The sequence below is a fragment of the Streptomyces violens genome (assembly GCF_000717745.1).
Taxonomy (GTDB): domain Bacteria; phylum Actinomycetota; class Actinomycetes; order Streptomycetales; family Streptomycetaceae; genus Streptomyces; species Streptomyces violens.
The window spans coordinates 570,118-627,788 of sequence record NZ_JOBH01000002.1 but is presented as its reverse complement, the minus strand read 5'-3'; the positions used below and the strand labels follow the sequence as shown (position 1 = coordinate 627,788).

The 57,671-nt window shown below is 71.4% G+C and carries 50 protein-coding genes and 1 pseudogene (1 of these 51 running past the window's edge); 40 read left to right on the top strand and 11 right to left on the bottom strand.

The window, feature by feature from the left end; genetic code table 11:
* The first annotated feature begins 128 nt into the window (after positions 1-128).
* The 5 genes from arc to prcA all read left to right on the top strand — a co-directional run bounded on the left by arc (position 129) and on the right by prcA (position 6,097).
* Entirely contained in the window at positions 129-1,895 is a 1,767-nt protein-coding gene (arc, locus tag IF04_RS0106100; protein WP_030252043.1) for a proteasome ATPase, read from the top strand.
* Between the two features lie 273 nt (positions 1,896-2,168).
* On the top strand, positions 2,169-3,680 hold the full coding sequence (gene dop / locus IF04_RS0106095; RefSeq protein WP_342668116.1) for a depupylase/deamidase Dop: 1,512 nt from the start codon (positions 2,169-2,171) through the stop codon (positions 3,678-3,680).
* Between the two features lie 216 nt (positions 3,681-3,896).
* Positions 3,897-4,115, top strand: coding sequence for a ubiquitin-like protein Pup (locus tag IF04_RS0106090; RefSeq protein ID WP_030252037.1), 219 nt, complete (start codon positions 3,897-3,899; stop codon positions 4,113-4,115).
* Positions 4,116-4,359: 244 nt separating this feature from the next.
* Complete coding sequence (prcB, locus tag IF04_RS0106085) at positions 4,360-5,205, top strand: proteasome subunit beta (RefSeq protein ID WP_030252034.1); 846 nt, start codon at positions 4,360-4,362, stop codon at positions 5,203-5,205.
* An 88-nt stretch (positions 5,206-5,293) separates the two neighbouring features.
* Positions 5,294-6,097: a proteasome subunit alpha gene (gene prcA, locus IF04_RS0106080; RefSeq protein ID WP_030252032.1), complete on the top strand. Its 804-nt coding sequence runs from the start codon at positions 5,294-5,296 to the stop codon at positions 6,095-6,097.
* 65 nt (positions 6,098-6,162) lie between these two features.
* Here prcA and IF04_RS0106075 read toward each other — a convergent pair whose 3' ends face one another.
* On the bottom strand, positions 6,163-7,194 hold the full coding sequence (locus IF04_RS0106075; RefSeq protein WP_030252030.1) for a LacI family DNA-binding transcriptional regulator: 1,032 nt from the start codon (positions 7,192-7,194) through the stop codon (positions 6,163-6,165).
* Positions 7,195-7,378: 184 nt separating this feature from the next.
* On the opposite strand from IF04_RS0106075, the gene IF04_RS0106070 reads away from it, so the two are divergent.
* The 11 genes from IF04_RS0106070 to IF04_RS0106020 all read left to right on the top strand — a co-directional run bounded on the left by IF04_RS0106070 (position 7,379) and on the right by IF04_RS0106020 (position 18,952).
* Positions 7,379-8,638: an MFS transporter gene (locus IF04_RS0106070; RefSeq protein WP_030252027.1), complete on the top strand. Its 1,260-nt coding sequence runs from the start codon at positions 7,379-7,381 to the stop codon at positions 8,636-8,638.
* Positions 8,639-8,647: 9 nt separating this feature from the next.
* Positions 8,648-10,009, top strand: a complete 1,362-nt coding sequence (gene pafA, locus IF04_RS0106065) for a Pup--protein ligase (protein ID WP_030252024.1) — start codon at positions 8,648-8,650, stop codon at positions 10,007-10,009.
* Positions 10,010-10,161: 152 nt separating this feature from the next.
* Positions 10,162-11,142, top strand: coding sequence for an FKBP-type peptidyl-prolyl cis-trans isomerase (locus tag IF04_RS0106060; protein ID WP_030252020.1), 981 nt, complete (start codon positions 10,162-10,164; stop codon positions 11,140-11,142).
* A 99-nt stretch (positions 11,143-11,241) separates the two neighbouring features.
* Positions 11,242-11,616, top strand: a complete 375-nt coding sequence (locus tag IF04_RS0106055; RefSeq protein ID WP_030252017.1) for an FKBP-type peptidyl-prolyl cis-trans isomerase — start codon at positions 11,242-11,244, stop codon at positions 11,614-11,616.
* A gap of 228 nt (positions 11,617-11,844) precedes the next feature.
* Positions 11,845-12,843: a helix-turn-helix transcriptional regulator gene (locus IF04_RS0106050; RefSeq protein WP_030252015.1), complete on the top strand. Its 999-nt coding sequence runs from the start codon at positions 11,845-11,847 to the stop codon at positions 12,841-12,843.
* 17 nt (positions 12,844-12,860) lie between these two features.
* Complete coding sequence (locus IF04_RS0106045) at positions 12,861-13,811, top strand: helix-turn-helix transcriptional regulator (RefSeq protein ID WP_030252012.1); 951 nt, start codon at positions 12,861-12,863, stop codon at positions 13,809-13,811.
* A gap of 54 nt (positions 13,812-13,865) precedes the next feature.
* A complete protein-coding gene (locus tag IF04_RS0106040; RefSeq protein WP_030252008.1) occupies positions 13,866-14,108 on the top strand; it encodes a hypothetical protein in 243 nt (80 codons plus the stop codon).
* 182 nt (positions 14,109-14,290) lie between these two features.
* Positions 14,291-14,509, top strand: a complete 219-nt coding sequence (locus IF04_RS0106035; RefSeq protein WP_030252005.1) for a hypothetical protein — start codon at positions 14,291-14,293, stop codon at positions 14,507-14,509.
* Positions 14,510-14,705: 196 nt separating this feature from the next.
* Entirely contained in the window at positions 14,706-14,999 is a 294-nt protein-coding gene (tatA, locus tag IF04_RS0106030) for a Sec-independent protein translocase subunit TatA (RefSeq protein WP_030252003.1), read from the top strand.
* Positions 15,000-15,061: 62 nt separating this feature from the next.
* Positions 15,062-16,033, top strand: coding sequence for a twin-arginine translocase subunit TatC (gene tatC / locus IF04_RS0106025; protein ID WP_030252001.1), 972 nt, complete (start codon positions 15,062-15,064; stop codon positions 16,031-16,033).
* Between the two features lie 93 nt (positions 16,034-16,126).
* Positions 16,127-18,952 (top strand): DEAD/DEAH box helicase, encoded by a 2,826-nt coding sequence (locus IF04_RS0106020; RefSeq protein WP_030251997.1) that lies wholly within the window; start codon positions 16,127-16,129, stop codon positions 18,950-18,952.
* Between the two features lie 63 nt (positions 18,953-19,015).
* Here IF04_RS0106020 and IF04_RS0106015 read toward each other — a convergent pair whose 3' ends face one another.
* Positions 19,016-19,891: a siderophore-interacting protein gene (locus IF04_RS0106015; protein ID WP_030251994.1), complete on the bottom strand. Its 876-nt coding sequence runs from the start codon at positions 19,889-19,891 to the stop codon at positions 19,016-19,018.
* A gap of 56 nt (positions 19,892-19,947) precedes the next feature.
* On the bottom strand, positions 19,948-20,859 hold the full coding sequence (locus tag IF04_RS0106010) for a 5'-3' exonuclease (RefSeq protein WP_030251991.1): 912 nt from the start codon (positions 20,857-20,859) through the stop codon (positions 19,948-19,950).
* A gap of 345 nt (positions 20,860-21,204) precedes the next feature.
* On the opposite strand from IF04_RS0106010, the gene IF04_RS0106005 reads away from it, so the two are divergent.
* The 3 genes from IF04_RS0106005 to IF04_RS0105995 all read left to right on the top strand — a co-directional run bounded on the left by IF04_RS0106005 (position 21,205) and on the right by IF04_RS0105995 (position 25,942).
* Positions 21,205-22,467, top strand: coding sequence for a quaternary amine ABC transporter ATP-binding protein (locus IF04_RS0106005; protein ID WP_078599883.1), 1,263 nt, complete (start codon positions 21,205-21,207; stop codon positions 22,465-22,467).
* Positions 22,460-25,063 carry an ABC transporter permease/substrate binding protein gene (locus tag IF04_RS0106000; RefSeq protein ID WP_030251984.1) on the top strand — a complete coding sequence of 868 codons (2,604 nt, stop codon included), beginning with the start codon at positions 22,460-22,462 and terminating at the stop codon, positions 25,061-25,063. Before IF04_RS0106005 ends, IF04_RS0106000 begins: the two co-directional genes overlap by 8 nt.
* A gap of 141 nt (positions 25,064-25,204) precedes the next feature.
* Positions 25,205-25,942, top strand: a complete 738-nt coding sequence (locus IF04_RS0105995; RefSeq protein WP_030251981.1) for a helical backbone metal receptor — start codon at positions 25,205-25,207, stop codon at positions 25,940-25,942.
* 74 nt (positions 25,943-26,016) lie between these two features.
* Here the strand turns inward: IF04_RS0105995 and IF04_RS0105990 are convergent, their stop codons facing one another.
* Positions 26,017-27,159, bottom strand: a complete 1,143-nt coding sequence (locus IF04_RS0105990; RefSeq protein WP_030251979.1) for a TDT family transporter — start codon at positions 27,157-27,159, stop codon at positions 26,017-26,019.
* A 70-nt stretch (positions 27,160-27,229) separates the two neighbouring features.
* On the opposite strand from IF04_RS0105990, the gene IF04_RS0105985 reads away from it, so the two are divergent.
* The gene (locus IF04_RS0105985) at positions 27,230-28,204 is read left to right on the top strand and encodes a LysR family transcriptional regulator (RefSeq protein ID WP_078599881.1); all 975 of its coding nucleotides are present in this window, start codon (positions 27,230-27,232) and stop codon (positions 28,202-28,204) included.
* On the opposite strand, the gene IF04_RS0105980 is transcribed toward IF04_RS0105985, so the two are convergent.
* Both IF04_RS0105980 and IF04_RS0105975 read right to left on the bottom strand, forming a co-directional pair.
* Positions 28,185-29,534: a uracil-xanthine permease family protein gene (locus IF04_RS0105980; RefSeq protein WP_245654287.1), complete on the bottom strand. Its 1,350-nt coding sequence runs from the start codon at positions 29,532-29,534 to the stop codon at positions 28,185-28,187. The genes IF04_RS0105985 and IF04_RS0105980 overlap by 20 nt on opposite strands.
* A 3-nt stretch (positions 29,535-29,537) precedes the next feature.
* Positions 29,538-30,671, bottom strand: coding sequence for an arylsulfotransferase family protein (locus IF04_RS0105975; RefSeq protein ID WP_030251970.1), 1,134 nt, complete (start codon positions 30,669-30,671; stop codon positions 29,538-29,540).
* 139 nt (positions 30,672-30,810) lie between these two features.
* Between IF04_RS0105975 and IF04_RS0105970 the strand changes: the two genes are divergently transcribed.
* Entirely contained in the window at positions 30,811-31,377 is a 567-nt protein-coding gene (locus tag IF04_RS0105970; RefSeq protein WP_030251969.1) for a helix-turn-helix domain-containing protein, read from the top strand.
* 6 nt (positions 31,378-31,383) lie between these two features.
* Here IF04_RS0105970 and IF04_RS0105965 read toward each other — a convergent pair whose 3' ends face one another.
* The 3 genes from IF04_RS0105965 to IF04_RS0105955 all read right to left on the bottom strand — a co-directional run bounded on the left by IF04_RS0105965 (position 31,384) and on the right by IF04_RS0105955 (position 34,547).
* On the bottom strand, positions 31,384-32,094 hold the full coding sequence (locus tag IF04_RS0105965; RefSeq protein ID WP_030251968.1) for a gamma-glutamyl-gamma-aminobutyrate hydrolase family protein: 711 nt from the start codon (positions 32,092-32,094) through the stop codon (positions 31,384-31,386).
* A gap of 99 nt (positions 32,095-32,193) precedes the next feature.
* A complete protein-coding gene (gene eat, locus IF04_RS0105960) occupies positions 32,194-33,660 on the bottom strand; it encodes an ethanolamine permease (protein ID WP_030251967.1) in 1,467 nt (488 codons plus the stop codon).
* Between the two features lie 149 nt (positions 33,661-33,809).
* Positions 33,810-34,547 (bottom strand): FadR/GntR family transcriptional regulator, encoded by a 738-nt coding sequence (locus tag IF04_RS0105955; RefSeq protein WP_030251965.1) that lies wholly within the window; start codon positions 34,545-34,547, stop codon positions 33,810-33,812.
* Positions 34,548-34,620: 73 nt separating this feature from the next.
* On the opposite strand from IF04_RS0105955, the gene IF04_RS0105950 reads away from it, so the two are divergent.
* The 5 genes from IF04_RS0105950 to IF04_RS0105930 all read left to right on the top strand — a co-directional run bounded on the left by IF04_RS0105950 (position 34,621) and on the right by IF04_RS0105930 (position 40,532).
* Positions 34,621-35,988, top strand: coding sequence for a glutamine synthetase family protein (locus IF04_RS0105950; RefSeq protein WP_030251963.1), 1,368 nt, complete (start codon positions 34,621-34,623; stop codon positions 35,986-35,988).
* A gap of 11 nt (positions 35,989-35,999) precedes the next feature.
* Positions 36,000-37,367 (top strand): aldehyde dehydrogenase family protein, encoded by a 1,368-nt coding sequence (locus IF04_RS0105945; RefSeq protein WP_211259767.1) that lies wholly within the window; start codon positions 36,000-36,002, stop codon positions 37,365-37,367.
* 1 nt (position 37,368) lies between these two features.
* Positions 37,369-38,154 (top strand): 3-oxoacyl-ACP reductase, encoded by a 786-nt coding sequence (locus IF04_RS0105940; RefSeq protein WP_030251960.1) that lies wholly within the window; start codon positions 37,369-37,371, stop codon positions 38,152-38,154.
* 91 nt (positions 38,155-38,245) lie between these two features.
* The gene (locus IF04_RS0105935; RefSeq protein WP_030251959.1) at positions 38,246-39,520 is read left to right on the top strand and encodes an HAD family hydrolase; all 1,275 of its coding nucleotides are present in this window, start codon (positions 38,246-38,248) and stop codon (positions 39,518-39,520) included.
* Between the two features lie 28 nt (positions 39,521-39,548).
* The gene (locus IF04_RS0105930; protein WP_030251958.1) at positions 39,549-40,532 is read left to right on the top strand and encodes a DUF2510 domain-containing protein; all 984 of its coding nucleotides are present in this window, start codon (positions 39,549-39,551) and stop codon (positions 40,530-40,532) included.
* Positions 40,533-40,583: 51 nt separating this feature from the next.
* Here the strand turns inward: IF04_RS0105930 and IF04_RS0105925 are convergent, their stop codons facing one another.
* A complete protein-coding gene (locus IF04_RS0105925) occupies positions 40,584-41,798 on the bottom strand; it encodes an amino acid deaminase/aldolase (protein WP_106975542.1) in 1,215 nt (404 codons plus the stop codon).
* Between the two features lie 225 nt (positions 41,799-42,023).
* On the opposite strand from IF04_RS0105925, the gene IF04_RS39510 reads away from it, so the two are divergent.
* From IF04_RS39510 to IF04_RS0105905, 4 genes are all read left to right on the top strand, one after another.
* A complete protein-coding gene (locus IF04_RS39510; RefSeq protein WP_245654286.1) occupies positions 42,024-43,250 on the top strand; it encodes a hypothetical protein in 1,227 nt (408 codons plus the stop codon).
* Positions 43,247-44,398, top strand: coding sequence for a type VII secretion-associated serine protease mycosin (mycP, locus tag IF04_RS0105915; protein ID WP_030251949.1), 1,152 nt, complete (start codon positions 43,247-43,249; stop codon positions 44,396-44,398). The genes IF04_RS39510 and mycP overlap by 4 nt, the downstream gene beginning before the upstream one ends.
* Before the next feature lie 57 nt (positions 44,399-44,455).
* Positions 44,456-45,190 carry an SseB family protein gene (locus IF04_RS0105910; protein ID WP_030251945.1) on the top strand — a complete coding sequence of 245 codons (735 nt, stop codon included), beginning with the start codon at positions 44,456-44,458 and terminating at the stop codon, positions 45,188-45,190.
* Between the two features lie 103 nt (positions 45,191-45,293).
* Entirely contained in the window at positions 45,294-46,034 is a 741-nt protein-coding gene (locus IF04_RS0105905; RefSeq protein ID WP_030251942.1) for an MIP family channel protein, read from the top strand.
* An 80-nt stretch (positions 46,035-46,114) separates the two neighbouring features.
* On the opposite strand, the gene IF04_RS0105900 is transcribed toward IF04_RS0105905, so the two are convergent.
* A complete protein-coding gene (locus tag IF04_RS0105900; RefSeq protein WP_030251939.1) occupies positions 46,115-46,504 on the bottom strand; it encodes a DUF1844 domain-containing protein in 390 nt (129 codons plus the stop codon).
* A 411-nt stretch (positions 46,505-46,915) separates the two neighbouring features.
* On the opposite strand from IF04_RS0105900, the pseudogene infC reads away from it, so the two are divergent.
* The 10 genes and pseudogenes from infC to IF04_RS0105850 all read left to right on the top strand — a co-directional run.
* Positions 46,916-47,565: pseudogene (gene infC / locus IF04_RS0105895) on the top strand (translation initiation factor IF-3).
* Between the two features lie 124 nt (positions 47,566-47,689).
* The gene (gene rpmI / locus IF04_RS0105890) at positions 47,690-47,884 is read left to right on the top strand and encodes a 50S ribosomal protein L35 (RefSeq protein ID WP_030251934.1); all 195 of its coding nucleotides are present in this window, start codon (positions 47,690-47,692) and stop codon (positions 47,882-47,884) included.
* A 101-nt stretch (positions 47,885-47,985) separates the two neighbouring features.
* Positions 47,986-48,369: a 50S ribosomal protein L20 gene (gene rplT, locus IF04_RS0105885; RefSeq protein ID WP_030251930.1), complete on the top strand. Its 384-nt coding sequence runs from the start codon at positions 47,986-47,988 to the stop codon at positions 48,367-48,369.
* Positions 48,370-48,485: 116 nt separating this feature from the next.
* Positions 48,486-49,340: a TrmH family RNA methyltransferase gene (locus tag IF04_RS0105880; RefSeq protein ID WP_030251927.1), complete on the top strand. Its 855-nt coding sequence runs from the start codon at positions 48,486-48,488 to the stop codon at positions 49,338-49,340.
* 36 nt (positions 49,341-49,376) lie between these two features.
* Positions 49,377-50,528, top strand: coding sequence for a sensor histidine kinase (locus IF04_RS0105875; RefSeq protein WP_030251925.1), 1,152 nt, complete (start codon positions 49,377-49,379; stop codon positions 50,526-50,528).
* A 140-nt stretch (positions 50,529-50,668) separates the two neighbouring features.
* Positions 50,669-51,796 carry a phenylalanine--tRNA ligase subunit alpha gene (gene pheS / locus IF04_RS0105870; protein WP_030251924.1) on the top strand — a complete coding sequence of 376 codons (1,128 nt, stop codon included), beginning with the start codon at positions 50,669-50,671 and terminating at the stop codon, positions 51,794-51,796.
* The gene (pheT, locus tag IF04_RS0105865) at positions 51,796-54,321 is read left to right on the top strand and encodes a phenylalanine--tRNA ligase subunit beta (protein WP_030251922.1); all 2,526 of its coding nucleotides are present in this window, start codon (positions 51,796-51,798) and stop codon (positions 54,319-54,321) included. Before pheS ends, pheT begins: the two co-directional genes overlap by 1 nt.
* A 235-nt stretch (positions 54,322-54,556) precedes the next feature.
* Positions 54,557-55,732, top strand: a complete 1,176-nt coding sequence (locus tag IF04_RS0105860) for a PP2C family protein-serine/threonine phosphatase (RefSeq protein ID WP_078599877.1) — start codon at positions 54,557-54,559, stop codon at positions 55,730-55,732.
* Positions 55,733-55,805: 73 nt separating this feature from the next.
* The gene (locus IF04_RS0105855) at positions 55,806-57,143 is read left to right on the top strand and encodes an NsdA family TPR-like regulatory protein (protein ID WP_030251917.1); all 1,338 of its coding nucleotides are present in this window, start codon (positions 55,806-55,808) and stop codon (positions 57,141-57,143) included.
* Between the two features lie 50 nt (positions 57,144-57,193).
* Positions 57,194-57,671, top strand: the 5' portion of a protein-coding gene (locus IF04_RS0105850; RefSeq protein ID WP_030251914.1) for an NUDIX hydrolase. Its footprint extends 53 nt past the window's final position; the window shows 478 of its 531 coding nt (coding positions 1-478); its start codon is at positions 57,194-57,196; its stop codon lies off the right edge, out of view.

Genomic DNA, 57,671 nt, shown 5'->3' with positions numbered 1-57,671 from the left:
GGGTGAGGACGTGCGCAAGGGTGAAGATCGGACACACCCCGACAGTCTTTTCGATCTAGGGGTTTCAACCTGCACCGGCCCAGGTAGGGTCAGGAAGCGTCCAGCTCCCCTTGGAGGAGGTGAGGACCGTGGCAGCCCACGACGACGACATCAACCGCGGCATCCGGCCGGGGCGGGGGTCTGAAGACCCTGCCGGCCAGGTTGCCTATCTCGAGCAGGAGATCGCCGTCCTGCGACGCAAGCTCGCCGACTCTCCGCGTCACACGAGGATTCTCGAAGAGCGGATCGTCGAGCTGCAGACCAACCTGGCCGGCGTATCGGCTCAGAACGAGCGACTCGCCAACACTCTCCGTGAGGCCCGCGACCAGATCGTCGCGCTCAAGGAGGAGGTCGACCGGCTCGCTCAGCCGCCGGCCGGCTTCGGTGTCTTTCTGCAGGCGAACGAGGACGGCACCTGCGACATTTTCACCGGAGGCCGAAAGCTCCGGGTCAATGTCAGCCCGAGCGTCGAGCTCGAAGAGCTCAGGCGTGGCCAGGAGGTCATGCTCAACGAAGCGCTCAACGTGGTCGAAGCCATGGAGTTCGAGAGCGCCGGGGACATCGTCACCCTCAAGGAGATCCTCGAGGACGGCGAGCGCGCCCTGGTGATCGGGCACACCGACGAGGAACGGGTGGTGAGGCTCGCCGAGCCGCTGCTGGACATCACCATCCGCCCCGGCGACGCCCTGCTCCTCGAGCCCCGCTCCGGCTACGTCTATGAAGTCATTCCCAAGAGCGAGGTCGAAGAGCTGGTCCTCGAAGAGGTACCGGACATCGACTACACCAAGATCGGCGGTCTGGGCGGCCAGATCGAGATGATCCGGGACGCCGTCGAGCTCCCGTATCTCTACCCCGATCTGTTCAAGGAGCACGAACTGCGCCCGCCCAAGGGCGTCTTGCTCTACGGCCCGCCCGGGTGCGGCAAGACGCTCATCGCCAAGGCGGTCGCCAACTCCCTCGCCAAGAAGGTCGCCGAGGTGACCGGCAAGCCCGCGGGGAAGAGCTTCTTCCTCAACATCAAGGGCCCCGAGCTCCTCAACAAGTACGTCGGCGAGACCGAGCGGCACATCCGCCTGGTCTTCCAGCGGGCGAGGGAGAAGGCCAGCGAGGGCACGCCCGTCATCGTCTTCTTCGACGAGATGGACTCCCTCTTCCGCACCCGGGGCTCGGGCGTCAGCTCGGACGTGGAGAACACCATCGTCCCGCAGCTGCTCTCCGAGATCGACGGTGTGGAGGGCCTGGAAAATGTGATCGTCATCGGTGCCTCGAACCGTGAGGACATGATCGACCCGGCGATCCTGCGGCCCGGCCGGCTCGACGTCAAGATCAAGATCGAGCGTCCGGACGCCGAAGCCGCCAAGGACATCTTCTCGAAGTACCTCACCGAGCGGCTTCCGCTGCACTCCGACGACCTCGCCGAGCACGCCGGCTCGAAGAAGGCCGCGGTCAGCGGCATGATCCAGTCGGTCGTCGAGCAGATGTACGCGGAATCGGAGGAGAACCGCTTCCTGGAGGTCACCTACGCCAACGGTGACAAGGAAGTCCTGTACTTCAAGGACTTCAACTCCGGCGCCATGATCGAAAACATCGTCGGACGCGCCAAGAAGATGGCCATCAAGGCATTCCTCGAACAGAACCAGAAGGGTCTCCGGGTCGCCCACCTGCTCCAGGCGTGCGTGGACGAGTTCAAGGAGAACGAGGACCTGCCCAACACGACCAACCCGGACGACTGGGCCCGTATCTCCGGCAAGAAGGGCGAGCGGATCGTCTACATCCGCACCCTCGTCACCGGCAAGCAGGGCGCGGACACCGGTCGCTCCATCGACACGGTGGCGAACACCGGGCAGTACCTGTAACACCGCTCACCGGCTGCGGATGTCCCAGGCGGGGCGTCCGCAGCCGGACGCTTTCCAGGGGCCGGGACGCACCCTGGAGATCCCCCGGCGGAACAGGGAAAACCGGACTGGAGCAATGACTGTAATGATCTCCCCAGCGCCGCATCGGCGTTCTAGGCTCTTCGGTACCGCCGCACCACACAGTGCGGAAGCGGGGACCGCATTCGGACCGGAAGCGCAGCGGTACTTGAGCGCCGACCCCAGCCGGGGGCGCCGCCGGGCAAGGAGGGCCGCATGACCGTACGGCGAGTAATGGGCATCGAGACGGAGTACGGCATCTCCGTCCCCGGCCACCCGAACGCCAATGCCATGCTCACCTCGTCCCAAGTCGTCAACGCCTACGCGGCGGCGATGCACCGGGCGCGCCGCGCCCGCTGGGACTTCGAGGAGGAGAACCCGCTGCGGGACGCCCGCGGCTTCGACCTCGCACGTGAGAACGCCGACGCCAGCCAGCTCACGGACGAGGACATCGGTCTGGCCAACGTCATCCTCACCAACGGCGCGCGGCTCTACGTCGACCACGCGCACCCCGAGTACAGCGCTCCCGAGGTCACCAATCCGCGCGACGCCGTCCTGTGGGACAAGGCCGGCGAGCGCATCATGGCCGAGGCCGCCGAGAAGGCCGCCCAGGTCCCCGGCGCCCAGCCGATCCACCTGTACAAGAACAACACCGACAACAAGGGCGCCTCCTACGGCACGCACGAGAACTACCTGATGAAGCGGGAGACCCCCTTCTCGGACATCGTGCGCCACCTGACGCCCTTCTTCGTCTCCCGGCAGGTCGTCACCGGTGCCGGACGCGTCGGCATCGGCCAGGACGGCCACGAGCACGGCTTCCAGCTCAGCCAGCGCGCCGACTACTTCGAGGTGGAGGTGGGTTTGGAGACGACGCTCAAGCGGCCCATCATCAACACCCGCGACGAGCCGCACGCGGACGCCGAGAAGTACCGCCGGCTCCACGTGATCATCGGCGACGCGAACCTCTCCGAGATCTCCACGTATCTGAAACTGGGCACGACGGCGCTGGTCCTCTCCATGATCGAGGACGGCTTCATCAACGTCGACCTCGCCGTCGACCAGCCCGTACGCACCCTCCACCAGGTCTCGCACGACCCCTCGCTGCAGCATCTGATCACGCTCCGCAGCGGCCGGACACTCACCGCTGTGCAGCTCCAGATGGAGTACTACGAGCTGGCGCGCAAGTACGTCGAGGAGCGCTTCGGGGCCGACGCGGACGAGCAGACCAAGGACGTCCTCACCCGGTGGGAGGACGTGCTCGGCCGGCTGGAGAACGACCCGATGAGCCTCTCCGGCACGCTGGACTGGGTCGCCAAGCGGGAGCTCATGGAGGGCTACCGGCGCCGCGACAGCCTCGACTGGGACGCGGCCCGGCTGCACCTGGTCGACCTCCAGTACGCCGACGTACGGCCCGACAAGGGCCTGTACAACCGACTGGCGGAGCGCGGCAAGATGCAGCGCCTCGTGACCGAGGCGGACGTCGAGAAGGCGGAGATCAAGCCTCCGGAGGACACGCGGGCCTACTTCCGGGGCCGCTGCCTCGAACAGTACGCGGACGACGTCGCCGCGGCGTCCTGGGACTCCGTGATCTTCGATCTGCCGGGCCGTGACTCGCTCCAGCGCGTGCCGACGCTGGAGCCGCTGCGCGGCACCCGCAATCACGTCAAGGAGCTTCTGGACCGCTGCCGCACGGCGGAGGACCTGGTCCGGGTCCTCAGCGGCGGCTGAGGCGGTAAAACCGCGTACGGGCCGCTCACGGCCTGATCGCGGTCCGATCGTGACCGATCCGGGGCCCCGCCGGGCGGCTGAAAGGTCCGCCCGGCGGGAATCATCGAGGTGAGTCCCGGACGTTGAGGGAAAGTGCAGGGCCGATGTCGGACCCAGCTTGTAGGGTCTGATCTTGACAGTCACATCGAGCGGGGCGAACCGAGCGGGGTGAGGGATATGGCGACCAAGGACACCGGCGGCGGGCAGCAGAAGGCTTCGCGCAGCACCGAAGAGGTCGAGGAGCAGACCCAGGACGCGGAAGCGTCCGAGGACCTCAAGGAACGCCAGGAAAAGCTGTCGGACGACGTGGACTCCGTGCTGGACGAAATCGACGATGTGCTCGAAGAGAATGCCGAGGACTTCGTCCGGTCCTTCGTCCAGAAGGGCGGAGAGTAACGCGCATTCCGCCAGGGCGCGCCCCGACGAAAGTCGGGCGTGCGCCCGGCGATGCGCTTCGCCGCATGCCGCCTGTGGAGCGGGGCACCGAGCCGGTGCCCGGCGGCGCACACGGTATGTGGATCATGTAAACGGTATGGGTAAGGTCCGGGGCGTACGTGCTTCAGCTGCAGCGCAGCGCTGGGCCAAGTCAAGGATCGGCCGGACGCCTTGGGCGGGCGGCCGAGTATCCGGAAGGAAACGTGTGGAAGCCAATACTCGAAGCACCGGGCGTCTACCAGCGGCCTTCCTGACGCCTGGGTCCTCCTCGTTCATGGACTTTCTCAGTGAGCACTCGCCGGAGCTGCTGCCGGGGAACCGGCCGCTGCCGCCCGTGCAGGGGGCGATCGAGGCGCCGCACGGCACGACGATCGTGGCGGCGACCTTCCCCGGGGGTGTCGTGCTCGCCGGTGACCGCCGCGCGACGATGGGTAACGTCATCGCGCAGCGGGACATCGAGAAGGTCTTCCCGGCGGACGAGTACAGCGCGGTCGGGATTGCCGGTACGGCGGGGCTCGCCGTGGAGATGGTGAAGCTCTTCCAGCTGGAGCTGGAGCACTTCGAGAAGGTCGAGGGCGCGCAGCTGTCCCTGGAGGGCAAGGCGAACCGCCTCTCGACGATGATCCGCAGCAATCTCGGCATGGCCATGCAGGGCCTGGCCGTGGTGCCGCTGTTCGCGGGGTTCGACGTCGACCGGGAGAAGGGCCGTATTTTCTCCTACGACGTGACCGGCGGACGGTCGGAGGAGACGGGGTACGCCGCGACCGGTTCCGGTTCGGTGTTCGCCCGGAGCGCGCTCAAGAAGCTGTTCCGGGACGACTTCTCCGAGAACGAGGCGGCGACCGCGGTCGTGCAGGCGCTGTACGACGCCGCGGACGACGACTCGGCGACCGGCGGCCCGGACCTGGGCCGGCGGATCTACCCGATCGTCACGGTGATCACCGATGAGGGCTTCAAGAGGCTCACCAGTGACGAGGTGTCCGAGATCGCCCGTGCGGTGCACGAGCGGCGTCTGGAGCAGCCGGACGGCCCGCGGGCGGCGCTGCTCTGACGGGGCGGCAGCGGACTCGCGGATGACGGATGATCCGGAGGTGCTTTCGCCAGTGAGAGAGCCATTGACAGAAAGGGACGGATAGCCGGTGTCGACGCCGTTCTATGTCTCACCCCAGCAGGCCATGGCGGATCGCGCCGAGTACGCCCGCAAGGGCATCGCGCGCGGACGCAGTGTTGTTGCTCTGCAGTATGCCGACGGCGTCGTTTTCGTCGCCGAGAATCCTTCCCGTGCACTGCACAAGGTCAGTGAGATTTATGACCGGATCGCCTTTGCGGCGGTCGGTAAATACAACGAGTTCGAGAACCTCCGGATCGGTGGCGTGCGCTACGCCGATCTGCGGGGGTACACCTACGACCGTGAGGACGTGACCGCGCGCGGGCTGGCGAACACCTATGCCCAGACGCTCGGTGCGATCTTCTCCAGTGCGGCCGAGAAGCCGTACGAGGTGGAGCTGCTGGTCGCGGAGGTGGGCGCCACCGCCGAGGACGATCAGATCTATCGACTGCCGCATGACGGTTCGATCGTGGACGAGCACGGTTCGGTCGCGGTCGGCGGCAATGCCGATCAGATCAGCACTTACCTCGATCAGCATCACCGGGACGGCATGTCACTGGGCGAGGCGCTGAAGCTCGCCGTGGAGTCGCTGTCGCGGGACAACAACGGCGGGGAGCGCACGCTGACCCCGGAGCAGCTGGAGGTCGCGGTCCTGGACCGCAAGCGGCCGCAGCAGCGGAAGTTCAAGCGGGTGCCGAGCAGTCAGCTGTCCCGGCTGCTGGCTTCGGAGGGGTCGTCGGTGGGGGCCACCGAGGCCGGTTCCGCCGAGGAGCCGGAGTCCGGTACGTCCGGTGCGGAGACCGGCTCCGAGCGCTCGGAGGGCTCGGAGGAGTAGCCCGCTCCCGTCCGTCCGTCTCGCGCCGCCCCGGTGGGTCACTTCCCGCCGGGGCGCGCGGCGTTTCAGGGGCGCGCCGGCGGGGCGGCCGTCGAGCCGCGGGTGATCAGCTCGACCGGGAGCGTGGTGGGCGCGGCGGGCGGGCGGCCGTCGAGGACGTCGATGAGGGCGCGCATGCCGGCCGCGCCGAACTCCTCGGCCGGCAGCCGTACGGTGGTCAGCTCCGGTTCGACGGCGGTGGCCAGGGCGAGGTCGTCGAAGCCGGTGACGGAGACGTCCTCGGGGACGCGCAGGCCGAGCCGGCGGGCGGCCTTGCAGGCGCCGGCGGCGAGGATGTCGTCGTCGCAGACCAGGGCGGTGGGGCGGGGGCCCGGGGCGGTCAGGGCCGCGTGTGCGGCGTGCAGCCCGGCGTCCACGGTGAGCGGCGCGGCTTCGGTACGGAGCGCCGCGTCCGGTACGGCCCGTACGGCTTCGGCCAGGGCGTTCGCGCGCACGTGGAAGGTCCAGGAGTCGACGGCGGCGGCGAGGTGGGTGAGCCGGCGGTGGCCGAGGCCGAGCAGGTGGCGGGCGGTCTGCCGGGCGCCGTCGGCGATGTCGAGGTTGACGGTGGCGGCGGCCGGGGTGTCCTCGGGGTCGTTGTCGAGCATGACCAGGGGCAGGCCCTCGCCGTAGAGGGCAGTGAGCGCGTCGGTGGCCATGGAGGAGGCGATGACGCCGTCGAGGGTGGCGCGGGCGGAGTCGAAGGGGTCGCGGGCCGGGCCGATGCCCTCGGGCGAGGGGTACAGGACGAGGCCGAAGCCGCTGTCGGCGGCGATGCGGGCGGCGCCGGTGTAGACGCGGGCGAAGAATTCGGTGGTGAGGACCGGCACGACGAGGAGGGCCGTGCGGGTGCGGCCGAGGCGGAGGCTGCGGGCGGCGAGGTTGGGGCGGTAGCCGAGCTCGCGGGCCGCGGCGCGTACGGCGTCGGCCTTGGCCTGCGAGACGCGGCCGCGCCATTTGTCGCCGAGTACGAGGGAGACGGCCGCCTGGGAGACGCCTGCGGCGCGTGCCACGTCCTTGCTGGTGACGCGTCCGGACGTGGTCGTCTGCTCCGTCACTGGCGTGGCTGCCCTTTCGTATCGGCGGCTGCGTGCGGGCCCTGTCTCCTGTGCGCGGCCCGCGCTCATTGCGGTGGACCCGCGGTCAGCGGCCATGGTACGTATGACGCGTCACGTTATACGTAACACGGAAAACGTCCACTGGACGACTCCCGGCCCGGACGGCCGGCGGAGAGGGGCGGGTATGGCCGCGGGATACGCGGAGCTGCTCAGGACGCGCCACGCGGCGCGGCTGCTGACCGGCACCTTGATCGGGAGGCTGCCGAACGCCACGGCGGCGCTGGCGGTGGTGCTCTTCACCCGTGCCGAGGGCGGCAGCTATGCCCTGGCGGGTGTGCTCTCGGCCGTGTACGGCCTCTGCAACGCCGCAGGACAGCCGCTGCTGGGCCGCGCGGTCGACCTGTGGGGTCAGCCGCGGGTCATGCTCCCCTCGGCCGTCCTGTCGGCGCTGGGCATGGTTCTGCTGGCCGTCGCCGGCATCGACCCGCTGTGGCCGGCGTACGCGGCCATGGTGGTCGCCGGATTCTTCACGCCGCCCCTGGAGGGCGGGCTGCGGGCGCTGTGGCCCGGGGTACTGAAGCGCCCGGAGCGGGTGCACGCGGCGTACGCGCTGGACGCGGTGGCGCAGGAAGTGATGTTCGCGGTCGGCCCGTTGCTGGTGACGCTGAGCGTCGCGGTGTGGTCCGAGCGGGTGGCGCTGCTGGTCATCAACGTACTCGGGGTGCTGGGCGCGCTCTCGGTGGTGGTCTCGCCGCCGTCCCGGCAGTGGCGCAGCGCGCCGCGCGAGGCGCACTGGCTGGGGGCGCTGCGATCGCGCGGGATGCTCGTGCTGATCGGGTCGTTCTTCTTCGTGGGGCTCGCGCTGGGTTCGATAGCGGTGGCGGCGGTGGCGTACGCCGACACGCACGGCGGACAGATGGTTTCCAGCTATTTGCTGTCGGCGCTGGGCGTGGGGGCGCTGGTCGGCGGTGTGGTGTACGGGGCGCGGGAGTGGCCGGGGGCGCCGGAGCACCGGCTGCGGGTGCTGATCGGTCTGCTGGCGCTCGGGTACCTGCCGTTGGCGCTGGTCCCGGGGGTGGCGGGGATGACGGCGCTGACGGGGCTCGCGGGGGTGTTCCTGGCGCCCGCGCTGGCGTGCGCGTTCATCGTGGTGGACCGGCACGCGCCGCGGGGGACGGTGACGGAGGCGTTCTCGTGGCTGGTCACGACGTTCGGGGTGGGGGCCGCTGTGGGTACGTCAGTGGTGGGCCCTGCGGTGGAGCTGGGCGGCGCGGCGGCGGGTTTCGCGGTCGCGGGCGGCGGTGGTCTCGCCGCGCTGGCGGTGATGGTCGCGGCGCGGCGTTTTCTGCTGCCCACCGAGACGCGCACGGTGAGTGCCGTCCAGGCGGAAAATGATCGAAACGGTACTGTCGAACCCGGTTTCAGAGCAGGCCATCAGGCGTAATGTTCAGTCATGGACCGCCGCATTTTCGGGCTGGAGAACGAGTACGGCGTCACGTGTACGTTCAGGGGACAGCGCCGCCTGTCTCCTGACGAAGTGGCGCGGTACCTCTTCCGCCGTGTCGTGTCATGGGGCCGCAGCAGCAATGTCTTCCTGCGGAACGGTGCCCGCCTGTACTTGGACGTGGGATCGCACCCGGAATACGCAACTCCCGAGTGCGACAACGTGACCGAGCTGGTCACCCACGACAAGGCCGGCGAGCGCATTCTCGAGGGGCTGCTCGTCGACGCCGAACGCCGCCTGCACGAGGAGGGAATCGCCGGAGACGTCTATCTCTTCAAGAACAACACCGATTCGGCGGGAAACTCCTACGGGTGTCACGAGAACTACCTCGTGGCGCGGCACGGGGAGTTCTCCAGGCTCGCGGACATCCTCATTCCGTTCCTGGTGACCCGTCAGCTGCTGTGCGGCGCCGGAAAGGTGCTGCAGACGCCGCGCGGTGCGGTGTACTGCGTCAGTCAGCGCGCCGAACACATCTGGGAAGGGGTCTCCTCGGCGACGACCCGCTCCCGGCCGATCATCAACACCCGTGACGAGCCGCACGCCGACGCCGAGCGGTACCGCCGGCTGCACGTCATCGTGGGTGACTCCAACATGTCCGAGACGACCATGCTGCTGAAGGTCGGCGCCACCGACCTCGTCCTGCGCATGATCGAGGCGGGCACCGTGATGCGTGACCTGACGCTGGAGAACCCGATCCGGGCGATCCGCGAGGTCAGCCACGACATCACCGGTCAGCGCAAGGTGCGGCTGGCGAGCGGCCGGGAGGCGTCGGCCCTCGAAGTCCAGCAGGAGTACTACGAGAAGGCGGTGGACTTCTGCGACCGCCGCGGCATCCGCACGGGCACGGTCGAGCGGGTCCTGGAGCTGTGGGGCCGCACGCTGGACGCGATCCGGGAAGAGGACCTGGACCGGGTCGCGACCGAGATCGACTGGGTGATGAAGTACCAGCTGATCGACCGTTACCGCGCCAAGAACAACATCACGATGTCGCATCCGCGGGTCGCGCAGATAGACCTCGCGTACCACGACATCCACCGCCGCCGGGGCCTGTACTACCTCCTGGAGAAAAAGGGCCAGGCGGCGCGGGTGTGCAACGATCTGAAGATCTTCGAGGGCAAGTCCGTGCCGCCGCAGACGACGCGGGCGCGACTGCGCGGCGATTTCATCCGCCGGGCACAGGAACAGCGCAGGGACTTCACGGTCGACTGGGTGCATCTCAAGCTCAATGACCAGGCGCAGCGCACGGTGCTGTGCAAGGACCCGTTCCGGTCGGTGGACGACCGGGTGGAGAAGCTCATCGCAGGAATGTGACCCGCTTCGCGGCGCGGCGGTGTGTCAACGGCCTTTGTGCCGGGGCACACCGCCGTGTTGTCTCTGCCCGTGTTGTCTCTGGAATTGCGGTAGGGGTCAGGTCGTAGAGTGGCGGGCATTGCCCATCCACCCCTCTAGCCCGAGTTGGACTGATGAAGCTCACGAAGAACACCCGCCGTGCCGCGGCCGCGGCGATCGCCGTGCCCGTCCTGCTGTTCACCGCCGCGTGCGGGTCCGACGACGAGGGCTCCGACGCGGGCGTCGCGTCGGTGGAAGGCAAGGCCGGCGAGCAGCCCAAGATCAAGGTCGACAAGAAGGCCAAGCCGTCGGACACCCCGGTCGTGAAGACCCTCGCCGAGGGCAAGGGCGCGGCCGTGAAGAAGGGCGACTTCGTCCGGCTGGACTTCGTGGGCCAGATGACGAAGGGCCAGTCGCTGGGCAGCAGCTGGGCCAAGCAGCCGGGCGCGAGCGCCAAGGCGCCGCGCATGCAGGCCGTCGGCACGGCCGGGACGGCCACCCCGCAGCTCCCCACGAAGGTGATGGAGGCGGTGACGGGCAAGAAGGTCGGCTCCCGCTTCGAGATCGAGGGCACCGCCAAGGCGCTCATCGGTGACCAGCTGAACCCGCAGGCGGGCGTGAAGCCCAGCGACGGCCTGGTGTGGGTCGTCGACGTGGTCGCCGCCAAGAAGGCCGACAAGAACGGCGAGGTGAAGGGCGAGCAGGCGGCGCCGGAGGCCGGTATGCCGGAGGTGAAGTCGCCGAGCCGGAAGCCCGCGGAGATCACCGTCCCCAAGGGCGAGAAGGCCCCCAAGGAGACCAAGAGCCAGGTGCTCATCAAGGGCGACGGCCCGAAGGTGAAGGCCGGCGAGGGGCTGATCGCGCAGTACACGGGCGTGAAGTGGGAGGACGGCAAGATGTTCGACTCCTCCTGGAAGCACGGCGGCGCGACCGCCTTCCAGATCGGCACCAACGCGGTCGTCAAGGGCTGGGACAAGGCCCTGGTCGGCAAGAACGTCGGCGACCGTGTCGAGATCGTCGTACCGCCCAAGGACGGGTACGGTACGAGCCCGCAGGGCGGCGAGCTGGCCAACCACACGTTGGTCTTCTCGGTGGACATCCTCGACACGTTCTGAGGGCACCGGAGCCGTACGCCGCCCGCCGCGATGATCACGGCCCGGCCATCTGCGAGACTGTCCCGCGTTGTAGAACGATTCGTTCGTAGGAGCACATACGTGAGCATCGACAAGCCCGAGATCGACTTCCCCGAGGGCCCCGCGCCCGCCGATCTGGAGATCGTGGATCTGTGGGAGGGTGACGGGCCGGTCGCCAAGGCGGGGGACACCGTCTCCGTCCACTACGTCGGCGTGTCCTTCAGCACCGGCGAGGAGTTCGACGCCAGCTGGAACCGCGGCAAGCCGCTGCAGTTCCAGCTCGGCGCCGGCCAGGTCATCGCCGGCTGGGACCAGGGCGTGCAGGGCATGAAGGTCGGCGGCCGCCGCCGGCTGACCATCCCCGCGCACCTGGCGTACGGCGAGCGCGGCGCCGGTGGCGGCCGCATCGCGCCGAACGAGACGCTGATCTTCGTCTGCGACCTGGTCTCGGTCTGAGAACCGGCCGGAGACGGAGCGTCCGCGACCGGATACCGGTCCGGCGCTGATCTTCGCCCACGCGGACACCGTGTCCGGACGCCGGTTACGTCCTTGTGCGGCGCCGGCGCGGCGCGTGGCGCGAGCCTTATGGGCCCATGCCCCCTCGGGGGTATGGGCCCTCGGCTTTTGAAGCGGCTCCCGGTAGCGGTACGGTCATCGGTCGAGACCACAGAGAGAAGGGCGTCGATGGCCATTGCCAAGGCCGAGCGGCTGATGAACCTGGCGCTGTGCCTGCTGGGGACCCGGCGCCCGCTCACCAAGCGGGAGTTGCGGGGATCCATCGAGGCGTACGTCGAGGCGTTCGGCCCGGGGGACGGTCCGGCGGGCGCGGGCGACGAAGCGTTCAACCGCATGTTCGAGCGGGACAAGGACGACCTGCGGGAGCTCGGCATGGTCATCGAGACCGTCGAGGGCCTGGAGGGGGACACCGGCTACCTCGCCCGCCGCGACTCCAACCGGCTCCCGCCGATCACCCTGGACGCCGAGGAGGCCGCCGCGCTCGGCCTCGCCGCGAAGATCTGGCAGCAGGCCCGGCTCGCGGGCGCGGCCAGCGGCGCGCTCCAGAAGCTGCGCGCCGCCGGGATGCCGCTGGCGGCGGAGGACGAGGGCCCGTACGACCCCGCCCAGCCGCACAGCGCCCTGGAGCCGCGCATCCCCGCCCACGAGGCGGCCTTCGAACCGCTGATGCTGGCCTGCCGGGACCGCCGCCCGGTCGTCTTCGACTACCGCAAGGCCAACGCGGCCCGGCCCGAGCAGCGCCAGGTGGAGCCCTGGATCCTCGAATGCTGGCGCGGCCACTGGTACCTGGCGGGCTGGGACCGCGACCGGCAGGCCGAGCGGGTCTTCCGGCTCTCCCGCATCACCGGCAAGGTCCGCTCCCGTGCGGGGAAGTTCACCGCCGAGGTGCCCGACCACGTGACCGTACGCGAGACGGTGGAGAGCTGGGCCGGCGAGACCGCCACCGGCACCGCCCGCATCAAGCTGCGCGCCGACCACGGCTACCCGCTGCGCGCCCGCGCCCTGTCCGTACGCGAGGCGGGCGAGGACTGGGACGAGCTGGAGATCCCGTACGGGCACGGGCTGGACGCCTGGCTCGTGGAGCTCGGCCCGGACGTCGTCGTACTGGAACCGGCCGAGCTGCGGGCCGACGTGGTGGACCGGCTGCGTGCCGTGGCCAAGGGCTGAGGGGGAGCGACCAGACCATGGCGACCAACGCCATCGACCAGACCCGCCGGATGCTGTCCCTGGTGACGTATCTGCGCGAGCGCCCCGGCGCCCGCGTCGGCGACGTGGCCCGGGCCTTCGGCATCACCGAGGACGAGCTGATCGCGGACCTCGACGTGCTGCCCATGTGCGGTACGAGCTTCCGCGGCGGCGACCTGCTGGACATCGACACCGACGGCGACCGCATCTGGTGGCACAACCCCGACGACGTCGCCGAGCCGCTGCGGCTGGCCGCCGACGAGGCGACCGCGCTGCTGGTCGCGGCGCGCGCGGTGTCGACCCTGCCGGGCCTGCGCGAGGGCGACCGGCAGGCGCTGCTGCGCGCCACCGCCAAGCTGGAGGCCGCGGCGGGCGAGGCGGCGGGCGCCAGCTCCCGCCTGTCCGTGACCTTCGAGTCCGAGGGCGGCGTCTTCGCCGACGTGGACCGGGCCATCGCCGAGCGCCGCCGCCTGTGGCTGAAGTACTACTCGCCCGCCCGCGACGAGCTGACCGAGCGCGAGGTGGACCCCATCCGCCTCTTCGCCGTCGGCCACACCTATGTCGAGGCGTGGTGCCGGCTCTCCGAGGCGCGCCGCACCTTCCGGCTGGACCGGGTGGCCGAGATCAAGCTGCTGGACGCGCCCTCCGACCCGCCGCCGATCGAGCTGCGGGACCTGTCCGAGGGGCTGGTGCAGCCGGCCGCCGAGGACCCGGAGGTCGTGATCGAGGTGGGGCCCGGCGGCCGCTGGGTCGCGGAGTACTACCCGCACGACACCGCCGAGGAGCTGCCCGAGGGGGGCCTGCGCATCACCCTGCGTACCCCGGAGCCCGCCTCGCTGCGGCGCCTGGCGCTGCGGCTGGGCCGGGACGGGCGGATCGTCGCCCCGCAGGAGCTGGCGGACAGCGCGCGGGAGGCGGCGGCGCGTGCGCTCGCCGCGTACGGCGGCTGAGCGGCGGCCGGGAGCAGGGACAGTCGAGGAAACCGCAGGGGAGCTGTGAGTGCGATGACGACCGTGACCACCCCGGCCGCGCCCGTGATCTTCAAGGCGGCCTGTCCGGACTGCCGGGGCCGCTTCGAGCTGGCCTCGGACGCGCTGCGGCTGGCGATCGGCGGCAGCCGCCGCACCACCTTCTACTCCTTCACCTGCCCCGACTGCGGCTCCGCCGTCCGCAAGCCGGCGGGCGAACGGATAGTGGAACTGCTGACCGGCGGCGGGGTACGGACGCTGCGACTGCATACGGGGTGACGTCGGCCGCCTATGGGGTGAGCGTCGGGCGCATACGGGGGCGAACGCCGACCGCATAACGCCGACCGCATACGGGGTGCGCGACAGTCGCATACCGGTTCGCGCGCGGCTCCGCTGGGTAATCCCCCGGTGGGGGCACGGGTTCGTTCGATTCGCCCCGTAGGCGCCGGTAGGCTCGCTCCATGCTCTGGCCCATGATCGCCATCGCCCTCGGCTTCCTCGGCCTCGCCGTCCTCGGTGTGCTGGCCGTCCGTGTCTTCGTGGAGGTGCGCAGGCTTGCCCGCCAGGTGGACGAGACCTCCCGCCGGATCCAGTACGCCGCGCAGGACCTGGAGCGGGCCGCCGGGCCGCTGGCCGGGGACGCCGGAGCGATGGCCGGCCCCGGGGCCGAGAGGGTCTGAAATCGGCCGCGCCGGGGCGGTACGCTGCTGGAAGCGGGCCGACGAACGAGGCACGGCCCGCAATCGGGAGTATGCACAGGGATTGCCGTCGGTTAACCCCCGCGCGTTACGATCGCTGGCAGCACGGCGAAACGGACGCTTGTCCGACCAGTCGGGCAGCCCCACCCCAGCCGCCTCGGTGAGAAGGTAAACACTTATGTTCACTGGAAAGATCGGCGCTCCCGAGATCATCCTCATCCTCGTCGTCGTCATCCTCCTGTTCGGCGCCAAGAAGCTTCCCGAGATGGCCCGTTCCCTCGGCAAGTCGGCACGCATCCTGAAGAGCGAGGCCAAGGCGATGAAGTCGGAGGGCTCGCAGTCGCAGTCCGCGCCGTCGGACCCGCCGAACGACGCACAGGCCGAGACCCCGAAGACGATCCAGGCGTCGCCCGGTGATGTGAACAGCTCCCGCCCGGTCGCCGAGCCGACCGACAGCACCACCAAGCGCTGACCCAGGGCCGACTGGGGCGGCGGCCCGGTACCGCTGCCCGCCGCACGAGATGAGGACGTGGGTTGCTCAAGTCTGCCCCGAAGAAGGATAAGAAGGACAGGGACCCCGAGGGCCGCATGCCCCTCGCGGAGCACCTGCGCGAGCTGCGCAACCGGCTCGCGAAGTCCGTGCTGGCCATCGTGGTGGCGAGCGTCATCTCGGCGTTCTTCTACAACGACATCATCAACCTGATCACCAAGCCGGTGCTTCAGTCGGTGGGCTGCAACCTCTCCTTCGGTGAACTGGCGCAGAAGCAGGGCGGCGAGACCTGCGCCCGCATCGTGATGATGGACCTGCTCGGGCCCTTCACCCTGGCGCTCAAGGTCTCCCTGATGGCCGGCCTGATCCTCTCCGCGCCGGTCTGGCTGTACCAGCTCTGGGCGTTCCTCGCGCCCGGCCTGCACCGCAGCGAGAAGAAGTACGCGCTCAGCTTCGTGGGCGCCGGCTTCCCGCTGTTCATGATCGGTGGTTACTTCGCGTACGCGGTGCTGCCGACCACCGCCAAGGTCCTCATCGACTTCACGCCCATCGGCATCGACAACCTCCTGCCGCTGGACAAGCTGCTCGACCTGGTGACCAGGATGGTCGTCGTCTTCGGCCTGTCCTTCGAGCTGCCGCTGCTGCTGGTCCTGCTGAACTTCGGCGGGGTGATCTCCGGCAAGCGCATGCTCGGCTGGTGGCGCGCCATGATCATGGGCATCACGCTCTTCTCGGCGATCGCCACGCCGAGCACCGACCCGCTCACGATGATCGCGCTGGCCGCGCCGATCGTGGTCCTCTACTTCGCCGCGGTGGTCGTCTCCCTGGTGAACGACGGCCGCCGGGCGCGTGCCGTCGCCGCGGGCCCCGCCGACGACGAAGCCTCCGAGCTGGACCTCACCCCCGACGACATCGGCGCCATCGAGTCCGTCGACGCCCCGCGCGCCCTCCCGGAGCAGTCCGGTACCGGCCGCGCCCTGGAGTCCCGCCGGGAAGACATGGACGACATCACGTAACCCCTCCTGCCTCCCCGGGAAGCGGGTCGCAGGGGGCGTGGGTCGTTAAAGATCGCGTGACTGTCAGAGGTGGCCGGTAGGCTCGTAGACACGATGACCGAGGACATGTCCCCTGCTGAGCGCTATGCCGCCGCGCGATCGCGCGCGGCCGAGCAGGCCACCGCACTCTTCCCTTTCAAGGAGATGTACGACTTCGGGCTGGACGCGTTCCAGATCGAGGCGTGCGAGGCCCTGGAAGCCGGTAAGGGTGTGCTGGTCGCCGCTCCGACCGGATCCGGTAAGACGATTGTCGGCGAGTTCGCCGTCCACCTGGCCCTGAGACAGGGCCGCAAGTGTTTCTACACCACCCCCATCAAGGCCCTCTCGAACCAGAAGTACCAGGACCTCGTCAAGCGGTACGGCGCGGAGAAGGTCGGCCTGCTGACCGGCGACAACAGCGTCAACGGCGACGCACCGGTGATCGTGATGACCACCGAAGTGCTGCGCAACATGCTGTACGCCGGCTCCCAGGCGCTCAACGGCCTGGGCTATGTGGTCATGGACGAGGTGCACTACCTCTCCGACCGCTTCCGCGGCGCCGTGTGGGAAGAGGTGATCATTCATCTCCCCGACTCCGTGACGCTGGTGTCGCTCTCCGCCACGGTCTCCAACGCCGAGGAGTTCGGCGACTGGCTGGACACCGTCCGCGGCGACACGGAGGTGATCGTCTCCGAGCACCGCCCCGTGCCGCTGTGGCAGCACGTGCTCGCGGGGCGCCGGATGTACGACCTCTTCGAGGAGCGGGACGGCGCCGAGCCCGGCCAGGGCAAGCGCGAGGTCAACCCCGACCTGGTGCGGCTGGCCCGGATGGAGAACAGCCGCCCCACCTTCGGCCGGGACAAGCGCCGCGGCCGCAACAACCTGCGGGAGGCCGACCGCGAGCGCGAGCGGCGGCAGCGCAGCCGGATCTGGACGCCCAGCCGCGCCGAGGTGATCGACCGGCTGGACAATGAGGGCCTGCTCCCGGCGATCACGTTCATCTTCAGCCGGGCCGGCTGCGAGTCGGCGGTCCAGCAGTGCCTGTACTCGGGCCTGCGGCTGAACGACCAGGCGGCGCGGGAGAAGGTCCGCAAGATCGTCGAGGCCCGCACGGCCGGCATCCCCGACGAGGACCTGCACGTCCTCGGCTACTACGAGTGGCTGGAGGGCCTGGAGCGCGGCATCGCGGCGCACCACGCCGGCATGCTGCCCACCTTCAAGGAGGTGGTCGAGGAGCTGTTCGTGAAGGGCCTGGTCAAGGCGGTCTTCGCGACGGAGACGCTGGCGCTGGGCATCAACATGCCCGCGCGGTCCGTGGTCCTGGAGAAGCTCGTCAAGTGGAACGGCGAGCAGCACGCGGACATCACCCCCGGCGAGTACACGCAGCTCACCGGCCGGGCCGGGCGGCGCGGCATCGACGTCGAGGGCCACGCGGTGGTGCTGTGGCAGCGCGGCATGGACCCGGCCGCGGTCGCGGGCCTGGCGGGCACCCGTACGTATCCGCTGCGCTCCTCCTTCAAGCCGTCGTACAACATGGCGGTCAACCTCGTTTCGCAGTTCGGCCGGCACCGCTCGCGCGAGCTGCTGGAGATGTCCTTCGCACAGTTCCAGGCCGACAAGTCGGTCGTCGGAATCTCGCGTCAGGTGCAGAAGAACGAAGAGGGGCTGGAGGGCTATCGCGAGGCGATGACCTGCCACCTCGGGGACTTCGAGGAGTACTCGCGGCTCCGCCGGGACCTGAAGGACCGTGAGACGGAGCTGGCCAAGCAGGGCGCGGCGCAGCGCCGGGCTGCCGCCGCGGCGGCGCTGGAGAAGCTGAAGCCGGGCGATGTGATCCACGTACCGACGGGGAAGTTCGCGGGGCTGGCGCTGGTGCTGGACCCGGGGATGCCGTCGGGGCGGACCAACGGCCACCGCGGCTTCCATGCCGAGGACGGGCCGCGGCCGCTGGTGCTCACCGCGGAGCGGCAGGTCAAGCGGCTGGCGTCGATCGACTTCCCGGTGCCGGTGCAGGCGCTGGACCGGATGCGCATCCCGAAGTCCTTCAATGCGCGCAGCCCCCAGTCGCGCCGCGACCTGGCGTCCGCGCTGCGTACGAAGGCGGGGCACATCCCGCCGGAGCGGCACCGCAAGCAGCGGTCGCCTGCCGCGGACGACAGGGAGATCTCGCGGCTGCGGACCGCGCTCCGGGCGCATCCGTGCCACGGCTGCGACGAGCGCGAGGACCATGCGCGCTGGGCGGAGCGGTACCACCGGCTGCGGCGGGACACGCGCCAGCTGGAGCGCCGCATCGAGGGCCGTACGAACACCATCGCGCGCACCTTCGACCGGATCTGCTCGCTGCTGACCGAGCTGGACTATCTGCAGGGCGACACGGTCACGGACGAGGGCCGGCGGCTGGCGCGGCTGTACGGCGAGCTGGACCTGCTGGCGAGCGAGTGCCTGCGCGAGGGCGTCTGGGAGGGCCTGTCGCCCCAGGAGCTGGCCGCGTGCGCGTCGGCGCTGGTGTACGAGGCGCGCCAGGCGGATGACGCGGTCGCGCCGAAGCTCCCCTCGGGGAAGGCGCGGGCCGCGCTGGGCGAGATGGTGCGGATCTGGGGCCGGTTGGACGCCCTGGAGGAGGATCACCGGATCAGCCAGGCGGAGGGCGTCGGCCAGCGCGAGCCGGACCTCGGCTTCGCGTGGGCGGCACACCAGTGGGCGTCCGGCGTGGGCCTCGACGCGGTGCTCCGCGAGGCGGAGATGCCGGCCGGCGACTTCGTCCGCTGGTGCAAGCAGCTGATCGACGTACTGGGGCAGATCGCGGCGGCGGCGCCGGAGGGCTCGACGGTGACGAAGGCCGCCCGCAAGGCGGTTGACGGGGTGCTGCGGGGAGTTGTGGCGTATTCCTCGGTCGGCTGACAGGCCGATGAGACGGGCCGTCACAGCAGTACCCGCTGTGACGGCCCGTCAGTAAGTCCGCAGTCAGGAGGCGTTCGGCGTCGCCTGGCCCGACTCCTGTTCCGCCTCCACCTTCGCGTTCCACTCCTGCTTCGAGGCCTGCCAGCCGTCCTCGTCGTGGCCGCGGCGCCAGTAGCCCGAGATGGAGAGGTCGGCGCGGGGGATCTCGCGCTCGACGCGCAGCAGGCGGCGGAGCTCCTTCACGAAGCCCGCCTCGCCGTGGACGAACGCCTGGACCCGGCCCGCGGGCCACTCCAGTGCCCGCACCGCGTCGACCAGCCGCTCGCCGACCGGCGCACCGTCGCGGTGCAGCCAGACGATCTCCGCGCCGGCCGGCGCCCGCAGCTTCTGCTCCTCGCGGGCGTCCGGTACCTCGATGAAGGCGCGCACCACGGCGTCCTCCGGCATCCCGGCGAGCGACGCCGCGATGGCCGGCAGCGCGCTCTCGTCACCGGCGAGCAGATGCCAGTCGGCCGCGGCCTCCGGGGCGTACGCGCCGCCCGGGCCGAGGAAACGGATCTCCTCGCCCGCCTCGGCCTGCTGCGCCCACGGCCCGGCCAGCCCCTGGTCGCCGTGGACCACGAAGTCGATGGTCAGCTCCAGGGACTGCGGGTCCCAGGCGCGCACCGTGTACGTCCGGGTGCGCGGCCACTGGTCGCGCGGGAAGTCGGCGCGGATCTGCGCGATGTCGAACGGCTCCGGGTAGGTCACGCCCGGCACCGGGAAGAGCAGCTTGATGTAGTGATCGGTGTACTCGCCCGCGGGGAAGTCCGCCAGGCCCGCGCCGCCCAGGACGACCCGCATCATGTGCGGGCTGAGGCGCTCGGTGTGGATCACGCGGGCGCGGTAGGTGACGGCCTTCCGGCGGGCGGGACGTTCGGCGGGACGGTCTGCTGCCACGATGGGCTCCCTGGGCGCTCTCAGAATAAGTTAGGTACACCTAACCTAACAGCACATCATGAGAGCACGCTGAGGACACGCTGCAGCGAGCCGCCCAGGCCCCACTGCCCGGCCAGCTCCTCCAGCGTCGCGGGATCGGCCGGCTCCTTCGGCACCGCCGGATCGAAGGAGGGCAGCGCGACGTCCGTGGCGACGCGGACGACCGTGGGCGCGACCTCGAGGTACGGGCGGGCCTCGGCCAGCCGCTTGCGCTGCGTGGGCGTGAGCTTGGCCGCCGGGTCGTCGACCGCGGCCATGATCCCGGCCAGGTCGCCGAAGGTCGCCAGCAGCTTGGCCGCGGTCTTCTCGCCGATGCCCGGCACGCCCGGCAGGCCGTCGCTGGGGTCGCCGCGCAGCAGCGCCAGGTCCGCATAGCCCGCGCCGTCCACGCCGTACTTCTCGCGGAGCCACGACTCGTCGGTGAGCTGGAGGGTGCCGACGCCCTTGAGCGGATACAGCACGCGGACGCCGCGCCGGTCGTCGACGAGCTGGTACAGATCGCGGTCGCCGGTGACGATGTCCACCGGCCCGGCGGCGCGCGTGGCGAGCGTGCCGATGATGTCGTCCGCCTCGTACCCCGCCGCGCCCACGCGCGCGATGCCCAGCGCGTCCAGTACCGCCTCGATCACCGGGACCTGCGGCGAGAGCGTGTCCGGGACCTCCTCGACGTCCGGCGCCGCGGAACCCTCGGGGGCCTCCTCGGCGACGCGGTGCGCCTTGTACGTCGGAATGAGGTCGACCCGCCACTGGGGGCGCCAGTCGGCGTCCATGCAGGCCACGAGGTCGTCCGGGTGGTGGTCCTGGAGGAGGCGGGCGATGAAGTCCAGCAGGCCGCGGACGGCGTTGACGGGCGTGCCGTCCGGGGCGCGGACGGAGTCCGGCACGCCGAAGTACGCGCGGAAGTACAGCGAGGCGGTGTCGAGGAGCATCAGGCGTCGAGTCACACGCCGATGATGCCGCACGCCACTGACAACGCCCGACGCGCGGCGCCCCGCCCCGTGAGTCGCGAATGGGTCGCGAGCCGCCGTGTAGGGGTCGCGAGTGACCTCGCGTCAAACGTGTGCCGCTTGTGAGGCGAGTCACTCATGTGTTTGGTGTGAAGAAAGAGGGGCAGGCGCGCATCCGGAGCGGAACCGGTAAGGGATTCAACTTCTTTCTTTCCCGGCGCAGGCGGCCCGAAGCCGTGCCGCTCCACGGCCCCTCCCCAGCCTTTCGGCCTGGGGATCACCCATGGCTGGGACGGGCCGTTCCTTGGCTCGACCAGAGAGGTGTATGTGTCCAGGCTGCAAGCCGAGCACCTGTACAAAGTGTTCGGCAGACGACCCGATGACGCCGTGCGGAAACTCGAGGCCGGGGCGACCCGCGACGAGCTGCGCGCCGAGGGCACGACGGCAGCGGTGATCGACGCGTCGTTCACCGTGGACGAAGGCCAGATCTTCGTCGTCATGGGTCTGTCGGGTTCCGGCAAGTCCACGCTGCTGCGCATGCTGAACGGGCTGCTGGAGCCGACCGCGGGCAGTGTGCGGTTCGACGGCCAGGACCTGACCACGCTCAGCCCCAAAGAGCTGCGCAGGGTCCGTTCCCAGAAGATCTCCATGGTCTTCCAGCACTTCGCGCTCTTCCCGCACCGCAGCGTCCTGGAGAACGCCGCGTACGGCCTGGAGGTCCAGGGCGTACCGAAGGCCGAGCGCCAGAAGCGCGCCCATGAGGCGCTGGAGCTGGCCGGCCTGAAGGGCTGGGAGAAGTCCTGGCCCGACGAGCTGTCCGGCGGCATGCAGCAGCGCGTGGGCCTGGCCCGCGCGCTGGCGACCGACGCGGACCTGCTGCTGATGGACGAGTCCTTCAGCGCGCTGGACCCGCTGATCCGCCGCGACATGCAGGACCAGCTGCTGGAGCTGCAGAAGACGCTGAAGAAGACCATCGTCTTCATCACCCACGACCTGAACGAGGCCATGCGGCTCGGCGACCGGATCGCCGTCATGCGCGACGGCCGGATCGTCCAGAACGGCTCGGCCGAGGACATCCTCGTACGGCCGTCCAACGACTACGTCGCGTCCTTCATCCAGGACGTCGACCGCACCCGCGTGCTGACCGCGGGCGCGATCATGACGGACGTGGCGTCGGTGCTGGGCAGCAAGGACGCCGACGGTACGGAGATGTCCACCGCCGAGCAGTTCCGCGCCGCGGCGCCCGCCACGGTCACCAAGGACACCCCGCTCGTCGACCTGTTCGCGCCCTGCTCCGCCAGCGCGGTGCCGGTGGCCGTGGCCGACGCGGCCGGGGAGCTCATCGGCGCGGTACCGGCGCAGAAGCTGCTGGCCGCGCTCGGCGAGCCCGAGCCCCAGGCGCAGGACGCCGTCGCCGCCGTACCCGCGCAGCCCGCCCCCGAGGACAAGCAGCCCGCGGACGAGCAGCCCGTGGCCAAGGAAGACGCGGCCGAGGACGCCGCGCCCGAGGACACGGACAGCAAGGACACGGACGGCAAGGACGCCGACGGCAAGGACGCCGACGAGAGCAAGGTGATCGCCGGTGCCTAGGATCGAGATCGGCACGTGGGCCGCCGCGGCCGTCAAGTGGCTGCAGTCGAACGTCGACTGGCTCTTCGGCTTCATCACCCACGTGCTCAACGCCGTGTACGGCTTCTTCCACATGGTGCTCGCCGCGCCCGAGCCCCTGTTCCTCGCGGGCATCCTCGCGGTGCTCGCCTGGTGGCTGCGCGGCTTCCTCGCCGCAGCCCTCACCTTCCTCGGTTTCGCACTGATCGACTCGATCGAACAGTGGGACACCACCATGGAGAGCCTCTCCCTGGTCCTGGTGGCATGCCTGGTCATCGTGGTCATCTCGGTGCCGCTGGGCATCTGGGCCGCCCGCAACCGCGCGGTCAGCGGCGCGGTGCGTCCCGTGCTGGACCTGATGCAGACGATGCCGGCGATGGTCTACCTCATCCCGGGCATCCTCTTCTTCGGCCTCGGCGTGGTCCCCGGCATCGTGGCGACCATCGTCTTCGCCATGCCGCCCGCCGTCCGCATGACCGAGCTGGGCATCCGGCAGGTCGACGCGGAGCTGGTCGAGGCGGCCGACGCGTTCGGCACGCACCCGCGCCGCACGCTCTTCCGCGTGCAGATCCCGCTCGCGCTGCCCACGATCATGGCCGGTATCAACCAGGTCATCATGCTGGCGCTGTCCATGGTCGTCATCGCCGGCATGGTCGGCGGCGGCGGTCTGGGCTCCTCCGTCTACGACGCGATCAGCTCCGTCGACGTGGGCCTGGGCACCGAGGCCGGTCTCGCGGTGGTCATTCTCGCGATGTACCTGGACCGTATGACCGGCGCCCTGAACCAGCGGGTCTCGCCGCTCGGCCGGCGCGCGCTGGCCAAGGCGCAGGCCGCGCTCGGCGGCCTGAAGTTCCTGCAGTGGCGCCCGGCGACCTCGCTCGCCATGGCCGGTGTGGTCGTGCTCGCGCTGGCCGCGGGCGGCATGAACGCCTTCGGCTCCAAGAGCGAGGGCGGTGCCGCGAGCGTCGGCAACGGCCGCCCGATCAGCCTCGGCTACGTCAACTGGGACGAGGGCAAGGCCACCACGTACCTGTGGAAGGAACTGCTGGAGCAGCGCGGCTACCAGCCCAAGGCGCAGGCCCTGGAGGCCGGCGCGCTCTACACGGGCCAGGCGCAGGGCGACATCGACGTGCAGACCAACTCCTGGCTGCCGGTGACGCACGAGTCGTACTGGAAGAAGTACCAGGACAAGCTGGAGGACTACGGCGCCTGGTACGACAAGACCTCGCTGGAGATCGCCGTACCGTCCTACGTCAAGGGCGTGAAGACGCTCGACGACCTCAAGGGCAAGGGCAAGGAGTTCGGCGGCAAGATCGTCGGAATCGAGCCGGGCGCCGGCGAGATGAAGATCGTCAAGGACAAGGTCCTCAAGGACTACGGCCTGGACGGCGAGTACAAGCTCCAGTCGTCCAGCACCTCCTCGATGCTGGCCGAGCTGGACCGCTCGATCAAGGCCAAGAAGCCGGTCGCGGTGACCCTGTGGTCCCCGCACTGGGCGTACAGCAAGTACAAGCTGACCAAGCTCAAGGACACCAAGGGCTCCTTCGGTTCCGGTGACGGCATCCACACGCTCGGCCGCAAGGGCTTCGCCAAGGACGAGCCGCAGGTCGCCTCGTGGATGAAGAACTTCCACCTGGACGAGAAGCAGCTGACCAGCCTTGAGGCGGAGATCCAGGACGCCGGCAAGGGGCACGAGCAGGACGGCGTCAAGGCCTGGCTGAAGAAGAACCCGGGCATGGCCGACAAGCTGGCCCCGGCCCCGGGCGCGTACGCCAAGGGCAAGGACGCGGGCGCCGCGCCGAACATCGGCTACCCGTCCTGGGACGAGGGCATCGCCACCTCGTTCCTGTGGAAGTACGTCCTGGAGCAGCGCGGCTACAAGCCGAAGATGCGCAACCTCGACGTGGGTCCGATGTGGACCGGGCTGTCCACCGGACAGGTCGACGTGGAGATGGACGCCTGGCTGCCGGTCGCGCAGAAGCAGTACTGGGACAAGTACAAGAAGGATCTCGTCGACCTCGGTGCGTGGTACGACAAGACGTCTCTGGAAATCGCGGTGCCTTCCTATGTGAAGGGCGTGAAGACCATGGACGACCTGCGCAAGCACAAGGACAAGTTCAAGGGCAAGATCATCGGCATCGAGCCGGGCACCGGCCAGATGAAGCGCCTGAAGAGCAAGGTCCTGCCCGCGTACGGCCTGCAGAACATGAAGGTCACCGAGGCCGGTACCAGCGCCATGCTCGCCGAGCTGGAGCGGGCGATCGCCAAGAAGGAGCCGATCGCGGTCGTCCTGTGGTCGCCGCACTGGGCGTACGACAAGTACGACCTGACCAAGCTCAAGGACCCGAAGGGCACCTGGGGCGCCAACAACCAGATCAAGACGCTGGCGAACAAGAGCTTCCCGAAGAAGTACGCGGAGTTCAACGGCTGGCTGAAGAACTGGCACATGGAGCCCGAGGAACTGGCGAGCCTGGAGACCGCCATCAACGAGGCGGGCACCGGCCATGAGGAAGAAGGCGTCAAGAAGTGGGTCGACGCCCACCCGGGCATCGTCGATGAGATGGCCCCGGTGAAGTGACGCCGTACGTGACGCAGTACCGGTACTGACCGGCCGTCACGCCCTTTCAGGAACGGGCCCCGCCACCGCACTCCGGTGGCGGGGCCCGTCCGCGTGCCGGCAGGCCCTGCCGTGGCTCCTACTGGCGCCTACTGTGGGGCGATGACCTCTCACGCTGCCGTACGCAAGGTGGTCTCGCTCGTCCCGTCCCTGACCGAGGCGGTCGCCGCCACCGCGCCGGAGCTGCTGGCCGGCGTCACGGACTGGTGCAGTCACCCGGCCGGCCTGGACGTGCCGCGCATCGGCGGCACCAAGAACCCCGACACCGCGCGGATCGCCGCCCTCGCCCCCGACCTCGTGATCGCCAACGAGGAGGAGAACCGCCCGGCCGACCTCGCCGCGCTGCGCGCCGCGGGCCTGAACGTGCTGGTCACCGAGGTCCGCGACCTTCCGCAGGCGTTCCGCGAACTGGACCGCGTCCTCGTGCGCGGCTGCGGGCTGGCCCGCCCCGGCTGGCTGGACGAGGCGGAGGCGGCCTGGCGGGAAGTACCGGCGCACGCCTCGGAACTGGCCGCGGTGGTGCCCATCTGGCGGCGGCCCTGGATGGTGCTCGGCCGGGACACCTTCGCGGGCGACCTGCTGGCCCGGCTGGGCGTGCGGAACCTGTACGCGGACCACGCCGACCGCTACCCGAAGATCTCCCTGGACGAGCTGAACAGCCGCGGCGCCGACCTCGTCGTACTGCCCGACGAGCCGTACCGCTTCGCTGCCGACGACGGGCCCGAGTCCTTCCCCGGACTGCCTGCCGCGCTGGTCAGCGGGCGCCATCTCACCTGGTACGGGCCGTCGTTGGCGGAGGCGCCCGGTGTACTGCGGGCGGCGCTGGAGGCGGCGGCATAGCGGAACGGCGGTGCACCGGAGGCCGTGGGCCGGTGCACCGCCGGGTCCGGGAGCCGGGTCTGGGACGGTGGCTGTCAGGCGGCCTTCGGAGCCGGGGCCGAGGCGGGCGGCGCGAGGAGTGTGCCGCGGAAGAGGCCGCGCGCGGTGTACATGAAGGCCGTCAGCCAGCCCGCCACCAGGAGCAGGTACAGCCCGACGGCGAGCCAGTCGTACAGGGCCAGCCCGGTGTGGCCTGCCAGCCCGGCCGCGCCGGTGACGCAGGTGCCGATGGGGAAGGTGAAGGCCCACCAGGTCATCGAGAAGCGCATCCCGCTGCGGAAGGCGCGGACCACCATCGCGGCGGACAGCCCCAGCCACAGCAGCGCGAAGCCCATGACCGGCACGCCGTACAGCACGGAGAAGGCGGTCATCGCGTCGGCGTAGGAGGAGCCGGCGGCGGGCGCGGCGTTCGCGAGGTTGCTCACCGCGGTCGTGGACTGGCCGAGCGGGCCGAGTACCAGGATGAGCGCGGGCGTCGCGGCGAGCGGCAGCGGCCCGTGGTGGATCAGCCGCGAGAGCACCAGCGGCAGCATGGCCAGCACGGTCAGCAGCGACAGACCGAACATGCCGTAGCAGCCCAGCAGCATGGCGGACCGCCACTGACCGGCCGGCAGGTGCGGGATCAGACCGGGGCCGATGGCCGCGGAGACCATCGGGGCGACGATCGGCAGCAGCCAGGCGGGGGAGGCCGTCCCCGCGTCTATCCGGTGCCGGGTCACCATCAGGTACGGGATGGCCGCGGCCGCGACCAGGCCGACCACGGTCCCCGCGACCCACAGCACACCGTCGACCGCGGCCGCCGTGGAAACACCGATCACGTCCTTGCCGACGGCGAGCGTGCCGCCGCCGACCGCCAGCATGGCCATCGACAGGCACCCGTAGAACGGCGCCACCATCGGGTCGAGCAGATGCGCCCTGGCCTGGTCGGTGTGGCGGATCCAGTGCGCGGCGCGGGCGACGAGCAGGACGAACAGCATGACGGCCGACAGCGCCCACACGACCTCGTACACCGTGTGCAGCACGCCTGCCTGTACCGGGAGCGTGGCGCCGGCGTTGGCGATGATCGCGGTGCCCATGACGGCGGCGTACCAGTTGGGGCCGAGGTGCCGTATCGAGCCGCGGGTGCGGCCTTGGGGGCCCGTCACGGGGCGGGAGCGAGGTTGCGCGAGGGTAGCCATGACTCCAGAGTTCCGTCACGCGCCCGCCCCCACCAGGGACATCAGGTCTATGAGGGCATAACCTGGATTTATGAGTCAAGCCAGTGAAGCGGAGCGGGGCGCAGGCAACGGCGCGGCCGAAGGGCCGAGGCCGCACGACGGGCGGCTGGCGTACCGCGTACCGGATCTCGCCGCCCTGGAACTGCTGCTCGCCGTGGCCCGGCTGGGCAGCCTGGGCCGGGCCGCCAAGGAGCTGGGCATCTCCCAGCCCGCCGCCAGCAGCCGTATCCGTTCCATGGAGCGGCAGTTGGGCGTCGGCCTGGTGGAGCGCTCGCCGCGCGGCTCGCGCCTGACCGACGCGGGCACGCTCGTCACGGACTGGGCGCGGCGCATCGTGGAGGCGGCCGAGGCCTTCGACGCGGGCGCACAGGCGCTCCGGGGCCGGCGCGACTCCCGCCTGCGTGTGACCGCAAGTATGACCATCGCCGAGTACCTCCTCCCCGGCTGGCTGATCGCCCTGCGCACCCAGCGCCCCGACACCGCGGTCTCACTCTTCGCGGGCAACTCCGCCGTCGTCGCCGAACGCGTCCTCTCCGGCGAGGCCGACCTCGGCTTCGTCGAGGGCCTGGACATACCGTCCGGCCTGGACGGCGCAGTAATCGGCCACGACCGCCTGGTAGTAGTAGCCGCTCCCTCCCACCCCTGGTCCCGCCGCCGCACCCCCCTCACGGGCCGCGAGCTGGCGAGTACGCCCCTGATCCTCCGCGAACAGGGCTCAGGCACCCGCCAGGTCCTCGACGCGGCCCTCGCGATGTGCGGCCCTCTGGCACCCCCACTCCTCGAACTGGCCTCGACGACCGCGGTAAAGGCGGCAGCGGTAAGCGGCGCAGGCCCGTCGGTCCTGAGCGAGCTCGCTGTGGGCGAGGAATTGGCGGCCCGCCGACTGGTGGAGGTCCCGGTACCGGGGATCCGGCTGGGGCGGGATCTACGGGCGGTGTGGCCCGCGGGGCAGCGGCCTACGGGGCCTGCGCGCCAACTGTTGGGGCTTACTCGGGGGGTGGGGTGAGCGGTGGCTTCGTCGGCCTGGTGAACAGTGCCGTAAGCACCACCGCTGTGATCGCCCCCGCTGGGACGCCGCTGCCGAATAGGGTGCGGGCCCAGGTCGGGAGGGGGGTGTACAGGTCCGGGGACAGGGCGGGGAGGAGGCCGGCCAGGAGGGTCAGGGCTATGACTGTGGTGGTGGGGCCGTCGGAGGTGTTGGTGCGGCGGAGCATGCCTATGCCCATGGCGGCGATTACCGCGTAGATGACCAGGCCGGCGCCGCCTACCACTGGGGTGGGGAGAGTGGCCAGTAGGCGGGAGACCGGGGCGAGGAGGCCGATGAGGACGAGCAGGAGGCCGGCGCCGGCGGTGACGAAGCGGCTGCGGACGCGGGTGAGTTGGACGATGCCAATGTTTTCCGCGCTGGTCACCATGATGGAGGTGCCCAGCAGGCCCGCGGCGAGGGAGGTGAGGGCGTCGGCGCGGACCGTGCGGGGGACGTCGCGGGCGGGGTTCGGGTCGCGGCCCACCGCCTCGCTGTTGAGCACCGTCTGACCGGTGGCCTCGGCGAGCGAGGCGAGGGTGAAGACGATGAGGGGGATGGCGGCGAGGAGATCGAAGTGGGGGGCGCCGTAGGGGAAGGGGTGGGGGAGGGCGATGAGCGGGCCGCCGTCGGGGACGGTGTTCATGCCGGTACGCGATATGAGTGCCGCCGCGGTGCCTGCGGCTATGCCTGCCAGGACTGACATCTGGCGCCATATGCCGGGGAGTACGAGGTAACACAACGCCGTGGCGCCGATGGTGACCAGGGCCAGCCAGGTGTCGTGAGCGATCATCGGGGCGGTGACGTTCACCATGTTGATGCCGATGAGCAGGACAGTGGTGCCTAGGACCACCGGTGGGAAGAAGCGGACGATGTAGCGGTAGAGGGGGAGGACCGCGAGGAGGAAGGCTGCTGCGATGAGGACCGCGCCGGAGGCGGTGGCCGGGCCGTGCTGGTCGGCGGTCTGGAGGAAGATGGCCACCGCGGCCCCGCCCGGCAGCATCATGAAGGGCAGTCGGGCGCCGATCCGCAGGATCCCGAAGGATTGCAACAGCGCTCCCGCCCCGCACAGGACGAGGGTTGCGCTGAGGAGGGCCGCTGTGCGGTCGGGGGGCAGGTCGAGGCCGGTGGCGATCAGGAACGCGGTGGAGACCGGGGCCGCGAGCATTGCGAGGACGTGCTGCGCGGCCAGGGGGAGGAGTCGGAGCAACGGGAGGCGTTCGTCCACCGGGTGGACCGGCCGGCCGTTGGGGCCGGGCGGTCCGTCAGGAGTGTCGCCTCCGGTACGGGTGGTGCCGGCGGGGGCGGCCACGGCTCATCCCCGACCCGGCAGCCAGGGCAGGTCCTCGGCGCCGTAACGGTACGCACGGAACAGGGCGTTGTGCTGGGCCGGGAAGATCCGGCCGACCTCCGGCTCGCGGTAGCCGCCGAAGTGCGGGACGACGTACTCCCAGCAGAGGTACCCGTCGGCGGTGACCTCGAAGATCCGGCCGGCGGGGGAGTCGCAGATCAGGGTGTTGCCGTTGGGGAGGCGCTGCGCGCTGCCCATGAAGGGGGCGAAGAACGCCTCGCGGGCCGGGTCGTGGTACTCCCAGGCGATCTTCCCGGAGGACCGCTCGACCTCGATGACGCGGGAGAAGGGGACGTCCCAGTGCGGGCGGAAGACGCCGTTGTCGAAGATGAGGATGTTGCCGTTGGGCAGTTCGGTGGGGTTGTGCTGCTGGGAGACGACGCCGGGCTCGGTGCGCCAGAGGATCTCGCCGGTCGCGCGGCTGATGACGATGACTGCTGAGGCGCTGCGGAGGCTGGCGAGGATGTTGCCGTCGGCGAGCGGGAGGACGGCGTTGATGAGGGGGTAGTGCTCGCGGGAGTAGTCGGGGTGGAGGGGGTATTCGTCGCGGTCGAGGTGGTCGGAGACTCGCCAGGACCACAGCTCCTTTCCGTCCGCGTCGACCTCCTTGATGGTGTCGGCCCAGACGGTCGGGCCGTCGGCGGTGACCGGCTCCGAGCCGGGGACGCCGCCGCGTACCGCCGCCGCGCGCTCGCCGGTCAGCGGCTCCAGCGCGGCGTAGAGGATCCGGCCGTCACCGCAGTGGTGCGCGTCGTGGTGCTGAAGCGGGTCGATGTGCTCGCGGACGACGGTGCCGTCGGGGGTGACCTCCTGCATCACGCCGCCGCGGTACTTGTGCCACATCGGGAACAGCGCTTCCTGGTCCGGCAGTACGCCGTTGTAGGCGAGGTTGCCGTTGGGGAGGATGCGGGCGTGCCGGCCCGGGCGGTAGGGGAGGTTCCACTGGTGGACGACCTCGCCGTGCAGGTCGACGAGGTAGACCTCGCCGGTGCCGGTGAGCGGTGCGTAGAGCGTGTAACCGGGGTACGCGACGTCCTCGTCGAGGGCGAGCAGGCCGGTGCCGCGGCGGCGGCGTGTGTTTTGATCGACAGCGGTCATGGTGGGTCCCTTGTTCGTCTGTTCTTCGTCTCTTCGTCGGCGCATCAAACTTTGTTTGATGACGTCAAACAGGTTCGAGGATAGGGATCGCTTGTTGCAACGCTGTGAACGTGGCGATAAAGGGGAGAGGAAGTGCAGGATGCGTGAAGATCAAGAGGCGCATCAGGAAGCGCCGCAGGTCGGCCGGGCGGTGCGGCGGCGCCGCCGCGCGCTGGATCTCACGCTTGCCGAGCTCGCGGCCCGTACCGGCCTGTCCAAGCCCTTCCTGAGCCAGGTGGAGAACGACCGGGCCCGCCCCAGCATGCGCTCGCTCCAGCGCATCGCCGACGCGCTGGGGACCACGGCGGTGCAGTTGCTCGGTGCGGCGGAGGGCCGCCGGGCCGTCGACGTGGTGCGCGCCGAGACCGGGGCCGCGCTGGAGGACGGCGCGGCGGGCACGGTACGGCCGCTGGTCCGCGGGCAACAGCAGCTGCACGCACTGGAGTTCACCGGCGCGCACGAGTGGGGGCGGGAGTTCCGGCACCCCCACGACGAGCTGCTGTACGTCGTCGAGGGGGCCGTGGAGGCGGAGGCCGAGGGGGAGCGGTACGAGCTGGGGCGCGGCGACACGCTCTACTGCGCGGGCGGGGTGACGCACCGATGGCGTGCCCGGGAGGCGGGCACGCGGGTGCTTCTGGTGGGGGTCGCCGACGACATCGGTCTGTGAGTGGGGTCAGCGGGTGGCGGCCGTTACCAGGGCTTCCATGACCCGGGTGTCCGTGCCCGCCTCGGGGTGCCACTGCACGCCCAGCGCGAAGGCCGGCGCGTCCGGCAGTTCGAGCGCCTCCACCGTGCCGTCCTCGGCGTACGCGGAGGCCAGCAGCCCGCGGCCGAGCCGGTCGACGGACTGGTGGTGGTACGTCGGTACGGAGACCGGCTCGGGCAGGATGCCGGCGAGCCGGCTGTCCGGCACGGCGGTGACCTTGTGGTGGTCGAAGACGCCGGGTGGCCCGCCGTGGTCCTCGATGTGCTGGTGGAGTGTGCCGCCCAGTGCGACGTTCAGGAGCTGCATGCCGCGGCAGATGCCCAGCAGGGGCGTGGCCGAGTCGATGGCCGCCTCGATGAGGGCGAGCTCCCAGGCGTCTCGGGCGAGGGCGGGGGGTCCGGTGCGGGGGTCGGTCTCCGCGCCGTACCGGTCGGGCCGTACGTCGGGGCCGCCCGCGATCACCACGCCGTCGAGCCGCGCGACGACAGCCGCGGCGGCCTCCCGCGCGCCGTCCCGGTCGAGATCCGCCTCGTGCGGCGGCAGCATGGCGGCCAGGCCGCCGGAGTTCTGTACGAGGCGGTGGTAGCCGGCGGGCAGTAGCGCGGCGGGCAGCGTCCACACGCCCCAGCGGGCCTCGGCCTCCAGGTACGTGCTGACGCCGATGAGCGGCTTGGACAAGGGGGGCCCTCCTTGAGGTGGGTGGGGATCGGTGCTGTGCGTCGTGGTTGCTCGCCGTGACGTTGTCCTCAAACGCCGGACGGGCTTGATTCGCGGGCTTTATTTACTGAGTTCGGCCTCCGCCGCCGCCAATGCCGCGAATTCTTCCTCCGGTGCCGCGGCCACCAACCGGTGGCGTGAGTACAGCGCGAAGTACGCGAGCGCCACCGCGTACACGCCGAGGGCGATGACCGCGGCCGTCACATCGACGAGGAAGGTGGCCACCAGGGCCGAGCAGGCGAGGACGAAGGCGATCGAGGAGGTGAGGATGCCACCGGGGGTGCGGTACGGGCGGGTAAGGCCCGGCTCGCGGCGGCGGAGGACGATGTGGGAGAGGGCCATCAGGGCGTACGAGATCGTGGCGCCGAAGACCGCGACGTTCAGCATGCGGGCGCCGTCGCCGGTCGCGGCGGCGAGGGCGAAGCCGAGTGCGCCGGGGACGAGAAGGCCCAGGTAGGGGGCCTTGCGGCGGCTGGTGAGGGAGAGGAAGCGGGGGAGATAGCCGGCCCGGGAGAGGGCGAAGAGCTGGCGGGAGCCGGCGTAGATGAGGGAGAAGAAGGAGGCGACCAGGCCGGCCAGGCCCGCGTAGTTGACGATGCGGGAGGTGACCGTCGGCTCGCCGTGCGGCTGCAGGGCCTGGACCAGCGGGTCGCCGACGGACTGGAGTGCGGCGGCGCCGCGCGCTCCGGTCGCGGTGAGGAAGGTGACCAGGGCGAGGAGGAGCAGGATGCCGATCGCGGCGGCCATGGCCTTGGGCAGCGTACGGGCCGGGTCCTTGGTCTCCTCGGCGGCCAGCGGCACGCCCTCGACGCCGAGGAAGAACCACATGCCGAAGGGGAACGCCGCCCAGATGCCGAGTATCCCGAAGGGCAGCCAGGAGGACGCGCCGAAGGCGTCCTTGTCGGCCGGGATGTCGTTCAGGGCGCTGACGTGGAAGTCGGTGACCGCGGCGAGTGCGAAGACGACCAGTGCGGCCACCGCGATCGCGGTGACGACCAGGCTGAAGCGGAGTGCCTCGCCGACGCCCCACAGGTGGATCCCGATGAAGATCACGAAGCAGGCGAGGTGGACCGGCCAGCTGGACGTCAGGCCGAAGAGGCCGAGGGATTCGACGTAGTCGCCGATGAAGATGGAGATCGCGGCGGGCGCGAGGACGTACTCGATGAGGATGGCGGTACCGGTCAGGAAGCCGCCCCAGGTGCCGAGCGCGCGGCGCGCGAAGCCGTAGCCGCCGCCCGCCGTGGGCAGCACGGACGCCAGCTCCGCGAGCGCGAAGACCAGGCAGGTGTACATCAGGCCCATCAGCAGCGCCGCCAGCGCCAGGCCGCCGAAGCCGCCCTGGGCCAGGCCGTTGTTCCAGCCGGAGAAGTCGCCGGAGACGACGTAGGCGACGCCCAGGCCGGTGAGCAGCAGCGGCCCGGCGCTGCCCCGGCGCAGCGAGCGCTTCTCCAGGTAGGCGTCATCGGGCGCGGCCCCGGGGGGCGGGGGAGTGGGCGGTGCGGTGCGCGGTTCCGTGCTGTCGGCCATGAGCCGCTCCTGCCTCGGCGGGATAAAGGTTTAGCGCCATACCTTTGTCGCGCGGGCCGCTCCGGCGCAAGACCCGTGCCGTAAAGGAACGGTTACGGGGCGGGTGGCGGGCCTGTGAGGAAGCCGCGCCGCCTGCCGGCCCGTGCGGGTCACCGCGCCGGCGGCGTGCCCGTGAGGAAGCCGCGCAGCAGGGCCGCCGTACCGCAGCAGTGCTCCCGCATCACCTCCCGCGCCCCGTCCGCGTCGCCCTCCAGCACCGCCTCCACCAGCGCGGTGTGCTGCGCCTGGGAGTGCTCCAGGTTCCGCACCAGCAGCGGGATGCAGTCCAGCAGGTCGTTCACGGTCGCCCGGACGGCCGCGTACTGCGCGGCGAGCGTGGCCGAGCCCGACAGCTCGGCCAGCGTCAGGTGCAGCAGCGTGTCCCGCCGCCGGTAGTCCGAGAGCGGCGCGTCGTGCGTGGCCGCCAGCGCCTCCCGCAGCCGCTCCGCCTGCTCCCCGGCCAGCCCGTACGAGGCGCACAGTCCGGCCGCGCCCACCTCCAGCACCTCGCGGAACCGCAGCGTGTCCTCGACGTCGACCTGCGCGATGCGGCGGCGCAGCTCGTCCTCGCCGGGCGTCTCGGCCCGTTCCCGTACGAACGTGCCGCCGTACCGCCCGCGTCTGCTGACCACCAGCCCCTCGTCCTGCAGCACCTTCAGCACCTCGCGCAGGGTGACCCGGCTGATCTGCAGCCGCTCGGCCAGCTCGCGCTCGGCCGGCAGCCGCTCGCCCCGGGGGACCAGCCCCAGCCGCACGATCTGGAGTATCTGCTCCAGCGCCTCCTCGAAACCGTTGCCCGCCCGCACCGGGCGCAGCACCGGCGCCAGCCGGTCCGCCGCTCCGTCCACCGCTACCCCTTCCCAACCAATGGTTCGTGTGCCTACCTTATGACCTCCGGATGCAGCGACAGGAGGCACCACCGTGGCAGACCGCACGCCCCCGCTCTCGGTCGAGGAGCTGAGAAGGCTCGTCGACACCGGGGAGATCGACACTGTCGTCCTCGCCTTCACCGATATGCAAGGCAGGCTCCAGGGCAAGCGGTTCGCGGCCCGGTTCTTCCTCGACGACGTCCTGGCCCACGGCTCGGAAGGATGCAACTACCTCCTCGCCGTGGACGTCGACCTCAACACCGTCGACGGCTACGCGATGTCCTCCTGGGAGCGCGGCTACGGCGACTTCTGCATGCACGGCGACACCGCGACGCTGCGCCGCACGCCCTGGGCCCCCGGTACCGCGCTGCTCACCGCCGACCTCGCCTGGCACGACGGCACCCCCGTCGCCGCCTCCCCGCGGCAGATTCTCCGCCGCCAGCTCGACCGGCTGGCCGAGCGCGGCTGGCGTGCGTACGCCGGTACCGAGCTGGAGTTCATGGTCTTCAAGGACACCTACGAGGACGCCTGGTCCCGCGGCTACCGCGACATGCACCCCGCCAACCTCTACAACGTCGACTACTCCGTGCTCGGCACCAGCCGCGTCGAGCCGCTGCTGCGCCGCATCCGCAACGAGATGGGCGCGGCCGGCATGACGGTGGAGTCCGCCAAGGGCGAGTGCAACCTCGGCCAGCACGAGATCGCCTTCCGCTACGACGAGGCGCTCACCACCTGTGACCAGCACGCTGTCTACAAGACCGGCGCCAAGGAGATCGCCGCCCAGGAGGGCATGGCGCTCACCTTCATGGCCAAGTACGACGAGCGCGAGGGCAACTCCTGCCACATCCACCTCTCGCTGCGCGACGAGGACGGCGCTCCCGTACTGGCCGACGCGGACGGCGAGTACGGCATGTCGCCGCTGATGCGGCACTTCCTCGCCGGGCAGATCGCCGCGATGCGCGACTTCACGCTGCTGTACGCGCCGAACATCAACTCCTACAAGCGCTTCCGGCCCGGCTCCTTCGCGCCCACCGCGGTCGCCTGGGGCCCGGACAACCGCACCTGCGCGCTCCGCGTCATCGGCCACGGCCACGCCCACCGCTTCGAGAACCGCCTCCCCGGCGGCGACGTGAACCCCTACCTCGCGGTGGCAGGCATGGTCGCGGCCGGGCTGTACGGGATAGAGCACAAGCTGGAGCTGCCGGACGCCTGTACCGGCAACGCGTACTCCGGCGACGCCGAACACGTACCGACCACCCTTCGCGAGGCCGCCGAGCTGTGGGAGAAGAGCCCGATCGCGCGCGCCGCCTTCGGTGACGAGGTCGTCGAGCACTACCTCCACATGGCCCGGGTGGAGCTCGACGCCTACGACTCCGCCGTGACCGACTGGGAGCGGTTCCGCTCCTTCGAACGCATGTGAGGACCAGTCACTTGCCTTCCGAGCACCAGATCCTGAACCCGGCCACCGAAGAGGTCATCGCGACCGTCCCGGCCACCACCCCCGCCGAGGTCGACGCCGCCGTCGCCCGGGCCGCCAAGGCCCAGGCGCAGTGGGCGGCGCTCGCGCCCGGCGACCGTGCCCGGCTGCTGCGCCGCTTCGCCGGCACCGTCGACACCCACCTCGAAGAGCTCGCCCAACTGGAGGTACGGGAGGCCGGCCACCCGGTCGGCAACGCGCGCTGGGAGGCCGGCAACGCCCGTGACCTGCTCGAATACGCGGCCGGCGGCATCGAGCGGCTGACCGGCGCGCAGATCCCCGTCGCCGGCGGCCTGAACATCACGCTCCACGAACCGCTCGGCGTCGTCGCCGTCATCGCGCCGTGGAACTTCCCGATGCCCATCGCCGCCTGGGGCACCGCGCCCGCCCTCGCCGCGGGCAACGCCGTCCTCCTCAAGCCCGCCGAGACCACCCCGCTCACCGCGCTGCGCCTCGCCGAACTGGGCCTCGCGGCGGGCCTCCCCGAGGGCCTGTTCCAGGTACTCCCCGGCGCCGGGCCCGTCGTGGGCAGTGCGCTGGTCGAGCACCCCGGCGTCGCCAAGGTCGTCTTCACCGGCTCCACCGGGGTCGGCAAGCAGATCATGGCCCAGTGCGCCGCCGGGGTGAAGCGGGTGACCCTCGAACTCGGCGGCAAGAGCCCCAACATCATCTTCGCGGACGCCGACATCGAGAAGGCCGCGGCCGCCGCGCCCGGCTCCTTCCTCGACAACACCGGCCAGGACTGCTGCGCCCGCAGCCGCATCCTCGTCCAGCGGTCCGTGTACGACCGCTTCCTGGAGCTGCTGGAGCCCGCGGTCAAGGCCGTCACCGTCGGCGACCCGGCCGACCCCGCCACCGGCATGGGCCCGCTGATCTCCGCGGCCCAGCGCGACCGCGTACGGTCCTACGTCCCCGACGGCGCCCCGGTCGCCTTCCGCGGCGAGGCACCCGAGGGCAAGGGCTTCTGGTACCCCGCGACCGTCCTGGAGGGACGGCCCGAGGACCGCGCGGCCACCGAGGAGATCTTCGGCCCCGTCGCCGTCGTGCTGCCCTTCGAGGACGAGGCCGAGGCCGTCCGGCTCGCCAACGCCACCGACTACGGCCTCTCCGGCTCGATCTGGACCCGCGACGTCGGCCGCGCGCTGCGCGTCTCCGGCGCCGTCGCCGCCGGGAACCTCTCCGTCAACTCGCACAGCAGCGTCCGCTACTGGACCCCGTTCGGCGGCTACAAGCAGTCCGGCCTCGGCCGGGAGCTGGGCCCCGACGCGCTCGCCGTCTTCACCGAGACCAAGAACGTGTTCATCAGCACCGAGGAGCAGTGACATGACCGACCAGACCCCCGTGTGCCGCCGGCTCGTCGGCCGTACCGCCGTGATCACCGGTGCCGGCAGCGGCATCGGCCTGGCCACCGCCCGCCGGCTGGCCTCCGAAGGCGCCAACGTGGTCTGCGCCGACATCGACGAGACCGCGGGCAAGGCCGCCGCGGCCGAGGTCGGCGGCCTCTTCGTCCAGGTCGACGTCACCGACGAGGGCCAGGTCGAGGCGCTGTTCAAGACCGCGTACGACACCTACGGTTCGGTCGACGTCGCCTTCAACAACGCCGGCATCTCGCCGCCCGACGACGACTCCATCCTCACCACCGGACTGGACGCCTGGAAGCGGGTCCAGGAGGTCAACCTCACCTCGGTCTACCTGTGCTGCAAGTACGCCCTCCCGTACATGCAGCGCCAGGGCAGGGGCTCCATCATCAACACCGCCTCCTTCGTCGCCGTCATGGGCGCCGCCACCTCCCAGATCAGCTACACCGCCTCCAAGGGCGGCGTGCTGTCGATGTCCCGGGAGCTGGGCGTGCAGTTCGCCCGCGAGGGCATCCGGGTGAACGCGCTCTGCCCCGGGCCCGTCAACACCCCGCTCCTCAAGGAGCTGTTCGCCAAGGACCCGGAGCGCGCGGCGCGCCGTCTGGTGCACGTACCGGTGGGCCGGTTCGCCGAGCCCGAGGAGATGGCCGCCGCGGTCGCCTTCCTCGCCAGCGACGACTCGTCCTTCGTCAACGCATCCGAATTCCTCGTGGACGGCGGCATCGCGGGGGCGTATGTCACTCCGGTGTAAGCGCCACAGGTAGGGTCCGAGACCGACCGGGACCGGCGGCACGCGCGTGCCGCCGGTCCCGTCGTTACTGTCGCCTGAATCCGGAGATCACATGCGAAACCGGCACACCGTCGCCACCGTCCTGGCCCTGGCCGTCACCGCGGGCCTGGCGGCCGCCGTCCCCGCAACCGCGGCCCCGGCCGCCGCCCCCGGCAGCTGCCCGCAGTTGTCGAAGAGCCCGAAGTGGTACGGCGACAACCGCGAGCAGCTGCAGGAGATGATCGACGAGCGGGGGAGCTGCTCCGGCCGTTCCGGTCAGCGCCCGGTCGCGGCGTTCGACTGGGACAACACCATCGTCAAGAACGACATCTCCGAGGCCACCCTCGCCTGGACCCTCAAGCACGACAAGCTCCTCCGGCCCGCGGACTGGCGCGCCACCAACAAGTGGCTGACCGCCGCCGCCGACCGGGCGCTCACCGAAGCCTGCGGAACCGACGTGCCCGCCGGCGAGCCCCTGCCCACCTCCGAGGACACCGGCTGCACCGACGAGATCCTCGACATCTACAACACCGCCGAGACCTCCGACGGCAAGCCCGCCTTCGAGGGCGAGTGGAACCACCGCCGCACCGTCCCCGAGTACGTCTGGCTCACCCAGCTCTTCGCCGGACTGAAGCCGGCCACCCTCACCTCGTACGCCCGGCAGGCCCGCGCAGAGAACCTCGCCGCGCCCATCGGCCGCGAACAGACCGTCGGCACCCACAAGATGGCCGGTTACGTGCGCTACTACGAGCAGCAGCGGGACCTCATCCGCACGCTGCGCAAGGCCGGCTTCGACGTGTACGTCATCTCCGCCTCCATGGAGCCGATCGTCGACGCCTGGGCGGGCGGCGCCGGCTTCGACCGCGCGCACACCATCGGCATCCGCAACCTCGTCGAGGACGGCAAGCTGGCCTACGACGTCGAGGGCTGCGGCGACGTGCCCGACGGCGGTGGCGAGGCGCTGACGTACATGGACGGCAAGCGTTGCTGGATCAACCAGGAGATCTTCCACGTCAAGGGCGCCGACGCCTGGAAGAAGCAGGACCGGGCGCACCGGATCGCCTTCGGCGCCGGGGACGCCGAGACCGACGTCACCTTCGTCGACGACGCGACCGCGGGGCACCTCGCGATCAACCGCAACAAGCCCGAACTCATGTGCCGCGCCTACGACAACGCCGACGGGCGATGGCTGGTCAACCCCATGTTCATCGAGCCGCTGCCGCGCAAGTCCGGGACGTACCCCTGCGCCACCTCGGCGTACGCCGAGCCGGACGGCGACCAGGGGCCGGTGCGCCGCGCCGACGGCAGCGTGGTGCCCGACCAGCGGGACCGTGTGTACGGCGGCTGATTCCGGCCATACAGTGTCCGGCGTGAGCATGACGACACCGCCGGGCTGGTATCCAGACCCGGGGCACACAGGCAACGGTCCCGCGCCCGAACGCTGGTGGGACGGCTCGGCGTGGACCGAGCACACCCGCGCGGCCGGGGCCGCCCCGGCGGCGTACGGCTATCCGCAGCAGGGCACGCCCGGCGCCTACGGGTACCCGCAGCAGGCGCAGCAGTACCCGCAGGGTGCGCCGGGCGCGTTCGGGCCGGCGCAGCCCGGTGGTCCGCAGCCCGGCGGCCCCGGTCAGGGCGGCGGCAGGAAGCGCGGCCCGATGATCGCCGCGATCGCCGGTGCCGTGGCCGTCGTGGCCGCCGCCGGCATCGTCCTCGCTGTCACGCTCGGCGGCGGCGACGAGCCGCAGCCCGATCCCAAGCCGACGGCGACCGCGAAGAAGACCCCGTCGCCCGGGCCCGCCACCACCTCAGCGGCGCCCGAGCCGGCCCCCACCGACGACGAGGACACCCTCGTCGACGCGCTGAACAGCATCGCCATCCCGGTCCTGGACGGCTGGCGCAAGGAAGAGTTCGGCAACGACATCGACATGTACATCGGTCCGTACTACTGCAAGGGCGCGGACAGCAAGCAGTGCCTGCGCGGCAAGGTCCTGTCCGAGACCGCGGCCGGCTTCTCCGAGACCACCGCCGAGGGCATCGCCAAGGCCGACATCGAGAAGAACATCGAGGCGACCTACGGCAAGGGCCCGTACGGCGACAAGGACTACTACGGCGGCATCGAGAACCACGAGGAGCTGAAGTCGGAGAAGGTGACCGTCGCGGGCCAGAAGGGCTACCTGGTGCGCTGGAAGGTCACCAACAAGAAGGGCCCGGACGGCATCGCCCAGTCCGTCGCCTTCCCCTCGCCCAGCGGCTCCGGCTCGATGGTCGTCGTGCGCTTCAACTTCGACGTCGGCGGCCAGGCCCCGCCGCTCGCCGACATGGACAAGATCCTCGAAGGCATCAAGCCGACGGTGTGACGCGTAGGCGTACGGGGCGGCCCGCACCGCCCCGTACTCCCATGGCCCCGCCTACAGAAACGTCTGTCCCTCGCCCCGGTACGTCGGTACGGTCGCCACCACCCGGTCCCCGTCCACCAGCCGCAGCGCGTCGAAACGCTCGCACAGCTCACCGGCCTTGGCGTGCCGGAACCACACCTTGTCGCCGACCCGCAGCCGGTCGGCGGCCGCGCCCAGCAGCGGCGTCTGCACCTCGCCCGCCCCTTCCTGCGGGTCGTACGCCAGCCCCGCCGGCAGATACGGCTCCGGCAGCCGGTCCGGTCCCGCCGCGCCGGACGCGGGATAGCCGCCGCCCAGTACGGTCACCACGCCGGGCCCCGGCCGCCGTACGACCGGCATCGCGAACAGCGCCGCCGGACGCCCGCTGAACGAACGGAAGTTGTCGAAGAGCCGCGGCACATACAGCCCCGAGCCGGCCGCGACCTCCGTCACCGCCGCCTCCGCCGCGGTGTGCTGCACGCTGCCCGTCCCGCCGCCGTTGACGAACTCCAGGTCCGGCGCCTCGGCCCGCACGGCGCGCACCGCCTCCCAGCGCCGCCGCGCCAGCTCCTTGCGCGCCGCGGCCTGCATGACGCGCACCGAACGGGAGAAGAGCGGCCGCCCGGCCACCGCGTCCCCCACGCCCGCCACATGCCCCTCGTACGCCATCAGGCCGACGACCTTGAAGCCCGGGCGGCGCGCCACCAGCCGCGCGAATTCAGCCAGTTGTGCGGGGTCGCGCAGGGGTGAGCGGCGCGCCCCCACCCGTACCCGGCCGCCGCCCGTCCGGAAGGACGTGTCCAGCTCCAGACAGACCCGGATCTCCGCCCGGCCACCGCCCCGCGCCGCGTCGATCAACTCGAGTTGTGCCACGTCGTCGACCAGTACCGTCACCGCCGCGGCCAGCTTCGGATCGCCCGCCAGCTCGGCGAACGCGGCCCGGTCCGCCGACGGATAGGCCAGCAGCACGTCGGAGAAGCCGGAGCGGGCCAGCCAGAGCGACTCCGCGAGCGTGAAGCTCATGATCCCGGCGAACCCGCCCCGGGCCAGCACGCGTTCCAGCAGGGCCCGGCAGCGTACGGACTTGCTCGCCACCCGCACCGGCTTGCCGTGCGCGCGCCGCACCAGATCCGCGGCGTTGGCATCGAACGCCGCGAGGTCGACGACGGCGAGCGGTGCGTCGAGATGAGCGGTGGCCCGGTCGTAACGGGCCTCCAAGGCATGGGGTTCGGAGGTCAGCCGGTGCATGACGGCAGCCTGCCAGAACGCATTACCGCAGGGTAGGGGAGAGATCGCGACAGACCGGACACACGAAGGCGACCGGTACCGGACACGAGTTGCGGCCGGGGGCGCGACAGCCCGTAAAGTGGCGCAGGCCGCGGCCCGCAGACCCGCGGCACCAGGTCTGATCCATACCGTCCCGCCCCGCACGCCGCCCGGGCACGGGGCCGAACTGCGCGAGGGGGAGCGCGGGTGAGCACCGAAGCGAACTATGTCGGCCAGCGCCGCCTGCCTCCGATACCTCCGCCACCGCCGTACCGGCCGGCCGCGGCCGCCCCGGACGCCGCCCACGAGGAATCGGTACCGGACACCTCTGCCGTCCCGCCCCGGCCCGCGGTCCCGCCGAAGCCCAACCGGCCGGCGCCGCCCGGCTACCGGGACACCGCGTCCTTCCACCTCGCCCAGGGAGCGGCGAGCTGGCACGGCGCGAAGGACGCCAAGGCACCGGCCAAGAAGGCCGCAGCGGCCGCGCGGCCGGCCGGACCGCCCCCAGCGGAAACGTCCCCCCAGCAGCAGCGCGCCGCGTCCGGTGCGCGCACGCCGCTGCCTCCGGAGAAGGGACCGCTCGGGACTCCCGCGCCGGCTGCCGTGGCACCGACCGTCCCCGGACAGCCCCGCGCCGGACAGACCCTCGCCGGGCACCCCGTGGACGCGACGTCGCACCGCCACGGGCTGCGGACGGCCGCCGCCGCTGCCTGCCTCGTCCTCGGGCTCGGCCTCATCGGCGGGGCCGCGGCCGGCAGCTGGCTCGCCGGGGGGCCGAGCGGGGACCAGGCCGCGGCCGCCGCGTTCACCGACGCCCGCGACCTGTGGCACAGCGTCCCCGTGCGCACCCTCTTCCCGCGGACCCTGCACGGCACGGCCGCCGGCCCGGGCGGCGCCGACCGCACCTGGCACCGGATCGCGGTCGCGCCCGACAGTGGCTGCACCAAGGCGTTCGACCCGCTGCTGGCCAAGGCGCTGGCCCCGGCCGGCTGCAAGCGCCTGCTGCGCGCGGACTACGTGGACGCGACCCACAGCAGCGTGATCACCGTCGGGGTGGTCACCACCAGGACCGACCTCGCCGGGATGCGCGCCCTGAACAAGCGGTTCAGCACCGAGCGGCTGGCCGCCCGCCGCGACCTGATGCCCCGCCCGTACACCGCCCCCGGCACGCCCGCCGCGGACTTCGGGCCCGACCAGCGCGCGAGCTGGAGTGTCCAGGTGCTGCCCGACGCGCCCTTCGTCGTGTACGCGGTCTCCGGCTTCGCCGACGGCCGCGCCGTGCCCGATCCGCGGCCGGCCGACGAGGCCACCCGTACCGGCGCCACCTCCGCGCCCGCCCAGTCGGGGCTCGGCCACGACGCCGCCGGGGTCGCGGACGGCATCGAGCGCACCTTCCGCACCCAGCTGGCCAAGGCCACGGAGGCGGACGGATGACGCGCTCCTTTCGGCACACGCCCCGTGCGCTCGCCGTCGCCCTGACCGCCGCCGTGGTGGCCCTCACGGCCCCGCCCGCGCAGGCGGACGGCATCCGCACCCAGGAATGGGCCCTGGACGCGCTGCATGTCCAGGACGCCTGGGGGACCACCAAGGGGGACGGCATCACCGTCGCCGTCCTCGACACCGGCGTGGACGCCACCCACCCCGACCTCAAAGGCCAGGTACTCCCCGGCAAGGACCTGATCGGCTTCGGGGCTGAGCGCGGCGACAAGACCTGGGCGGACCACGGCACGGCGATGTCCGGCATCATCGCCGGGCACGGCCACGGCCAGTCCGACGGCGTGCTCGGCATCGCGCCCGAGGCGAAGATCCTCCCCGTCCGCGTGATCCTCGAAGACGCGGACCCGGAGCGGAAGAAGGCCCGCACCGAGCGCGCCAACGCCCTCGCCGACGGCATCCGCTGGGCCGTCGACCACGGTGCCGACGTCATCAACCTCTCCCTCGGCGACGACAGCGACTCGGCCCACCCGGAGCCGCGCGAGGACGCCGCCGTCCAGTACGCGCTGCGCAAGGGCGTCCCGGTCGTCGCCTCCGCGGGCAACGGCGGCCAGCACGGCGACCACGTCTCCTACCCGGCGGCCTACCCCGGCGTGATCGCGGTGACCGCGGTGGACCGCTACGGCACCCGCGCCCGCTTCTCCACCCGCCGCTGGTACGCCACGGTCAGCGGCCCCGGCGTCGACGTCGTCATCGCCAACCCGGACCGCAAGTACTACGAGGGCTGGGGCACGAGCGCCGCCGCCGCGTACGTCTCGGGCGCGGTCGCCCTGGTACGCGCGGCCCACCCGGACCTGAACCCCGCACAGATCAAGCGACTGCTCACCGAAACCGCCCAGGACAGCCCCGCCACCGGCCGCAGCGACGAACTGGGTGCGGGCCTGGTCGACCCCGCGGCGGCCATCAAGAAGGGCGCCCCCGCCAAGCCGGTGGCCGACGCTGGCGCCACGTACACGAAGCGTTACTTCGGCCCGGGCCCGGACGGCCACGCGTCGAACAGCGCCGGTTCCTGGCTCCCCTGGACAGCCACGGCCGCAGGCGCAGCACTGGTGGCGGCCGCAGTGATCCTGTGGCGGCGCCGCACCTGACAAGACCGCTGGGCACCCGCCCAAGCCCGGCCGCTGCCTGCCGATAGGCTCAACCGCGTGACGCTGAAGAACATCCCGGACCCCGGCTTCTCCGACGACGACGGCACCGCCGACCCCGAGCTGACCGCGGCCCTCGCCGCCTGGTCCGACGACCGCGCCGACGAGCCCCGGCTGCTCGCGGCCCTCCGCGGCGCCCGGCTGCTCGTACCGGTGGTGGCCCTGCTGGGAGAGGTGGAGACCGGCCCGGACGGGCTCCAGCGCGAGAAGACCAGCGACATGGCCGTGCCCACCCTGCAGGCCCCCGACGGCCGCCGCGCGCTCCCCGCCTTCACGTCGATCGAGACCCTGCACCGCTGGCGCCCGGACGCCCGCCCCGTCGCGGTACCGCTCCAGCAGGCGCTGCTCGCCGCCTCCCACGAGAAGGCCGACACGATCGTCGTGGACGTCGCGGGCCCCGTGACGTACCCGCTGACCGGCGCGGCCCTGCGCGCCCTCGCCGAGGGCCGGACCACCGTCGACCCGCTCGCCGACCCCGCCGTCACCGAGGCGCTGCGGGCGGTCCTGGAGAACGAGCCGGGAGTGCGGGTAGCCCATCTGGCGCCGTCCGCCGACACCGATGCCACGCTCACCCTCGGCCTCGTCCCCGACGCCCCGGCCGGCGAGGTCGCGCAGCGCCTGGCCACCGCCCTGGCCTCGGACGACGTGCTGCGCGAGCGCCTGGTGAAGGGCCTCGACCTGGCGCTCCTGGCGCCGGACGCGGCCCCGCAGGGCGCCCCGCTCTTCAGCCGCTGACCGGCCGCCACCAGGCGCTTCGAGCGGCGCTTCAACAGGCGGGGACCTCGGGACGGACGCACAATCGCAACAGGTGCAAGATCCCTTCGAGGAAGGCCCCTCCATGGACACCCCGGAGACCCGCTCGGTCGTAGCCGAGTTCCTCGGCACGCTGCTCCTGGTGTTCTTCGCGGTCGGCGCTGCCGTGCTGGCCGGGGAGTACATCGGGACCTTCGGCATCGCCCTGTCCTTCGGCTTCACACTGCTGGCCCTGGCCTACGCGCTCGGCCCCATCTCCGGCTGCCACGTCAATCCCGCGGTGACGCTCGGGATGCTGGTGGCCCACCGCATCACCGTCCGTACGGCCGTCGAGTACTGGATCGCCCAGCTCCTGGGCGGCATCGTCGGCTCCGCGCTGCTCTTCCTGGTGGCCAAGCAGGTACCGGGCCTGAAGACCGACGGCGCCTTCGGCAGCAACGGCTTCGCCGACCGCTCGGCAGTGCACATCAATCTCGGCGGCGCGTTCGTCGCGGAGATCGTGCTCACGTTCCTGCTGGTCTTCGTCGTCCTCGCGGTCACCCACAAGGTCGCCCTGGTCGGCTTCGACGGCCTGGCGATCGGCATCGCGCTGGCCACCATCCACCTCATCGGCATCCCGCTCACCGGTACGTCCGTGAACCCGGCGCGCAGCTTCGGCCCGGCGCTCTTCGCGGGCGGCGGCGCGCTCTCCCAGCTCTGGCTGTTCATCGTCGCGCCGCTGATCGGCGGCGTGCTGGCGGCCCTGGCCCACCGGCTCACCCACACCCCGTACAGCCCGCTGCATGCCGACAGGGAACCGCCGGCCGACGAACGCTCGCCGCTCTGACCGCACGGACGGCCTCATGACGGTGGCCCCCTGATCCACGGATCAGGGGGCCACCGTCATACGTTTCCGGCGCGGGCCGCTCAGCCGAAGACCGGCCCCGTGTACTTCTCGCCCGGGCCCTGCCCCGGCTCGTCCGGCACCACCGACGCCTCGCGGAAGGCGAGCTGCAGCGACTTCAGCCCGTCCCGGAGCGGCGCCGCGTGGTACGAGCCGATCTCCGTGGCGCTCGCGGTCACCAGCCCGGCCAGCGCGTGGATCAGCTTGCGTGCCTCGTCCAGGTCCTTGTGCTGCTCGCCCTCCTCGGCGAGGCCGAGGTTGACCGCGGCCGAGCTCATCAGGTGCACCGCGACCGTCGTGATCACCTCGACGGCCGGCACGTCCGCGATGTCGCGGGTCATCGCGTCGAAGTCCGCGGGCTGCGCGTCCGGGGCGGCTGCGGAGTCGGAGGAGGGAGGGGTGGCGTCGCTCATGGCTCTCTATCTGTCCGTACGATCGGTGCGCCCGCTCCGTGCGGCCGGTGCGCTGCCCTCAGAGTAGGCCCCGGCGCGCCCGCGCCCGCGCGTGGGGCGGCGCCCCGCGCGCCCGCCGGAGGCCGTGCGAGCGGAGGCCGGTACAGGTCCCGCCCGCGTCATGTACCATTGACTTCGACCGGCCGGTCACCTATGTGTCCGGCCCACAAGTGGAGGCTCCGATCTCCCACCCGATTCCAGCCCCCAGGGCAGGCGGGTCAACGGTCAGGCTGCGCCCCGCGGTGACATTCGCGGCGGTGCTCCCCGATCTTTTTGAGGAGCCCCGCCTGTGTCCCGTCCGGGGCGTTTTTGCGTTGTTCCGGCGAGATGGTCACACCGAAAAGACGTTACGCGGCTGTCCGCCAGGCGGTCGTGTGGTGCTAAACCGAGGAGGATCCATCAGCGCCGAGCCCCGCATCAACGACCGGATTCGCGTCCCCGAGGTGCGACTCGTCGGTCCCAGTGGCGAGCAGGTCGGCATTGTGCCGCTTGCCAAGGCCCTGGAGCTTGCGCAGGAGTACGACCTCGACCTGGTCGAGGTGGCGGCGAACGCCCGTCCGCCGGTCTGCAAGCTCATGGACTACGGAAAGTTCAAGTACGAGTCGGCCATGAAGGCCCGTGAGGCGCGCAAGAACCAGGCGCACACGGTCATCAAGGAGATGAAGCTCCGGCCGAAGATCGACCCGCACGACTATGACACCAAGAAGGGTCACGTCGTCCGGTTCCTCAAGCAGGGTGACAAGGTCAAGATCACGATCATGTTCCGTGGTCGCGAGCAGTCCCGCCCGGAGCTCGGTTTCCGGTTGCTGCAGCGGCTCGCGGAGGATGTCCAGGACCTCGGTTTCGTCGAGTCGAACCCGAAGCAGGACGGCCGGAACATGATCATGGTCCTCGGTCCGCACAAGAAGAAGACCGAGGCGATGGCCGAGGCCCGCGAGGCGCAGGCCGCCCGCAAGGCGGAGCGCCAGGGTGCTGCCCCTGCCGAGCAGGAGCAGGCCGCCGAGGAGCCCGCCGAGGCGTGATCCAGGGGTGCGAGCCCCGGAGAGCGCCGGGGTCACCGCCCCGGACACCGATCGAAACAACTGACGCTCCCGTATGCCGGCCCACCGGCCGGCGGGAGCGCCACTGACGAGGAGAGAACGGCGCATGCCGAAGAACAAGACGCACAGCGGCTCCAGCAAGCGCTTCAAGATCACGGGCTCCGGCAAGGTGCTCCGCGAGCGCGCCGGCAAGCGCCACCTGCTCGAGCACAAGTCGTCCAAGCTGACGCGTCGCCTCACCGGCAACGCCGAGATGGCCCCGGGCGACGCCAAGAAGATCAAGAAGCTTCTCGGCAAGTGAGTCGCCGCGCCCCTGTGAAGGCGGCGCGAGACCGAGACCGGGACCTATTTCGAACCGGGCCGTGTGCCGACCACCACGGCCCCGCTACAAGGAGTTAACAAGTGGCACGCGTCAAGCGGGCAGTCAACGCCCACAAGAAGCGCCGGGCGATCCTCGAGCAGGCCAGCGGCTACCGCGGCCAGCGGTCGCGCCTCTACCGCAAGGCCAAGGAGCAGGTCACCCACTCCTTCGTCTACAACTACAACGACCGCAAGAAGCGCAAGGGCGACTTCCGTCAGCTGTGGATCCAGCGCATCAACGCCGCTGCCCGCGCCAACGGCATGACCTACAACCGCTTCATCCAGGGTCTGAAGGCCGCCAACATCGAGGTGGACCGCAAGATCCTGGCCGACCTCGCGGTCAACGACCAGAACGCGTTCGCCGCGCTGGTCGAGGTGGCGCAGAAGGCGCTGCCGAGCGACGTGAACGCTCCCAAGGCTGCCTGAACCTCAGCCTGAGGAAGTCGTCGAGCGGACCCGCAGGCCCCCGGCCTGCGGGTCCGCCGCCGTTTTGCGCCGCCGTTCCGCACCACAACCCCTTACGACGAAGTGAGCCGCCGCCCATGGGCACCCCCGAGCTGATCTCCCCGCGTTCCGCACGCGTCGCCGCCGCCCGGCGGCTGGCCCGCCGCAATTTCCGCGGCAAGGAGCGCCGGTTCATCGCCGAGGGGCCGCAGGCGGTCAGAGAGGCCGTCCGGCACAGCAGCGGCGGCGAGCCGACCCTGATCGAGGTCTTCGCCACACCCGAGGCGGCCGAGCGGCACGAGGGGATCGTGGCCGCGGCCCAGGACGCCGGGGTGCGGGTCCTGCTCGCCGACGACGACACCATCGCCGACCTCTCGCAGACCGTGACCCCGCAGGGCCTGGTCGGCGTCTGCCGCTTCCTGGACTCGCCGTTCGAGGAGATCCTGGCCGCGCGGCCCAAGCTGGTCGCGGTGCTGGCCAACGTCCGCGACCCCGGGAACGCCGGTACGGTACTGCGCTGTGCGGACGCCGCGGGCGCCGACGCCGTCGTGCTGACCGATGCCTCCGTGGACCTGTACAACCCCAAGTCCGTACGGGCCTCCGTCGGCTCGATCTTCCACCTGCCGGTCGCCGTCGGCGTGCCGGTCGAGCGAGTGGTCGACGGGCTCAAGGGCGCGGGCGTGCGCATCCTGGCGGCGGACGGCGCGGGGGAGGACGACCTGGACGCCGAGCTGGATGCCGGCACCATGGGCGGCCCGTCGGCCTGGATCTTCGGCAACGAGGCGTGGGGGCTCCCGGAGGAGACCCGCGCGCTCGCGGACGCCGTCGTGCGGGTGCCCATCCACGGCAAGGCCGAGAGCCTGAACCTCGCGACCGCGGCCGCGGTGTGCCTGTACGCCTCCGCGCGCGCCCAGCGCACGCCAGGAGGGTGCCGCTCCGCCACCGCGGGCTAGTAGGGTGGCGTGCCCACACCGGAAGGGGGTAGCGGGATGAATGTGCGGACTTCCGGCACACGCGCGTCCGTGGTGGACATCTGTCTCTCGGGCGACCCCGGCGAGAACCCTCCACTCCCGTACGACCCGGCCGCCACGGCCGCCGGGCTGGATCCGGACGAGCTGCCCGACGGCCTGGTGGTGGCCGACGAGAGCGGCCGGGTGGTGTGCTTCAACGCCGCCGCCGCGCGGCTGACGGCCGTCGACCCCGGTGACGTACTCGGGCTGCCCCTGGAGAGCGCGCTGCCGCTGCAGGACATCGAGGGCCGCCGCTGGTGGCAGCTGACCGACCCGTACGGCGGGCTGGCCATCCGCACCGGGCAGCCGGAGCGCAATCTGCTGCTCGGCAGCCGGGAGCTGCTGGTCTCCGCACGGTACGTACGCGACCGGCCGCTGGGCCCGGTGCGGCGCCTGGTCGTCACGCTGCGCGGCACCGAGGCGCGGCGGCGTACGGAGCTGAGTCACGCCGAGCTGATCGCCACCGTCGCGCACGAGCTGCGCTCGCCGCTGACCTCCGTGAAGGGCTTCACCGCGACCCTGCTTCAGAAGTGGGAGCGCTTCACCGACGACCAGAAGCGGCTGATGCTGGAGACCGTCGACGCGGACGCGAACCGTGTGACGCGGCTGATCGCCGAGCTGCTGGACATCTCGCGGATCGACTCGGGGCGCCTCGAGGTGCGCCGGCAGCGGGTCGACATGGCCTCGGCGGTACGGCGGCACGTTCAGGCGCAGACCACGGCGGGCCAGCGCCCGGACCGCTTCCTGATCCGCATGCTGGAACCGCTCCCCGACATGTGGGCCGATCCGGACAAGGTCGATCAGGTACTGGGCAACCTGCTGGAAAATGCGGTGCGGCACGGCGAGGGAACGGTCACCATCGAGGTGGCACCGACACCCATGACCACCGGCGCGGAGGGAACGACCGTCACCGTGAGCGACGAGGGCCCCGGCATCCCCGAGGAGTCGATGAGCCGCGTCTTCACCCGCTTCTGGCGGGGCAGCAAGCGCGGCGGCACCGGCCTGGGCCTGTACATCGTCAAGGGCATCGTCGAGGCCCACGGCGGCACGATCACGGTCGGCCGGACCCCGGCCGGCGGCGCGCAGTTCCGATTTACCCTGCCCGTCGGCACCCCGGCCTTCATGGCCTGAGCGGGACCGACGGGCGCCGTCCTGCCTGGGGCGTCGGTGAGGCGTGGCCGCGATGCCCCTTAGACTTGACCTTTGGCACCTTTGGCATTCAAGCGTCGGGGGCAAGCCGCGCGCCAAGACCACCGGAAGCACGGGAAGAGATGTCCGCACCCAATAAGTCGTACGACCCTGTTGAGGTCGAGGCCCTGAAACCGGAAGAGATCGAGCGCATGACGAGCGAGGCGCTCGCCGCGTTCGCCGCCGCGACCGACCTCGACGAGCTCGCCCAGGCGAAGACCGCCCACACCGGCGGCACCTCGCCGCTCGCGCTCGCCAACCGGGAGATCGGCGCCCTGCCCCCGCACGCCAAGGCGGACGCCGGCAAGCGCGTCGGCCAGGCCCGCGGCCGCGTGAACCAGGCCCTCAAGGTCCGCCAGGAGGAGCTGGAGGCCGAGCGGGACGCCCGCGTGCTGGTCGAGGAGGCGGTGGACGTCACGCTGCCGTACGACCGCGTACAGGCCGGCGCCCGGCACCCGCTCACCACCCTCTCGGAGCGCATCGAGGACGTCTTCGTGGCGATGGGCTACTCCGTCGCCGAGGGCCCCGAGGTCGAGTCGGAGTGGCTGAACTTCGACGCGCTGAACATCGCCCCGGACCACCCGGCCCGCACGATGCAGGACACCTTCTTCGTCGAGTCGGCCGCCGACGGCGACGAGAAGCAGACCGGTGTGGTGCTGCGCACGCACACCTCGCCGGTGCAGATCCGCTCGATGCTGGACCGCGAGCCGCCGCTGTACGTGATCTGCCCGGGCCGCGTCTACCGCACCGACGAGCTGGACGCGACCCACACCCCGGTCTTCAACCAGGTCGAGCTGCTCGCCATCGACGAGGGCCTGACCATGGCGGACCTCAAGGGCACCCTGGACCACATGGTCCGGGCGCTCTTCGGCGAGGGCATGGAGACCCGGCTGCGGCCGAACTACTTCCCGTTCACCGAGCCGTCCGCCGAGATGGACATGGTGTGCTACGTGTGCCGCGGCGCGTCCGTGGGCAATCCGGACGCGCCCTGCCGCACCTGCTCCAGCGAGGGCTGGATCGAGCTGGGCGGCTGCGGCATGGTCAACCCGCGGGTGCTGACCGCCTGCGGCGTCGACCCGGAGAAGTACAGCGGATTCGCCTTCGGGTTCGGCATCGAGCGGATGCTGATGTTCCGCCACAACGTCGAGGACATGCGAGACATGGTCGAGGGTGACGTGCGCTTCACCCGGCCTTTCGGGATGGAGATCTGATGCGGGTCCCGCTTTCTTGGCTGCGGGAGTACGTCGACCTGCCGGCCGGTGAGTCCGGTCGTGACGTGCAGACCAAGCTGATTGCCTCCGGTCTGGAGGTGGAGACCGTCGAGCAGCTGGGCGCCGGCATCGAGGGTCCGCTGGTCGTCGGCCAGGTGCTGACGATCGAGGAGCTGGAGGGCTTCAAGAAGCCGATCCGCTTCTGCACGGTCGACGTCGGTCAGGCGAACGGCACGGGCGAGCCGCAGGAGATCGTCTGTGGCGCCCGTAACTTCGCCGTCGGCGACAAGGTCGTCGTGGTCCTCCCGGGCGCCACGCTGCCCGGCGACTTCAAGATCGCCGCGCGCAAGACGTACGGCAAGGTCTCGCACGGCATGATCTGCTCCGGCGACGAGCTGGGCATGGGCGACGACGGCTCGCACGGCATCATCGTGCTGCCGCCCGAGATCGAGGTCGGCACCGACGCGATCCGGCTCCTGGAGCTGGTCGACGAGGTGCTGGACATCGCGGTGACCCCGGACCGGGGCTACTGCCTGTCGATGCGCGGCGTCGCCCGCGAGACCGCGACCGCGTACGGCCTGCCGCTGCGCGACCCGGCGCTGCTGGACGTGCCGCCGCCGAACAGCTACGGCTACCCGGTCAAGGTCACCGACCCGATCGGCTGCGACCGCTTCACCGCCCGTACGGTCGTGGGCCTCCAGCCCGAGGCCCGCTCGCCGATCTGGCTGCAGCGCCGTCTGCAGAAGGCCGGCATGCGGCCGATCTCGCTCGCCGTCGACGTCACCAACTACGTGATGCTCGAACTGGGCCAGCCGCTGCACGCCTACGACCGCTCCCTCATCCAGGGCACGATCGGGGTCCGCCGCGCCGAGCCCGGCGAGAAGATCACCACGCTGGACGGTACGAAGCGCGTCCTGGACGCCGAGGACCTGGTCATCACCGACGACCGCGGGCCGATCGGCCTGGCGGGCGTCATGGGCGGCGCCAACACCGAGATCGCCGACCACGGGGCCGACCCGGAGACCGGTGAGGTGCGGGGCACGACCGACGTCGTCATCGAGGCCGCGCACTTCAACGCGCTGACCATCGCGCGCACGGCCCGTCGCCACAAGCTGTCCTCCGAGGCGTCCAAGCGCTTCGAGCGCGGCGTCGACCCCGAGGCCGCGTCCGCCGCGGCCCAGCGGACCGTCGACCTGCTCGTGCTGCTCGCGGGCGGCACCGCCGAGGCCGGCGTGACGGAGATCGTGGCGCCCAGCGGGCCGCACACGATCACCATCCCGGCGGACCACCCGGACAAGGTCGCGGGCGTGGCGTACGGCCGCGAGACCGTCGTCCGCCGCCTCCAGCAGGTCGGCTGCGACGTGTACGGCCAGGACGAGCTCATGGTCACGGTGCCGTCCTGGCGCCCGGACCTGACCGACCCGAACGACCTCGCCGAAGAGGTCATCCGGCTGGAGGGCTACGAGAACCTGCCCTCGACGCTGCCGACGCCGCCCGCGGGCACGGGCCTGACCGAGCGGCAGCGGCTGCACCGCCGGGCCGGCCGCGCGCTGGCCGGCGCCGGGTACGTCGAGGCGCTGAACTACCCGTTCATCGGCGAGGCCGTGCTCGACCAGCTCGGCATCGAGGCGGACGACCCGCGCCGCCGCACGGTGAAGCTGGTCAACCCGCTCTCGGACGAGGAGCCCTCGCTCCGTACGACGCTGCTGCCGGGCCTGCTGTCCGCGCTGCGGCGCAACGACGGCCGTGGCTCGCACGACCTGGCGCTCTTCGAGACCGGCCTGGTCTTCCGGCCGACCGGTGACGAGAAGCCGGCCGCCCGGCTGCCCGTCGACCGCCGGCCGACCGACGCGGAGATCGCCGCGCTGAATGCCGCGCTGCCCGAGCAGCCGCGCCGCGCCGCCGTGGTCCTCGCGGGCGCCCGCGAGCAGGCCGGCTGGTGGGGCAAGGGCCGCCCGGCGACCTGGGCCGACGCCGTCGAGGCGGGCCGTCTGGTGGCCCGTGAGGCGGGCGTGGACCTGATCGTCCGCCAGGACCAGCACGCACCCTGGCACCCGGGCCGCTGCGCCGCGCTGCTCGCGGTCGTGGACGGCGAGGAGGTGCTCGTCGGCAACGCCGGTGAGCTGCACCCGCGGGTCATCAAGGCGCTCGGCCTGCCCGAGCGGACGTCCGCGATGGAGATCGACCTGGACCGCCTGGAGCGGGCCGGTGCGGGCGTGGTGCCCGCGCCGCGGATCTCCACCTTCCCGGTCGCCACCCAGGACGTCGCGCTGATCGTCGACTCCGCGGTCCCGGCCGCCGACGTCGAGTCCGCGCTGCGGTCCGGGGCCGGTGAACTGCTGGAGGACCTGCGGCTGTTCGACGTCTTCACCGGCGAGCAGGTCGGCGAGGGCAAGAAGTCCCTGGCGTACGCGCTGCGCTTCCGCGCGGCCGACCGCACGCTGACCGCCGACGAGGCGTCCGCCGCCCGTGACGCGGCAGTCGAGGCGGCCGTCGAGCGGACCGGCGCGAGCCTGCGCGCGTAACGACGCGACACCGCAAGGGCGGTGGTTCGACCTCGGTCGAGCCACCGCCCTTGTGCTTTCAGGGCATCACGGCGGCGGCCGCGGAGGCGTCAACCCCGCGTGTCACTCGATGGGGTGAGAGGGCGGCGGTGGACGGGGGTTCCGCCACCCCGCGTCGCCAGAATCGATCACGCCGCGGAGCATTTATGCGTCGGCACGCGACCGCGCGAGGGTACGGCCGAGGGAGACCATCCGGATGAACCGCACCTGGGCGTGGCGGCCGCTGCCGCCGGTGGCGGGAGAAACGTTCGGCGGCTTCGCCCGCCGGCTGTTCGTCCTCGTCCTCCCCGGGATCTGGGTGGCCGCAATCCTCGCTTGGGAGCTGGCCGGTACCGGTCACGCGCAGCCGCTCCAACTACTCGCCGCCGCACCGGCCATCGCCTGCGCCGGCACCGGCCGCCGGGAGTGCGTCGTGCTCGGCGGCCTGTGCGCGCTGATCGCCCTCATACCGTTCGGCGCGGCCGGCCAGGACGCCGCGCCCGCGACCCGGCTGGGCACCTGCGCCGCCGTCCTCGCCGTGGTCGCGGCCAGCTATCTGACGGCGGGGCGGCGGGCGCGGCTGCTCCGCGAGCTCGCGCGCACCCGGGACGTCGCGGAGGCGGCGCAGCGGCTCGTGCTGCGCCCGCTGCCGGAACGGATCGGCGGTATCCGGGTCGCCGCCGGACACCTGTCGGCGGGCGAGGGCGCGCTCATCGGCGGCGATCTGTACGACGCGGTGCCGACGCGGCACGGCCTGCGGGTCGTCATCGGCGATGTGCGCGGCCACGGCCTGGCGGCCGTCGGCACGGTCTCCGCCATGCTCGGCTGCTTCCGCGAGGCCGCGCACGACGAGCCGGAACTGTCCGGGGTGTTACGCCGCCTGGACCGCGCGCTGGCGCGGCACCTGGCCGGGCGGTCCGGGGCGGCGGAAGCCGAAGACGCGGACGCCGCCGAGGAGTTCGTCACCGTACTGCTGCTCCAGGTCGCGCACGGCGGCGAGTACACCGCACTGAACTGCGGCCACCCCTGGCCCTATCGGTTCGGCAGCGGCACGGCCGAGCCGGTCGCGCAGGACGAACCGCTGCCCCCGCTCGGCCTGTTCCCGCTCCCCGACCAGCTCCACCCGCTGTCCGGGCGACTGAACGGCCGCGAGGGGCTGCTGCTGTACACGGACGGCGCCGAGGACGCCCGCGACGCGCGCGGGGCGTTCTTCCCCCTCCGCGCGGAACTGCTCATGTGCCTGTCCGGTGCGGCCCCGCCCGCGCCTCGCGTCCTCGTCGCCGCCGTGCGCGACCGGATCGCCCGGCACGCGGACGGCCGGCTCACCGACGACGTGGCCCTGCTGGCCCTCGCGCACGCCGCATGGGGCGGGCACCGTTCACACCCCGTGTGAACTTCCCCTGATTACGCTGGTGGTGAGGCGAAGCGCGCCCGCGACGAGCGAGGGCGCGGATCAGGAGGGGGCCATGGAGCCCAACACCCTGCTGGATGCGATCCTGGACGAGGCGGGCATCTCGCACGCCGGGCTGGCCGTGCACATCAACCAGCTCGGCCGCCGGCGCGGCCTGTCCCTGCGGTACGAACACACCGCCGTGGCCCGCTGGCTGAAGGGCCAGCGGCCGCGCGGCCAGGTCCCCGACCTGATCTGCGAGATCCTCAGCGACCGGCTGCACCGCCCGGTCGGCCTGGATGACATCGGGCTGAGCCGGCCCGGCACCCGCCGTGCCGCCGATACCCCGCTCTCCGGCTTCGTCGAGCGGGCCACCGCCCTGTGGCGCTCCGACGAGCAGCAGCGCCCGCACGTCCTCAGCGCGCCCGCGCTGACCGGGACTTCGGCGGTCATGCCGGTATGGGAGTGGGAGAACCCACCGGAGGACTCCGACGTCTCGCGGAGCGGCCTGACCCGGGTGTCCATGGCGGACATCGAGATGCTGCGCTCGGCGCGCACGCACTACGAGCAGATGTACCGCAAGGCCGGCGGCGTCGCGACCAGAGCGCGCATCGTCGGCTTCCTCAACAACGAGGCGGCGCCGCTGCTGCGCGGCAGCTACACCGACGCCACGGGCCGCCAACTGCACCGCGCCACCGGCGGGCTGGTCGCCGTGGCCGGCATCTGCGCGTACGATTCGGACGCCTTCGGGCTCGCGCAGCGCTACTTCCACCAGGCGCTGCGGCTGGCCAAGGCGAGCGGCGACCGGGGGCTCGGCGCGTACATCATCGCGCTGCTGGTGAGCCAGTCGCTGTTCACCCGCGAGTACCGCCAGGCGGTCGCCTTCGCCGAGGCGGCACTGCGCGCCGCGGGCCCGCACATCACCGCGGCGCTGGCCACCGATCTGTACGCGATGCAGGCGAAGGCGTACGCGCGGCTGGGTGACGGCTCCGGCGCGCTGTCCTGCATCCGCCGTGCCGAGGCCGCGGCGGAGCGGATCCGGCCGGGCCTGGAGCCGGACGAGACCGGCTACGTCCAGCCGGGCCTGGTCAACGTACAGGTGGCGGAGGCGCTGCTCAGCCTGGGCGACCTGCGGGCCGCGCAGGAACAGGCCACCGCCGCCGTCGACACCCCCGCGCACGACCGCGGCCGGGTGCACCGGCTCGCCATCCTCGCGCACATCGAGCTGAGACAGGGAGAGACCGAAAAGGCCGTGGCCAGCGCGACGCAGATGGCGGAACAGGCACGGGGCATGGAGTCGCAGCGGTTACGGGACCGCCTGCGGGCGGTTCGCGAACTCCTTGCCGGCACCGGAAGCAGCGCCACCGACGCCGCGGCCGACTTGATCGATGAGGCGTTGCGCGTTCCGCTCTGACGGATGGCTCGTGTCCACGTGCCATCTCTTCGGCGGAAGGTGGCAGGCACGTGCGATGGAAAAATCTCATGGAGCAGACCGTGTACGAGAACCGCTGGTTCCGGGTCAACCTCGCTGACGTGGAGCTTCCGGACGGGCGGCATCTGGACCACTATCTGATCCGGATGCGGGCCGTGGCGGTGGCCACGGTGGTCAACGAGGCGAACGAGGTGCTGCTGCTGTGGCGGCACCGTTTCATCACCGACACCTGGGGCTGGGAGCTGGCCGCCGGGGTGGTCGAGGACGGCGAGGACGTCGCCGTCGCGGCCGCCCGCGAGATGGAGGAGGAGACCGGCTGGCGGCCCGGCCCCCTGACCCATCTGCTGTCCGTGGAGCCGTCCAACGGCCTCACGGACGCCGTGCACCACATCTACTGGTCCGAGCGGGCCGAGTACGTCGGCGACCCCGAGGACGACTTCGAGTCCGACCGGCGGGAGTGGGTACCGCTCAAGCTCGTGCCGGACATGGTGGCGCGGGGTGAGGTGCCGG

Bases quoted from the DNA above. Each gene is read 5' to 3' on its own strand.
- dop (WP_342668116.1), top strand. From the start codon at position 2,169: ATGACCGTACGGCGAGTAATGGGCATCGAGACGGAGTACGGCATCTCC.
- IF04_RS0106090 (WP_030252037.1), top strand. From the start codon at position 3,897: ATGGCGACCAAGGACACCGGCGGCGGGCAGCAGAAGGCTTCGCGCAGC.
- IF04_RS0106070 (WP_030252027.1), top strand. From the start codon at position 7,379: ATGGCCGCGGGATACGCGGAGCTGCTCAGGACGCGCCACGCGGCGCGG.
- pafA (WP_030252024.1), top strand. From the start codon at position 8,648: ATGGACCGCCGCATTTTCGGGCTGGAGAACGAGTACGGCGTCACGTGT.
- IF04_RS0106060 (WP_030252020.1), top strand. From the start codon at position 10,162: ATGAAGCTCACGAAGAACACCCGCCGTGCCGCGGCCGCGGCGATCGCC.
- IF04_RS0106050 (WP_030252015.1), top strand. From the start codon at position 11,845: ATGGCCATTGCCAAGGCCGAGCGGCTGATGAACCTGGCGCTGTGCCTG.
- IF04_RS0106045 (WP_030252012.1), top strand. From the start codon at position 12,861: ATGGCGACCAACGCCATCGACCAGACCCGCCGGATGCTGTCCCTGGTG.
- IF04_RS0106040 (WP_030252008.1), top strand. From the start codon at position 13,866: ATGACGACCGTGACCACCCCGGCCGCGCCCGTGATCTTCAAGGCGGCC.
- IF04_RS0106035 (WP_030252005.1), top strand. From the start codon at position 14,291: ATGCTCTGGCCCATGATCGCCATCGCCCTCGGCTTCCTCGGCCTCGCC.
- tatA (WP_030252003.1), top strand. From the start codon at position 14,706: ATGTTCACTGGAAAGATCGGCGCTCCCGAGATCATCCTCATCCTCGTC.
- IF04_RS0106020 (WP_030251997.1), top strand. From the start codon at position 16,127: ATGACCGAGGACATGTCCCCTGCTGAGCGCTATGCCGCCGCGCGATCG.
- IF04_RS0106010 (WP_030251991.1), bottom strand. From the start codon at position 20,859: ATGCTCCTCGACACCGCCTCGCTGTACTTCCGCGCGTACTTCGGCGTG.
- IF04_RS0105995 (WP_030251981.1), top strand. From the start codon at position 25,205: ATGACCTCTCACGCTGCCGTACGCAAGGTGGTCTCGCTCGTCCCGTCC.
- IF04_RS0105990 (WP_030251979.1), bottom strand. From the start codon at position 27,159: ATGGCTACCCTCGCGCAACCTCGCTCCCGCCCCGTGACGGGCCCCCAA.
- IF04_RS0105985 (WP_078599881.1), top strand. From the start codon at position 27,230: ATGAGTCAAGCCAGTGAAGCGGAGCGGGGCGCAGGCAACGGCGCGGCC.
- IF04_RS0105975 (WP_030251970.1), bottom strand. From the start codon at position 30,671: ATGACCGCTGTCGATCAAAACACACGCCGCCGCCGCGGCACCGGCCTG.
- IF04_RS0105970 (WP_030251969.1), top strand. From the start codon at position 30,811: ATGCGTGAAGATCAAGAGGCGCATCAGGAAGCGCCGCAGGTCGGCCGG.
- eat (WP_030251967.1), bottom strand. From the start codon at position 33,660: ATGGCCGACAGCACGGAACCGCGCACCGCACCGCCCACTCCCCCGCCC.
- IF04_RS0105940 (WP_030251960.1), top strand. From the start codon at position 37,369: ATGACCGACCAGACCCCCGTGTGCCGCCGGCTCGTCGGCCGTACCGCC.
- IF04_RS0105935 (WP_030251959.1), top strand. From the start codon at position 38,246: ATGCGAAACCGGCACACCGTCGCCACCGTCCTGGCCCTGGCCGTCACC.
- IF04_RS0105930 (WP_030251958.1), top strand. From the start codon at position 39,549: ATGACGACACCGCCGGGCTGGTATCCAGACCCGGGGCACACAGGCAAC.
- IF04_RS0105925 (WP_106975542.1), bottom strand. From the start codon at position 41,798: ATGCACCGGCTGACCTCCGAACCCCATGCCTTGGAGGCCCGTTACGAC.
- mycP (WP_030251949.1), top strand. From the start codon at position 43,247: ATGACGCGCTCCTTTCGGCACACGCCCCGTGCGCTCGCCGTCGCCCTG.
- IF04_RS0105905 (WP_030251942.1), top strand. From the start codon at position 45,294: ATGGACACCCCGGAGACCCGCTCGGTCGTAGCCGAGTTCCTCGGCACG.
- IF04_RS0105900 (WP_030251939.1), bottom strand. From the start codon at position 46,504: ATGAGCGACGCCACCCCTCCCTCCTCCGACTCCGCAGCCGCCCCGGAC.
- rpmI (WP_030251934.1), top strand. From the start codon at position 47,690: ATGCCGAAGAACAAGACGCACAGCGGCTCCAGCAAGCGCTTCAAGATC.
- IF04_RS0105880 (WP_030251927.1), top strand. From the start codon at position 48,486: ATGGGCACCCCCGAGCTGATCTCCCCGCGTTCCGCACGCGTCGCCGCC.
- IF04_RS0105875 (WP_030251925.1), top strand. From the start codon at position 49,377: ATGAATGTGCGGACTTCCGGCACACGCGCGTCCGTGGTGGACATCTGT.
- pheS (WP_030251924.1), top strand. From the start codon at position 50,669: ATGTCCGCACCCAATAAGTCGTACGACCCTGTTGAGGTCGAGGCCCTG.
- pheT (WP_030251922.1), top strand. From the start codon at position 51,796: ATGCGGGTCCCGCTTTCTTGGCTGCGGGAGTACGTCGACCTGCCGGCC.
- IF04_RS0105860 (WP_078599877.1), top strand. From the start codon at position 54,557: ATGAACCGCACCTGGGCGTGGCGGCCGCTGCCGCCGGTGGCGGGAGAA.
- IF04_RS0105855 (WP_030251917.1), top strand. From the start codon at position 55,806: ATGGAGCCCAACACCCTGCTGGATGCGATCCTGGACGAGGCGGGCATC.